The sequence below is a fragment of the uncultured Dokdonia sp. genome, assembly GCF_947492535.1.
In the GTDB taxonomy this organism is placed as follows: Bacteria; Bacteroidota; Bacteroidia; order Flavobacteriales; family Flavobacteriaceae; genus Dokdonia.
In genome coordinates, this window is the sequence record NZ_CANLNH010000021.1 from 1 (window position 1) to 54,492 (window position 54,492).

Genomic DNA, 54,492 nt, shown 5'->3' on the forward strand with positions numbered 1-54,492 from the left:
ACAATGATATCATTGTTCAGCTTTAATTAATAAATTTAATCCGTTAATAATCTGTATCGATTAGTTAGGACTAGACATAGGAGTGTTATTTTTTATGAAAGTACCTATATAAATATCAATTAAATTTGCATTTTTGTAATGCAAAAATAAAATTACTATGCCAGCAATTTCTATGAAAGGGCAAATCATGCCTCAATCTCCTATACGTAAGTTAGTACCTTATGCAGAAGCTGCAAAAGCCCGTGGAGTACAAATACACCATCTTAATATAGGACAACCTGATATAAAAACACCTCAAGTAGCACTAGATGCTATAAAGAGTAATACTATAGACGTATTAGCATATTCACATAGTGCTGGTTTTGCTTCGTATAGAGATAAACTTGCTACGTATTATAACAAGAATGGTATAGAAGTTAGTTCGGAAGATATTATTGTAACTACGGGAGGTTCGGAAGCATTGCTTTTTGCAATGGGGAGTGTAACCGACCCTGGAGATCAGATTATTATTCCAGAACCTTTTTATGCAAATTATAATGGTTTTGCAACAGCAAGTGGAGTAGAAGTAGTGCCAGTAATTTCAAATATTGATTCTGGTTTTGCATTGCCTCCTATTGCAGATTTTGAAAAATTAATAACATCAAAAACAAAAGCGATTGTTATTTGTAACCCTGGAAATCCAACAGGATACTTATACAGTGAAGAAGAGATAAAGCAATTGGCAGTACTCGTTAAAAAACATGACTTATTTTTAATTGCAGATGAGGTATACAGAGAATTCGCATATGATGGATTAAAACATCATTCTGTCATGACACAACGCGACATCGATGCGCATACGATTATGATAGACTCTGTGTCAAAACGTTATTCTATGTGCGGTGCTCGTATAGGATGTATTGTAAGTAGAAATAAAGAGTTAATCGGTACTGCAATGAAATTTGCACAAGCACGTTTGAGTCCGCCTACATTTGCACAGTTAGCAAGTGAAGCGGCATTAGAAACGCCAACTTCATACTTTACAGATGTGATCGATGAGTATGTTTCTAGACGTAATACACTAGTTGAAGGACTTGGAACCATTCCTGGTGTAAAAGTAGCAAAGCCTAAAGGAGCCTTTTATTGTATTGCAGAATTACCTGTTGAAAACGCAGACGCTTTTGCGCAATGGTTACTAGAGTCTTTCCAATTTAATGGCAAGACAATTATGGTAGCCCCAGCAGCAGGGTTCTATTCTAGTGATGGCGTAGGTCTTAATCAAGTGCGTATTGCATATGTACTAGAAGAAAACTTATTAAAAGAAGCGGTAGAAATTTTACGCGAAGCTTTGCAACAGTACAAACCCTAATCTATGAGTGAGCAAAAGAAGGTTTCTCTAAAAGAATACAATACGTTTGGCATAGATGTACAGGCAGTAGCTATTTCATCTGTGACATCAGTAGCCGATTTACAACGTATTATTCAAGAAAAAGACCCTTCTGAATTGTTTGTTATTGGAGGCGGAAGCAATATGCTTTTAACAAAGGATATTGATAAACATGTTGTGCATATCCATATGAAAGGATATACTGTTGTTGATTTGCCTTGCGGCGAAAATGAAATCTTACTCAATGTCGCTGGCGGTGAAAACTGGCATGACTTCGTATTGTATTGCATTGATAAAGGATATGGGGGTGTTGAAAACTTATCACTTATTCCTGGGAATGTGGGCACGGCACCTATTCAAAATATAGGCGCATATGGTGTCGAACTCAAAGATGTGTTTTATGAATGTGAAGCGGTGTCGAGAGCAAATGGAGAAATAAAGACCTTTTCACTTGAAGATTGTGCCTTTGGATATAGAGATTCTGTATTTAAAACCCTATTAAAAGATCAATATGTTATTACTTCAGTAACCTTTAGACTTACCACAAAAGAACATAAAGTCAAAACAGCATATGGAGCGATTGCAGATACATTGAAAGCACAAGGAATTGTAGCGCCTACTATAAAAGATGTATCTGACGCAGTAATTAAAATACGTCAGGCTAAACTTCCAGATCCTAAAAAAATAGGCAATAGTGGAAGTTTCTTTAAAAATCCCGTTATATCGCAAGCAACCTTTTCAGCGTTGCGTAAACAATATCCAGAGATTCCTTATTATCCAGTTGGTTCAAATCAAATTAAAGTGCCAGCGGGATGGCTTATAGAGCAAGCAGGGTTTAAAGGAAAACGTTTTGGTGATGCTGGTGTGCACGATAAACAAGCATTAGTATTGGTAAATCATGGAAATGCTTCAGGAAGTGAAATTTGGAATCTTGCACTAAAAGTTCAAGATGCAGTAAAAGAAAAATTCGGACTTACCATCACTCCAGAAGTGAATGTTTTTTAGGAAACGATACATACATCATAAAAACAAGAATAGCTCTATCAGTAAAATCTAATAGAGCTATTTTCATATAAAGAGTACTTACCTAACTATTTATTTAGGCAGCACGACGCTGTCTATTACATGGATAACTCCATTAGAAGCTTTTAAATCTGTTCCTGAAATAATGGATGTATTTCCATTAGCATCTACTAAGACGACGTTGTCTCCTTTTAAAGAAGCGGTAAGTGTCCCTCCATTAACGGTTTTGATGGTAAATTTACCACCTCCTTTTTTAATGGCTGCAACGACATCGGCAGCTTTAAAATTGCCAGCTACTACATGATAGGTAAGAATAGATGCCAATTTACTTTTTGACTCCGGCTTTAAAAGGGATTCTAATGTTCCTTTTGGAAGCGCATCAAAAGCTGCGTTTGTAGGAGCAAATACGGTAAAAGGACCTTTGCCTTTAAGCGTGTTTACAAGGTCTGCGGCTTTTATTGCAGCAACTAGCGTAGTATGATCTTTAGAAGATAAAGCAACATCTACGATGTCAGATTGTGCAATAGATACTGTTGAAAAACAGAATGTTAACATGGTGAAGATTAAAACGATCTTTTTCATAATAAATTTTGAATTGTTGAGTTAATAATTAAAAAGTTGTTTTCATTTGTAATAGATACGCCGTAACTTTAAGCAATGGATTTCTATGCATTCACAAACTTTTGTTAAATCAAAACCAACCATTTTTTGAAACCATTTATAGAACAACATATTATTGAGCTTCTCAAAGCTCAAGATGAACGTGCTATAGGATTACTATATGATCACTATGCAGATGCATTATTCGGCGTTGCTATAAAAGTGACAAAAGATGAGATGTTAGCACAAGATGTATTACAAGAATCTTTTGTGAAGATTTGGAAAAATGCACATAAATATGATGCCAGTAAGGCGCGTCTTTTTACATGGCTTTTTCGCGTAGTTCAAAATACAGCCATAGATGCTGTAAGAAGTAGACAAAGAAAGACAACAAAAGAAATCCAAATAGAAGAATCTAACGTATATAGTATACCAAGCACAACGTTTGCAATAGAACATCTTGACATCGCATCGCATGCTGGAGGTCTTGAAGATAAATATAGAGTCGTAATAGACGCACTATTTTTTCAAGGCATGACGCAGCAAGAAGCTAGTGACGAGTTAAATATCCCACTAGGAACTGTAAAATCAAGATTAAAAATAGGTTTAAGAGAATTACGCAAGCTTTTTGGTATAGTGATTGTATTTTTGACGATATGAATGAGAGAGTAAAGATATTTTTAGATGGTGATTTGCTGGAGCGCTACTTAATGGACGCCACTTCCCCTATGGAGTCTAAAGAGGTAGAGCATTATATAGAGAAATATCCAGAGGTAAAGAAAACCTATATAGAATTGCAAGAGAATCTAGAGGAGTATGCTACATCGTATGCAGTACCCGCACCTCTAGAACTCAAAGAAAGCATTTTAAAGCAAATCCAATCAAAACCTAAGCCTAAAGCATCAACCCCGATACTTGCAATTACAGCATGTGCCGCGACGATTCTTTTTGGGATTATGACGTTTATGATTTGGAGACAAAACCAAGAATTACTAAACGATAGAAGGTTAACTACAGAACTTATAGAAGACCTAAATGAAGATATTGTTTCTAATAGAGAGACTCTTCAATCTGTAGAAGAACAGTTTATGATTCTTAATAATTCGTCTACAGAAAAATACGTGTTACGAGGAAACACGAAGGCTAGAAAACTAGAAACCGTTGCCTATGTAAATATGCTTGAGAAGAAATCATATGTACACGTAGTAGCACTACCTGAATTACCTGACGACCAAGTATATCAAATGTGGGCAGGCGTAGATGGACATATGGTGCCCTTGGATATTCTTAAGATTACCAAAGAAAACTTAGTGGAAATTCCATATGAAGAACGTATGGCGAGTCTTAATATTACCATAGAGCCAAAAGGTGGTAGTCAAGAAGCGACTGTAGACAATTTAGTGGCTAATATCTCCTTCTAATTTTATGTTTTTTTAAAGGATTCGTCTTTTAGAATCTTTGTATATTTGCATAAAATATATCCTATGAAATTACTACTTCTTACATTAGGACTTTTAAGCCTTGCCGTTGCAGGAATTGCAATAAAAATTTGGGCAAAAAAAGACGGTAAATTTGCTGGAACTTGTGCAAGCCAAAGCCCTTTCCTGAATAAAGAAGGGGAAGCATGTGGGATGTGTGGTAAATTACCTTCAGAAATGGGTGATTGCAAGAATGATCAGTAATCGCTGACGCTATTGGAAGTACTATTCACGTATTTATTTTATGTTTTTATAGGAGCAGTAGCTATTAATGTATGCTACTATATATTCTTTTATGGCTTTGCTTTCGCGAAAGCAAAAAAAAACAAACCCTCATACCTTCCTCCTGTATCTGTTATTGTATGCTCAAAAAATGAAGCCGAAAATTTACGCAAGAATATACCTCATTGGTTAGCACAGAAATACTCCAATTTCGAACTTGTCTTAATTAATGATGCTTCAAGAGACGAAACAAAAGATGTGATCGAAGAATTTGCAGCACAACACCCTAATATTGTACAAGTGCATGTAGAAAATAATGAAGCCTTTTGGGGAAGTAAAAAATATGCACTTACCTTAGGTATTAAGAAGGCAAGCTATGAGCATTTGCTTTTTACAGATGCCGATTGTTATCCAACATCAGAGTATTGGATACAGGAAATGGCAAATCACTTCACAGGAAAGAAAGAATTGATTTTAGGATATGGTGCCTATGAAAAGATAAAAGGATCTTGGCTTAATACATTAATTCGTTATGAAACGGTACTTACGGCTATGCAATATTATAGTTATGCTATTGCTGGCAGACCGTATATGGGAGTAGGTCGTAATCTCGCATACACAACGCATCTATTTTATGAGCAACGTGGGTTTATCGATCACATGAAGGTGCAAAGTGGTGATGACGATCTGTTTGTAAATCAAGCTGGAACAAAAGAAAATACAGCTATCAACTTTCATCCCGATAGTGTTACTGTATCTACTCCTAAGAAAACTTTTTCAGAATGGTATATCCAAAAACGCAGGCATGTGAGTACAGCATCCCACTATCGTTTTAGAGATAAATTCTTTTTAGGATTGTTTTATATAAGTCAGTTGTTATTTTTTGTAATGGCTATATTGATGCTGAGTATACAGTATAAATGGGAATGGGTTCTTGGAGCTATCGGATTACGATATCTTTTTTCATGGATTGCCATTGGAGTGAGTGCTCATAAGCTTAAAGAAAAAGATGTCGCATTTTTATATCCGATTAACGAACTATTTTTATTATTTTTCCAATTGAGTATCTTTATCACAAACTTGATCTCAAAACCGAATCGTTGGAAATAAAACCCAGTACAATTCTTTCTGAAATAGAAAAAGCAAAAGAAGGCAAACAAAGTGCTTATAATTTTTTGTTGAATACCTTCTGGAATGAAGTTTATAAATTTCAGTTAAAGCGTACGAATGATGAGTATGAAGCAGAAGAGATCACCATTCAGACATTTTCAAAAGCCTTTGATAAAATAGCCACCTATAAAAAACAATATAAGTTTAATACATGGCTTATTACAATTTCTAAGAATATTCATATAGATCTCTTAAGAAAACGAGAGTCTTCGATTCGATCTCAAATTACAAGAAAAGAAGACGGAGTCTATAAAATACCTGATGAGAATCCTACTCCAGAAGATGCATTGATTAAAGAACAAAATCTGACACAGCTCTTACGTTATATAAAGATGTTAAAGCCTCATTATCAGGAAATGATCAATTTGCGATATTTTCAGGAGATGAGTTATAAAGAGATGGAAGAAACGCTTGGGGAGTCTATGAATAATGTAAAAGTAAAACTACTTAGAGCAAGGAGGCTTCTTGCAGATATTATTCAAAAAGCAGAAGGATGAGTGGTATTTCTCTAAAAAAATTAGGTCCAGGACTTCTTTTTGCAGGAGCCGCTATAGGAGTTTCTCACTTAGTGCAAAGTACAAAAGCTGGGGGTTACTATGGCTTTGGTTTATTATGGGCATTAGTACTTATTAATATTATAAAATATCCTTCATTTCAGTTTGGGCCTAGATATGCAGCAGCTACTGGGAATAGTTTATTACATGGGTATTTTAAGTTAGGGAAAGGAGTTCTTATTACCTATTTCATTTTGTCGTTACTTACCATGTTTACAATACAGACTGCAGTAACTATAGTAACTGCGGGATTAGCTGTACAACTTTTCGGACTGGATTGGGATATTGCTGTTTGGAGTGTGATGATTACCCTATTTTGTGCAGCAATTTTAGCATTAGGACGTTATAAGCTTTTAGATAATCTGATGAAAGTAATTATCTTAGTCTTAACGGTGAGTACATTGTTTGCTGTCTTATTTGCTTTTCGCGAAAGCATAGCCACAGAGGGCATGGGTTCTTCTGATGGTTTGATACAATTACTACCAACGGATGCTGCGGGAATTGCTTTTTTAATAGCCTTTATGGGATGGATGCCCGCCCCTTTAGATATTTCGATTTTCCATTCTTTATGGACTGTAGAAAAAGGAAAAACTCAAAAAAATGATGTAAAAACATCGCTTTTTGACTTTAATGTTGGCTACCTAGGAACTGTAGTCTTAGGAATATGTTTTGTAACGCTCGGTGCATTAGTAATGTTTGGAAGTGGTGATACATTTTCTGATAAAGGAGGTGTTTTTGCAGGACAACTTATTAGTGTGTATACGACAAGTTTAGGAGATTGGGCAACGATTCTTATAGGTGTTGCTGCTTTTACAACAATGTTTAGTACCACCTTAACTACGCTAGATGCATCTCCTAGAGCGATGTCTACTGCTACTAACCTTTTAGGGGTAAAACGTATTTTTAAAAGCTATCTATTTTGGTTGATTTTACTGATTATAGGTACCTGTATTATTCTTTTCTTTTTCGTGAGTGAAATGGGACTATTGATCAAAGTGGCAACGATATTATCCTTTTTGACAGCGCCATTCTATGCGATTTGTAATTATTTAGTTTTTAAAGATGCAGATGTTCCTGAAAAAGCGAGGTTGGGTCTTCCTATGAAGGTTTATAGTATTGTGAGTATTCTGCTTTTAATCGCTTTTAGTGGATGGTATGTGAGTACGTTGTTCTAGATGAATACATCAATTAAAAATCTTAAGACAAAACTATTATTAGTTTTTTTTCCTACTGTATGTGTTACGTTACTTACAGTAGTTAGCTATCATCTTTTAAGATGGATTGTAGATTATAAATTTTCGTTGATCTCTTTAGAAGAAAATCTTTGGAATATAATATTTCCTATGATTTTTTCAGGGTTGTTTGTTTATGGTTTCTTAAAACGACGCATTCGTATACTTCGTATAGAGGCAAATAACAAGAGTATTAGAGATGTGTTTTATATGATTGCATCTATTGTAGCTATTTTTCTTATTGTTAGTACTAGTAAGTATGTTGAGATACTGAGTTTTGATACGATATCGATTCAAAATGCTAGTGATGTTATTAATCATAAAAATGAACGTTTTTTTCATATAGAAACGGTTGCTATAAACACATCAAAAGAGTATCCTTTTATCGTTTCTAGAATTGAAGGAAAAAATAACAACCAGCTTAGCTATACATTTTACAACGCATACTCTTTTGAAAACACAAACCAAACTATTTGGTATGCTGACACCCATAAACAGACCATTTCAAACAGACTTTCTGATTATGAGAAAAGAAAGAAAAAAAAGGAGTTCTTAGCAAGAGCATCAGCTATTTTTAAAACTAATTATAAAAATAAGTCGAAGATATATAAGAAGTTAGTTACTTCAGATTTTAAAGAGGGTGTTATTGCAGGAATAGAGAGGAATAGTTATGAGTTACCTATCGATGATCTGATTATAATAACCCCATCAACCTCAAGAGAAGATAGGCTAGAAGAAATAAATTTAAAACTTCCAGTAAAGATGTTTTTAATAGGAATGTTTATACTGTTAATCATGATTTTATTTAGCAAGGTAGATCCTGAAGAATTAAAAGTATTTAAGCAACCACGAAAATATTTTGAAGATACAAGGGCTGGTATAACATCTTTTAAAGAAAACTTTTCTTTGATGCCAGTTGCTATAGTTATAGTAATTATTAATGTAATAGTCTTTTGTGTTGGTGTATATAAAGGTGTTGATTTTATGCATCCTTCTGGAGAAGAACTCTATCATTTTGGGGCAGCAACTCGTGATTCGTTATTTAATGGTAAATATTGGCAAATTATAACCTCCTTTTTTGTGCACAGTGGTGTAGGGCATTTGACGTATAATATGATTACACTCTTTATTTGTGCAGCATTCGTGGAAAAAAAGATGGGATCAATTTTGTTTTTAGTGCTTTATATATTAGCCGGTATTGTAAGTGTTATTTTATCCGTATGTTTAACAGATGGCCCTATTTTATTAATAGGCGCTTCGGGAGCAATATTTGGTGTCATGGGATTGATGTTGGCATTCAATATATTTCGATTATATGGAAGAGGAGAACGCTCTATGATATGGATGACTTTAGGGCTATTTGGGGGAATTAGTCTTTTAGCAGGCTTTGCAACACCTAATGTAGGAAACATAGCACATATAAGTGGTTTGCTTTTTGGGTTTGTATTTGGTGCTGGCTATTTTATAAGTCGGAAATTATCAATTTTAAAAACTAAATAGGCTCAACTTTAATAGTAGAATATTTCTTTATCTATAAAAAGCATATGATTGATAGTGTCTAATAAATCGTGTAATTAGAAAAAAATGAGACTATCTAAAAAAATAAGATAGCCTCAATTTTATGGAAAAGTACCAGAAACTATTCTCAAATACGCAATTTTTTTTTGCGTTTATTTATTTCTGATATACCTATCATACGGTATTAAAATATAACACACCTTCCATTTTCATTACCAGGAGTTGCTCCAAAGTAGCAACGATCTGTCCCTGCCGCAAGACAATCAAAGATATTAGAACATGGTATATTCGTTATAATGAAGTTGTATCCTCCGTTAATAGAAGTTTGTTCGTTTTTACTCAATTCTTGAGCCCCGTTTAGTTTTAAAATGTTTTTTAGCATAATTAAAATATATTAGATAATAAAGTACCTACTCTAGTAAAAGGTTTTCGGTTTCCCCTTCGTAAAAACTGGTTGTTAACAATACCTAGATTTTGATACTAAAGTAGTTTAGATAGAAGGGGTAGAAAAGTAATGTATCCGTATTTTAAACAAAATACCGTGTCAAAAAGTACTGTAAATCAGTGCTTTTTAAATAGTTTGATGCTTTTAAATATTGAATAATTATAATTATTAAAGGAACTTGTCAAATTAATCCAAACTCCCTTTAACGAGATTTTATTAAAACAGCTATAGCACAACGTATTTATAAAAACTATCTTTGCGCCCTATGCAATTTGACCTTCTAACAACAGATCCTGCTAGTAAAGCTAGAGCAGGGAAGCTTACAACAGATCATGGAGTGATTGAAACTCCTATTTTTATGCCTGTAGGAACGGTGGCTTCTGTAAAAGGAGTACATCAACGTGAGTTAAGAGAAGATATTAATCCAGATATTATTTTAGGGAATACCTATCATTTATACTTACGTCCTGGGACAGGAACATTACAGAAAGCAGGAGGCTTGCATAAATTCATGAACTGGGATCGACCTATTCTTACCGATAGTGGTGGTTTTCAAGTATACTCCTTATCGAATCGTAGAAAGATTAAAGAAGAAGGCGTGCGCTTTAAATCGCATGTAGATGGGTCCATGCATTTATTTACACCAGAAAATGTTATGGAGATTCAGCGTCAGATAGGTGCCGATATTATCATGGCTTTTGATGAATGTACACCCTATCCATGTGATTATAGATACGCAAAGCGTTCTATGCATATGACGCATCGTTGGTTAGATAGATGTATTACACATTTTGAAAAAACACCAGCGCTGTATGGATATGAACAAGCATTGTTTCCTATTATACAGGGAAGTACATATAAAGATTTAAGAACACAATCTGCCGAATATATTGCAAATTCAAATGCCTTTGGAAATGCCATTGGAGGACTCTCAGTAGGGGAACCTGCAGAAGAGATGTATGCAATGACAGAAGTCGTAACTGCTGTGCTACCCGAAGAAAAACCAAGATATTTAATGGGTGTAGGAACCCCTATTAATATTTTAGAAAATATTGCATTAGGTATTGATATGTTTGATTGTGTGATGCCTACACGTAATGCCCGTAACGGAATGTTATTTACAGCACATGGAACTATTAATATCAAAAACCTAAAATGGGCAGAAGATTTTTCTCCTATAGATGAAATGGGAATTACGTGGGTAGATACCGAATATAGCAAAGCCTATCTACGTCATTTATTTAAATGTCACGAATTATTAGGTATGCAAATAGCAACCATTCATAACTTAGGATTCTATCTCTGGTTAGTAAGAGAAGCGAGAAAACAAATTCTTGCAGGCACATTTAGTACTTGGAAGGATATGATGGTAAAACAAATGGATAAACGATTATAAGTACATGAAACTTCTGGATTGGTATATCGTAAAACGCTACATCGGGACTTTTGTCACGATGCTTTTGCTGTTTATACCTATTGGAATTACCGTAAATCTTGCAGAAAAAATTGATAAGATTTTAGCTAATGAAGTTCCTTTTGTAGAAGTTGCTATTTATTATTTGAACTTTACGGTATATTTTGCTAATCTATTGTTTCCATTATTTCTTTTCCTTTCGGTGATTTGGTTTACATCCAAACTAGCAAACAATACTGAAGTTATTGCCTTTTTAAGTAGTGGAGTTTCCTTTTGGCGTTTTTTACGTCCGTATATGATAGGAGCAACATTGGTGTGTTTTGGAGCTTTTGTGTTAGGCGCTTATCTAGCACCAAAAGCAAATAAAGGGTACAATGAATTTATCTATGAGTACCTTAAAAGTCAACGGAAAAAAGACAAGGCACAACAAACAAAAGATGTCTATCGTCAAATAGCCGAAAATGACTATATCTATGTGAGTTCGTTTAGTACCAAAACAAAAACAGGTCGTGATTTTACATGGGAGCATTTTGAAGACAATATAATGACTTACAAAATCTCTGCGGGTAGAATAAAATTTAACCCTAAAGATACTACGTATACACTTTTGACTTACAAAAAACGTACGGTGGGAGTAGATGGTGATATTTTAGAGAGTAGAGCAAAAGTAGATACCACCTTTGCTTTTGATATAGATGATTTGACCCCAGTAGAGTATATTGCAGAAACATTGCCTACACCAGAGTTAAGAGAGTTTATAAAAAAAGAAGAATTAAGAGGGTCATCCTATATAAGCCGTTATAAAGTAACTCTTCAAAAGCGATATAGTCTACCTGTAGCGGCATACATCCTTACGATTATTGCCGTAGCAGTATCGGCAATGAAACGTAGAGGAGGAATGGGAGCCAACTTAGCTTTTGGAATTTTATTGGCGTTCGTTTTTATTTTCTTTGATAAAGTATTTGGGACATTGGCAGAACAATCCGATTTTCCACCATTAATTGCAGTATGGTTTCCTAATGTCTTGTTTGCTATTTTAGCTGTATATCTATTGCGCAATGCAAAACGCTAAACTACGTAGCTATCTTCATTTTCATCTCATTGTTTTTATATGGGGGTTTACCGCTGTATTAGGATCTCTTATTAGTATAGATTCTGTACCATTAGTATGGTTTAGAATGGGAATGGCATCTATCTTTATATTCATATATATTAAATGGAAAAAAATAGATATTACGCTTTCGCGAAAAGCGTTCCTCTCATTTGCAATTGCGGGAGTTATCATCGCCGTGCACTGGCTCACGTTTTTTGGCGCGATCAAAGTATCTAATGTTTCTATTACATTGGCGATGATGAGTACAGGGGCTTTTTTTACAGCCTTATTAGAACCTATTTTTTATAAACGAAAACTCATCTGGTATGAGCTTCTATTTGGCGCCATTGTGATTGGTGCGTTGTATTTTATTTTTGAAGTACAACCCGAATATAGGCTAGGTATTGGGCTTGCCTTACTTTCGGCATTGCTTTCGGCGATATTTACATTAGTGAATGGTAAATTTGTGCATGACCATAATCCTACCAAGATTTCGTTTTATGAGCTGGTAGTAGGTACCCTTTTTATTACGGCGTATTTAGCTTTCGCGAAAGCGGACTCCTTCTTTTCAATAGACTTTTTTACACTCCCATATACAGATTGGATCTATCTCTTGATACTCGCGTCTATTTGTACAGCCTATGCATTTATTGCCTCTGTAAAGGTGATGAAACATCTCAGCCCTTATACCATTATGCTTACCATAAATTTAGAACCCGTTTATGGAATTTTATTAGCATTTATGTTATTAGGTGATAAAGAACAAATGAGTACAGAATTCTATTATGGAGCCATTGTAATCTTATCTGTAGTGATTGCAAATGGGATTCTGAAAAATAGAAAGCTTTTACGTTCAAAAAAAGAGTAAGGAGTCAAATAGAAACTATTATATTTGTAAGATAAACCTAACAACTCATTACGAGCAATCGTAATAGGTAACAAACTGAAAATGGAATATTTAGATTTCGAATTACCCATTAAGGAGCTAGAAGAACAACTAGATAAATGTGTTATTATAGGTGCTGAAAGTGATGTAGATGTAAGCCAGACCTGTAAGCAAATTGAAAAAAAGCTCGCTCAAACCAAAAAAGACATTTATAAAAATTTGACAGCATGGCAACGTGTTCAATTGTCAAGACATCCTAACCGTCCCTATACGCTTGATTATATCAATGCGATTTGTGGAGATACGTTTCTGGAACTTCACGGTGATCGTAATGTAAAAGATGATAAAGCAATGATTGGAGGTCTTGGAAAGATTGGAGATCAGAGCTATATGTTTATTGGGCAACAAAAAGGATACAATACCAAAACACGTCAATATCGTAATTTTGGAATGGCAAATCCAGAAGGATACCGTAAAGCACTTCGACTTATGAAAAGTGCCGAGAAATTTAATGTGCCTGTTGTGACCATTATAGATACACCAGGAGCATACCCGGGATTGGAAGCAGAAGAACGCGGCCAAGGCGAAGCGATCGCACGTAATATCTTAGAGATGACACGTCTTAAAGTGCCAATCATGGTTTTGATAATTGGAGAAGGAGCCAGTGGAGGAGCTTTAGGAATAGGTGTAGGTAATAAAGTAATGATGCTTGAAAATGCATGGTACTCTGTAATCTCTCCAGAAAACTGCTCTTCTATTTTATGGAGAAGTTGGGAACAAAAAGAAATTGCTGCCGAAGCCTTAAAGCTAACAGCAAAAGACAGCTTAAAATTGAAAGTAATTGACTCCATTATTAAAGAACCACTTGGTGGTGCTCATGCTAATAGAGAAGAAACTTTTAAAACCGTAAGAGAAACGATCGAGTCATCTTTTAATGATTTGAAAAACTTATCACCAGAAGAATTGGTGAATGATAGAATGAAAAAATATTCGGAAATGGGAGTCTTTAAAGGCTAGTCCCTAATTTTTCACTTACTACCAAATCCGAAGCTATTTGAGTTTCGGATTTTTTTATGACTATTAACAATAAATAAGAGTTATTAACAGTTGAATTGTTAATGAGGTGTGGAGATTCATCACAAGAGAAGCGTCCTAACCCCTTAACAATTTGTTTACATTCGTAGCCATGGAAAAAATCAAGCCCACTCCAGCATATAATGTATCTTCAGGACAAGTAATTTCTTTGGAAAAAGGAAAAATACCTCCACAAGCAGTTGATTTAGAGACTGTTGTGATAGGGGCTTTAATGATTGATAAAAAAGGAGTCGATGAGGTGATCGATATTCTTTCACCAGATGTTTTCTATAAAGACCAACACAAACACATCTTTGAAGCCATTAGAATTCTCTTTGAAGAAGGTCAGCCCGTTGACTTATTAACGGTTTCTGAGCAATTAAAGAAAATGGCAAAATTGGATATCGTAGGAGGAGATTATTACTTGATTCAATTGACGCAAAAAGTAGCCTCTTCTGCTCATATTGAGTACCATGCGCGTATTATATTGCAGAAGTATATCCAGCGTTCGCTTATTAAAATTTCAAATGAAATTATTGAAGAAGCCTATGATGATACTACGGATGTTTTTGACTTATTAGATACGGCAGAAAGTAAACTATACGAAGTAACACAAGGGAACGTAAAACGTAGTAGTGAGTCTGCGCAAAACTTAGTAATTCAAGCGAAGAAGAAGATTGAAGAAATGTCTAATAAAGAAGGGATGTCAGGAATTCCTACTGGATTTACGAAAGTAGATGAACTGACTTCTGGATGGCAACCGAGTGATTTGATTATTGTAGCAGCACGTCCAGGTATGGGTAAAACGGCTATGACGCTTACGATGGCTCGTAATATGGCAGTAGATCAAAACATACCCGTAGCCTTCTTCTCACTGGAGATGTCTTCGGTACAGTTGATTACCCGTCTTATTTCTTCAGAAACAGGACTGTCTTCAGAAAAATTACGTACAGGTAAACTAGAAAAACACGAGTGGGAGCAATTAAATGTAAAAGTAAAGAGCTTAGAAAAAGCACCTTTGTTTATAGATGACACGCCATCGCTTTCTATCTTTGATTTAAGAGCAAAGGCAAGACGTCTCGCTTCTCAATTTGGCATTAAGATCATCATGATTGACTACTTGCAGTTAATGACAGGTGGATCTGCACAAAAAGGAGGCGGAAACCGTGAACAGGAAATCTCGATGATTTCGCGTAACCTGAAAGCACTCGCAAAAGAACTTTCTATTCCTGTAATTGCACTATCACAGTTATCACGTGCGGTAGAGACCCGTGGTGGTAGTAAGCGTCCGCTACTTTCCGACCTTCGTGAATCTGGAGCGATTGAGCAAGATGCCGATATTGTATCTTTCATCTACCGTCCAGAATATTATAAGATAGAAGAGTGGGATGATGAAGAACGCAGTCCAACCGAAGGACAAGGAGAATTTATCGTAGCAAAACACCGTAATGGTGGGTTGGATAATATTCGATTAAAATTTATTGGTCACTTAGGTAAGTTTGATAACCTTGATGATTTCAGTACTCCGTATGAATTTGCAAGTAGTATGAATGCTGCAGCCAATGACGACACCTTCAAGCCAGATAGCCTTCCTTCACCAGACCAAGCTTTTGGTAGTGAAGAAGATGATGGGGTTCCTTTTTAATACAGTTATAAGTTAATTGTTAATCGTTTATATAATTTTATATGAGAACTGCAGAAAGAAAACCGGAGTTGAAATATATAAGTGGTAAAATAACTTATAGGCTGTTGAGGGATATCATACTTGATGAAAGGTTGACAAATGAGGATACTATAATATTAAACCCTTCATGTTTTGATGATGTGATTTTAGAATATAGAGATACTTATGGGGAAAGTATGACATTTCCGCATTTGCTTTTAGGAGTTTTAATCAGAGAAAAAGATGATGAGCGTATTCCAATAAGAAGAATCGGAATTTTAAGAAATGATGATATTTCAGACAGAAACATAGAAATTAATACATTTAATTACTATGATGGAGAAATTGTATATCGATGTGGATGGTGTGGTAGTATTGTAGATAAGAACGGGATAGTACTTAATGGTTATGATAGAGAAAGGTCAATAAATTATATTCAGAATTATAAAAACTCAATAGTTCATAATGTTCCTGGGAATTGTTGTCCTAATGGACATGATTAAAATATTTTACTTCTAAAGGTTTCTCAATTTTAATTACTAAAGTAATATAAAAATAGAGTACTACTCTAATTTAGAGTGTTACTCTATTTTCTATTGATATAAGAACTACAATTCTTCACACCTCCCTCGATCCCTCCTTTTTAGGAGGGAAGTCATTCCTCTAGAAGTAAGAGTATGAGTTTCCCCTCTAGAGATTGGAGTAAGAGATATTTAAAGCAGAATTAGGAGTACTCTATCTTACGACCTCTCATTAGTAATTAGAATACATACAAAAAGAGCTCCTTCCCTCGGCGAGGGAAGGTGGCTGTGTCGAGGAAACGAGACATAGACGGAAGGGAGCGTTATTTCGTATACTTTCATAACTCCTTCCTATGAGGAAAGCTAATTTGTCTTGACTCCTGATTCTTAATTCTTGAAGCGTAGCGATCCTGCCTACCGTCAGGCAGGCCTGATTCTTTCTCACATCTCCTTCAAAAACTACTCACTACAACTATATATTGTTAACTACATACTAATCTCTTAACATGGCATCACTTTTGTCATAAGAAAACCGTATTTTTAAACGTTACATACCATACAACTATGTCGTATGTAGTATTGCTTATGAAATGAGTTTACATCAATGAAAAGAATAATTGCATTATTTCTATTGGTACTATCGTGCCATTTCGCGCAAGCGTCCTATATCTTAATTCCTATGGATGTAGAGGGGCAGCGAGAACACTTAAAAGCCTACGGAATTACCTATTGGACATTAGATCAACAGATCAAAGTAAAATGGTTATTGAATTATAGAGGCGGTTCCTTTTTAGTACCCGATACAGAAGACATCCGAAGAGAATGTACCATACGTGGGGTTTCTTATGAAGTCCTATCTGATGGGAAAACAGAAGAACTATTGACCATGATCAGCAGTCCGTCGCAAAATATGGAGGCGGTGGTGTTAGAAAAAGCACCTAAAATTGCCGTATATACTCCGGATAGTAAAGTACCATGGGACGATGCGGTAACGATGGTATTAACCTATGCTGAGATTCCCTATGAAACCATTTATGATGAGCAAGTATTAAGCGATCAGTTAATACTCTATGATTGGTTACACTTACATCACGAAGACTTTACAGGGCAGTATGGAAAATTTTATGGAGCCTACCGAGCAGCACCTTGGTATATCGAAGAAAAGAAAGCCGCTGAGGACTTAGCTACAAAACTAGGCTATACTAAGGTATCTGAAGAAAAAAGAGATGTCTCCTTAAAAATACGCGACTATGTAGTAGGAGGCGGATTTATGTTTGCCATGTGTAGTGCCACCGATAGCTTTGATATTGCCTTAGCTGCCGAAGGTGTAGATATTTGCGAACCTATGTTTGATGGAGATGCATCAGATGCTAATTATCAATCTAAAATTGACTTTAGTAAAACCTTCGCATTTAAAAACTTTACACTTGAACGTTCACCTACTATATATGAATTTTCAACCATAGATATGACACGTAAACGTCGTATTCCTTTTGAAACAGATTATTTTACATTAAAAGATTACAGTGCTAAGTGGGATCCCATTCCAACAATGTTATGTCAAAACCATACTGCCTTAGTCAAAGGATTTATGGGGCAGACAACCTCTTATGATTCAGCGTTAATTAAATCGAATGTGCTTATTATGGGAGAGAACTTAACTAATGGGGAGGCACGTTATATTCACGGAATTAAAGGAAAAGGATTTTTTACATTTTATGGCGGACATGATCCAGAAGATTACCGTCACCGTGTAGGAGATCCAAAAACAGAATTAGAATTGCATCCTAATTCTCCAGGATATCGTTTAATATTAAACAATGTGCTTTTCCCAGCAGCGCGAAAGAAAAAACAAAAAACCTGATATGATAACACGACACTATAAAGTACTTGGAATTGCATTAGTCGTATTCTGTTCATTTACGATAGTACCAGAACGTATTGCGTGGCAACCCAATAAAACCTTATCATGGACCGATTTTAAAGGAAGCCCTAATGGGAAAGGAAGTTTTGTAGCAAGTACTAGTAGTGGGATGAGTCAGTCGTATGTGATAGATGGTAGAGGAATGCTTGATAAAAGTGAGACAGAAGTAGTCGCTCATTTTTATCCAGAATATTCTTGGTATAGAGCTAAAGATACAACCGCTCGATTACTAAAACATGAGCAAACGCATTTTGATATTACAGAGATTCATACCCGAATATTAAATGCACGTATTCAATCGTATAATTTTACATCAAATTCTAAAAAAGAAGTAAAAGCATTGTATGAAGAAGTCGAAGAACAACGACGCGCTATGCAACGCGCTTTTGATGAAGAAACAAATCACTCTATAAATAGAGAAGCTGAAAAGAGATGGGAAACAAAAATTGAGAGACTTCTGTTACCTCAATAACCTTATTATCTTTAAATATTCTTCATAAAAAATAAGAACTGCGCAAAATCATTTCGTTGTGACAAGTTACTATTGTCATTTCAAAATCAATAGTAACGAAAACCAATGAATGATTTATACAATAGAAAAAGCAAACTTAGTTGCAACGCAATTAAAGAAATTTACCACAGGATATGGATATTATGTAGTAGGGCAATATGCTAATATTGACTTTTGGCTAGAAGAAGTCATTGCAGCTCAAAGAACCATAGACGCATATAAATCTAGATTTAATAATATGCGTGATGCTCAGAAAGAATACATAACAAAACACGATGTCAGGGTATCTGATTATTGTCATATATGTGGTGGGAAATGTGAATTTAGTGATGGGAACCCACCTTCGCCATCACCACCTAAGCGTATGTCTAGTGCTGTATTAGATGCGACACAAAAAGAATTGGTAAATGCGATGTATTATTTTTTAGCCCGCTGTTATAGAATGGGATTTCTAAACGATATACAATTAAAACAAAAATGTGACAGGATAGGTACGAGTATTGATCCAAGTGATCTGTAAGCACAAAAAAAGCCTTCCAATCTGGAAGGCTTTTTCTATATATAAAAATATTTCTTAGTTGTAAAATGGTACTTCAACAAGTGTAGTATCCCATCCTAATACCATATGGTATCCTTTTTCAACAGGCTTGAATCCGATAGAAAATGCTTCTACAACTTCTTTTCCTTGTGATACAGGCACTGTGATACGAGCCACATCATTACTTTCTTTGTAAGCATATGCTCCCCAATCATCAAGATCAGAATTAAGAATAATTGTCCATTCTTTTTCTCCTGGAATTGTAAATAAAGAATACGTTCCTGCTTTTACAGTTTTGTCTCCAAATTTGTAATCTTGCATTAACTTGATCTCAGTAGCTTCATCTGCACCGGTACGCCATACTTTTCCGTAAGAAACTAATCCTCCAAAAACATCACGTCCTTTTTTCTGAGGACGGCTATAAATTACTTTCATTGTTGGTTTTGCGCGACGATCTGCTTTTGCATAAGCAATATCTGTTGGACTTTTTTGAAGACCTGCAAACTGAGCGTTAACTGAAGGTGCAACCATAAAAGCCATAGCTATAAGAGCTAGTGTAAATAATTTTTTCATTTGAGTTTAATTTTGGTTTAAAGATACAGTAGGCTATAAATTTAAGATGTTAAATAAAGCTTAAGATTTATCCCTCTAGAAACAGTCGTACTAAAGGATCAAAACTTTCAAAATTTTTCTATATACGCTTTCGCGAAAGCGTATAGCTTATGTATTGAATAGATATAAGTAATTATTGTTTCATATTGTAACTTAATATTGTTTTTATGTTTTATTAATGAAACTATAATGAGACATTTGAACTATAAATTATAAAACAAATTAGTTATGTGTGGAATTGTATGTGCCTTCGAACTAAAACAAGATATGACAACCTTACGTCCTCAGTTATTAGAAATGTCGAAAGAAATTCGTCATAGAGGGCCAGATTGGAGCGGGATTTATGCAACTGAAAAAGTGATCTTAGCGCATGAACGTCTTGCTATTGTAGATCCAGCGTCTGGAAAACAACCGTTAATAGATGCATCAGGAAATTTAATTCTTGCAGCCAACGGAGAAATATACAATCACAAAGAACTAAAAGCAGAACTCACAACGGATTATGCATTTCAAACGGCATCAGATTGTGAGATTATCCTAGCCTTATATCAAGAAAAAGGTGTTGACTTTTTAGATGATTTAAACGGTATTTTTGGATTTGCTTTATATGATACAAAAACAGATAGCTATTTAATTGCACGTGACCATATGGGAATTATTCCGCTATATATGGGGTGGGATGCGCATGGAACATTTTATGTAGCATCAGAGTTAAAAGCATTAGAAGGCGTTTGTTCAAAAATCGAATTATTCCCTCCAGGACATTACTTATCAAGTACAGATGGAGAATTGGTACGTTGGTATAAACGTGACTGGATGGACTATGATGCGGTAAAAGACAATGAAACGAGTATCGAAGAGTTACATGATGCACTTGCTGCTTCTGTAAAACGCCAATTAATGAGTGATGTACCTTATGGGGTATTATTATCTGGCGGCTTAGATTCTTCGATTACCAGTGCTGTTGCAAAATTATATTCTGAAAAAAGAGTTGAATCTGGAGATGAACAAGATGCATGGTGGCCACAATTACATTCATTTAGTATTGGATTAAAAGGATCGCCAGATCTTGCTGCCGCGCAAGTAGTCGCAGATCATATTGGAACGGTGCATCATCCAATAGAATTTACCATTCAAGAAGGACTTGATGCTATCCGGGATGTGATTTATCACTTAGAAACCTATGATATCACAACCATACGTGCCAGTACACCTATGTATTTAATGGCGAGAGTAATTAAATCGATGGGGGTAAAAATGGTACTCTCTGGAGAAGGAGCTGATGAGATTTTTGGAGGCTATTTATATTTTCACAAAGCACCTAATGCAAAAGAATTCCATGAAGAAACAGTTCGTAAACTAGATAAACTTCATATGTATGATTGCTTACGTGCCAACAAATCACTGGCGGCATGGGGAATTGAAGGACGAGTTCCTTTTTTAGATAAAGAATTTATGGATGTGGCGATGCGTTTGAACCCCATAGATAAAATGATTACCAAAGAACGTAGAGGGATGGAAAAATGGGTATTACGTAAAGCCTTTGAAAAGTACTTGCCAGAAAGTGTCGCATGGAGACAAAAAGAGCAGTTTTCTGATGGCGTTGGCTACAGTTGGATAGATACACTTAAAGAAGTGGTAGAAACCGCTGTAAGTGATCTCCAAATGGAAAATGCACACCATCGTTTTCCTATTCATACGCCTCAAAACAAAGAAGAATTTTATTATCGATCTATTTTTGAAGAGCATTTTCCAAGTGATGCCGCTGCATTATGTGTGCCTTCGGTACCCTCTGTCGCGTGTAGTACACCTATCGCATTAGAATGGGATGAAGCCTTTAAAAACATGAATGATCCGTCGGGTAGAGCCGTTGCGATGGTGCATGATGATGCGTATTAAAATAATAATTTTATTTCCCCCTTTTAAACGCCGGCATTTGCTGGCGTTTTTTACTTGATTTTATGCCATTTACAAACAAAACAGAATTTGAATGTATACGCTTTCGCGAAAGCGCATAAATACTATACTTCCCACGCTTTTACTTTTTCACAAATTGTTGATAACTTCAAGGGTTTTGGCACGCTTTTAACCAGATAGAAGGAGCCCTTTTTTTATATTTGTTAACCTTAGATTTTTAAGACAATTTTAAGAAGACTATATATGAGCGAAGACGCTAACAAAAAACAGTATTCAGCAGATAGTATTCAGGCCCTAGAAGGGATGGAGCATGTGCGTATGCGACCATCGATGTATATTGGTGATGTAGGGGTACGAGGACTACACCATTTAGTATATGAAGTTGTTGATAACTCAATAGATGAGGCACTTGCAGGACACTGTGATACCATTAATGTAACAATAAACGAAGATAACTCTATTACGACACGTGATAACGGTCGTGGTATCCCTGTAGGAATTCATAAAAAAGAAGGGGTATCTGCACTAGAGGTAGTAATGACCAAGATTGGTGCTGGAGGTAAATTTGATAAAGATTCATATAAAGTATCTGGAGGACTCCACGGAGTTGGGGTTTCTTGTGTAAACGCACTTTCTGACCATTTAAGAGCTACCGTATACAAAGAAGGTAAAATCTGGGAACAAGAATACGAAAGAGGAAAAGCATTATATCCTGTAAAGGCTATTGGAGATACAGATTTTACGGGTACAGAAGTTACATTCTTACCTGATAGAAGTATTTTTCAGCAAACAATAGAGTATAATTATGATACACTAGCATCTCGTTTAAGAGAGCTTGCTTACCTTAATAAAGGTATTACAATTACACTTGTTGATAAGCGACATAAAAAGGAAGATGGAGAGTTTGAAGGTGAAACATTTCATAGTACAGAAGGACTTTCTGAGTTTGTACGTTTCTTAGATGGTACTCGTAATGCAATCATAGGAGATGTCATCTCTATGGAAGGTGAGAAAAATGGTATTCCTGTAGAAGTAGCTATGATTTATAATGATAGTTATTCTGAAAATTTACATTCGTATGTAAATAATATCAATACGCATGAAGGAGGGACGCATTTAGCAGGTTTCCGTCGTGGGCTTACAGGATCACTTAAAAAGTTTGCAGATAATTCTGGAATGCTAGACAAGCTGAAGTTTGATATTGCGGGAGATGATTTCCGTGAAGGATTAACAGCGATTATATCTGTAAAAGTTGGAGAGCCACAATTTGAAGGGCAAACAAAAACAAAATTAGGAAACCGTGAGGTGACATCGGCCGTTTCGCAAGCAGTTGCAGAAATGATTGAGATATACATGGAAGAAAATCCTAATGATGCAAAAACGATTGTTCAGAAAGTAATTCTTGCAGCTCAAGCACGTCACGCAGCTAAAAAAGCTCGTGAAATGGTACAGCGTAAGACCGTTATGAGTATTGGAGGTCTTCCTGGGAAATTATCAGATTGTTCAGAAACCGATCCTGCATTATGTGAAGTATTCCTTGTAGAGGGAGATTCGGCAGGAGGAACGGCTAAGCAAGGTCGTGATCGTGAGTTTCAAGCAATCCTTCCTTTACGTGGTAAGATCTTGAACGTAGAAAAAGCAATGCAACATAAGGTTTTTGAAAACGAAGAAATCAAAAATATCTTTACAGCATTAGGAGTTACTATTGGAACTGAAGAAGATAGTAAAGCGCTTAATTTATCAAAATTACGTTATCATAAAGTAGTGATTATGTGTGATGCCGATGTGGATGGTAGTCATATTTCTACATTGATTCTAACATTCTTCTTTAGATACATGAAAGAGCTTGTAGAGAATGGGTATGTATATATTGCGACACCTCCATTATATCTTGTTAAGAAAGGACAGAAAAAACAATATGCTTGGGATGATGAACAACGTGATCAAATAGCTGCTACTTTTGGAAACCAAGGAGTGTCTATACAACGATACAAAGGTCTTGGAGAGATGAATGCAGAACAGTTATGGGATACAACAATGAATCCTGAATTTAGAACACTTAGACAAGTAGCTATTGACAATGGTACAGAAGCAGATCGTATATTTTCAATGCTTATGGGAGATGAAGTTCCACCTCGTCGTGAGTTTATAGAAAAGAATGCAGTGTATGCAAATATCGATGCTTAGTCATAAAATATGAATTTATTTTATGTACTAAAATCTGATAATTAAAAGATTACATATTATATCGAAAATGCGACCAGCTGAAAAAGTGGTCGCATTTTTTGTTGAAATAAATCTATATAGATAACTTAATTTAAATTCCCTTATTTTCGCTCGCAAATAAACTACAATCATGCGAATTAAAATCCTACTTGCACTTTCCTTTATGGGAGGTTTTACTTCATTAAATTCCCAAACGACACTTCAAGATACAGAACTTATTTTAACAGATATGCTCCTCATTTCTGAGCGCTATGTTGCCCCTGGGGCTGATGCTGCTGCCTACCAAGCTACAAGTGGCTGGGCAAGTACTGCAAAAAGTTTGGATCTATTTCAAATAGATGTATCCGTACATATGAATGCCTTGTTTATACCTAATAGAAGAAGATCATTTACAGTACGTAATAACGATTTTAATGCCTTGCGTATACGAGGAGGAGAGACAACAACAATCCCTACCGTATTAGGAGGCGATACAAGTACTTTTTTTGATTTTGAAATAGGTGGAGAGCCTAATGAATTTCAGGCATTTGAAGGTATTAATGAAAATCAATTATTTCATCCTTTTATTCAAGCTTCTGTTGGGCTCTGGAAACAAACGGATTTTACCGTACGTTATTCTCCTGATATAGCAATTTCAGATGCCGAATATGGAATCTTTGGACTAGCTGTTAAACATTCGATAAGTCAGTATTTTCAAAAAGATATTGAAGAAAGTGAAGAGAAGATTAAAAACCCTTTAGAAGTAGCTGTGCAAGTTGCCTATTCAAGATTTAACTCTGGTTTATCATTTGATCCTTTTCAAATTGAGGGTCCAGATGGAGAAGAAGGCGCACCTCCTTTATTACTAGTGAATCAACTAGATGTAATGTTAAATTCATGGTCATTTCAAGCAATAGGATCAAAGCGTTATCACAATTTTGAATTTTTTGGTGGAGTAGGAGTTGTACTAAATGATGCTCAGTTTGTTATGAATGGAGAACCTGGACTTGTATTAGCCCTTTTAAACAATCTTTTACAAGGATTAGATGCTTCTAGAACTGTAGTTAAAGGTGATATAGGAGTAAACTATCACTTAGGGGATTTTTATGTGTCTAATGCATTTACTTTTGGAGAGTTTGCAAACTATAATCTATCTGTGCATTATAAGATATAAGTAACAGTTGCAGAAGTTTTTGTAACTGCTCTTGGAGGGATACCACTTGATAAAATAGGATCATTATGATCTAGATCGAACATCGACAGTTCAAGTGTAAGATCTGTACATAATATATATTGTGATTAGTGACGTGAAATTGATTTCTTAAAACTTGTTTTTCTGCTTCATTAGTATCTGTCACATATTTTATGACAATTTCTCCAATAACAAATTGTGAATTCGGTGTTGTAAGTTTGTCAGTGGTAGTTTCTGTGCTACCTTCTAAAGTGTTATCAATACTATCATCTTTTTTACATCAAGTAGTTACGTATAAGGGTAATAATACTGCTAAAAAAATAAATTTTCCATAATTTTTATTTTAAAATTAGTTTAGGATTTTATATAAATGACTTAAATATTAGGTGTTAATGCGTCTATATAAAGGAAAGAGGAAAATGATATGTTTTATATTACCCACTTATTTTGTGTTATTTTCAGATGTCTTTTAACCCTTCCTTAGTAATTAAATGTTAAAGAAGCCGTATTTTTGCGACTAGTTGAAAAAACAATAACAAATTCAAAAAAATAAATTTATGAAAGTTACCGTAGTAGGTGCAGGAGCAGTAGGAGCGAGTTGTGCCGAATATATCGCTATTAAAGATTTTGCTAGTGAGGTAGTATTACTAGACATTAAAGAAGGATATGCCGAAGGAAAGGCAATGGACTTAATGCAAACAGCCTCTCTCAATGGTTTTGATACTAAAATTACTGGTTCTACTAGTGATTATAGTAAAACAGCAGGGAGTGATATTGCGGTAATTACTTCCGGTATTCCTCGTAAGCCAGGAATGACTCGTGAAGAATTAATAGGAATTAATGCTGGGATTGTAAAATCTGTATCCGCTAGTCTGGTAGAACATTCTCCAAATGTAATTTTAATTGTAGTTTCTAACCCTATGGATACTATGACGTATCTAACTCATAAAGTAACGGGACTTCCTAAAAACCGCATCATTGGTATGGGAGGAGCATTAGATAGTGCGCGTTTTAAATATCGTTTAGCTGAAGCATTAGGAGCTCCTATTTCTGATGTAGATGGAATGGTAATTGGAGGACATTCTGATAAAGGAATGGTGCCTTTAACACGTCTAGCGACTCGTAATAGCGTACCAGCTTCAGAATTTTTAAGTGAAGAGCGTTTACAACAAGTATTAGAAGATACAAAAGTAGGAGGGGCAACTCTAACCAAACTTCTTGGAACATCTGCTTGGTATGCACCAGGAGCTGCTGTATCAGGACTTGTACAAGCCATTGCTTGTGATCAAAAGAAAATATTCCCTTGTTCTACATTATTAGAAGGTGAATATGGACTTTCAGATCTTTGTATTGGAGTACCTGTTGTTTTAGGCCGTAATGGTATTGAAAAAATCGTAGAGATTAACTTAAGTGATGCAGAAAAAGCACACTTAGAAGAAAGTGCAGCGGGAGTTAAGAAAACCAATGCTCTTTTAGATGCATAAATGATAGCTGTGTACGCTTTCGCGAAAGCGTATACAACAAAATAATAAATAGTATAAGGAAAGAGAGTGTTCTATAAGCACTCTCTTTTTGTATATATGACTCTCTTTTTAATGAATATAGAATCAAATACCTAGAATAATAAAAATATTGGCAAATCATAATTGAAACCCTATATTTGCACGTTTTGTAAAAAGATCGGTTACGGTTTATTGCACTACAAAATTCTTTATTTTTTGAAATTAGGCGTGAAAAACAAATGGTACATAAGTGCTTTTATTTTTGCTCTAGCTATAATCGGTATTAGCTTAGAGCAAGTTTCTGTGCCTAATCAAGAGATTGTTATTCAATTTGCAGATGTAGAGGTTACTCCTAATGAAACTCAAAATGCAATAGCACTTGTTAAAAGTCAGTTAGAGACTATAGCAGCTGATAACATAAAGATTCAAGAATTAGGAAATGGCACATTAAAAATCACATACTACAGTGATGTCACCGTTTCTGAAATCAAACAAATAGTCTCCGAAGGTGTTGAAATAGCCTTCAACACTGCTCTCGAAAAAGAGAATGCAGAAGTCCCTTCTAAAGAAGAACTAACGCCTTATCAACTGGATGTTTATGAAATTCAGAATGGTAATGATCTTGTTGGGTCTAGCGGAAATGTTATAGAAGCGAAATCAGAAATTATTCGTTTTTTTACTCCAGACACGTATGCTACGCTAAGTAAACGGCATAAAGAAGAGAACAATAAGATTCAAAAAACAGCATATATATGCTATGCAAATATTGCAATCGCAATAGATACTACTACGTATAAAATTCCAGAAGTAAGAGCTGGACCTAGTGCATAAATATTCTAGACATAAGTGATTAAATTTATAGAGTAATCACTTTCCAAAAGGCTTATACACTATAAGCCAAAACTAAATTCCATAATAAATTAATCATCAAGGGTATGTTAGGAAACAACTATTCTCCTATCCATACTGCTTGATTACTAAAAACAACAAAATGCAAAATAAAGGACTCATTAGATTATTTGCAATCGTTTTTGGATTGGTATGTATATATCAACTTTCATTTACGTACTTGACAAATAAGACAGAGACAGCGGCAAAAGAATTTGCCATCAGTAAAGCAGGAGATAACGCAGATGAAAGAGATAGACAAGAGCGTATTTACCTGGATAGTATCGGTAAGAATCCAATCTTTGCTGGAATCACATATGACGAAGCAAAAGAGAAAGAATTGAACAAAGGTCTTGACCTTAAAGGAGGAATTAACGTAATTCTTCAAATATCTGTTAGAGATATCTTAGGAGGATTAGCTAATGGAAAAAGAGATCCAAAGTTTGTCGCAGCACTAGATGCAGCAGACGAAATACAAAAAGATAGTCAGAATACATATCTAGATGATTTCTTGACTGCTTTTGAGGCAGAAGGAGGAGATAAAAACTTAGCTGATCCAGATATTTTTTCTAACGTTGTTCTTGGTGATAAAGTGAATAACGGAATGAGCAATGATGAAGTTGCATCTGTGCTTCGAACAGAAGTTGAAGAAACCATTAAGTCTGCTTTTGAAACCTTACGTAATCGTATTGATAAGTTTGGGGTAACACAACCTAATATCCAAAGTCTTGGAGATAACGGTCGTATTCTTGTAGAACTTCCAGGAGCAAAAGATATTCAACGTGCTGTAAAATTTGTAACAGCAAAAGCACAATTAGAGTTTTATGAAACACATTATGGAGGAGATGCATTACAGTATTTAGGACTTGTTGATCAAACACTAGCAGCTAAGGTTAAAAAAGAAGAAACAAAAGAAATAGAAGTAGCTCAAGATTCTACAGAAAATGCAGATAGCGTTGTAGATGAATTACTAAAAGATGCAGACGCAGAAGAAACAGAAGATGAGGTTGCTCAAAGCAATCCGTTATTTGAAATTTTTTCTCCAAATCCAAGAGCTTTACAATATAGAGAAGATCCAGGCATCGGATATGCCGCTGTTAAGGATACTGCTACAATTAATGGATACTTAAGAACACCAGAAATTGTACGCCTACGTCCAGCAAACTTACGTTTTGCAAAATTTGCTTGGGGAGATGTTGAAACATTGACTACTGGAGAAGGAGATACTGCAGAAGAAATTGAAAGAGTGACATTATATGCCTTAGAATCTAACCGTTCTGGAGAACCAGCTATGAGTGGTGACGTGGTGAATGATGCACGTCAACAATATACACTAAGACAAGATGCAGCTGTAGGTCTTGATTTTGAAGGTCAAGGTGTAAGTCAGTGGGCAAAATTAACACGTACCGTAGCACAAAAAAGAAATGCTATTGCTATTGTACTTGATAATATTGTACAATCTGCTGCGACAGCTAAACAAGAAATTAAAAATGGTAGCACAGAAATCTCAGGAAACTTTACAGTGCAATCTGCACAAGATCTTGCAACCGTATTAAATGCGGGTAAACTTCCAGCATCTGCAGATGTCATTGAAGCAGAAGAAATTGGAGCAACCTTAGGAAAAGAAGCCATTAACAGTGGTATTATCTCATTTATCATTGCGCTTTCTCTTGTACTTATTTGGATGGTTTTCTATTATGGAAAAGCAGGATTATTTGCAGATATCGCATTGATCGTAAACATCCTATTTATTTTTGGAGTTCTTGCAAGTTTAGGAGCTGTGTTAACACTTCCTGGTATTGCAGGTATTGTATTAACCATAGGTATGTCGGTAGATGCAAACGTACTTATCTTTGAGCGTATTAAGGAAGAATTACGTAAAGGAAAATCTCAAAAAGACGCTATTAAAGATGGTTTCAATAATGCGTTATCATCTATTTTGGATGCAAACATTACTACGTTCTTAACAGCATTAATCTTATTCTTATTTGGAACAGGACCTGTACAAGGATTTGCAACAACCTTAATGATCGGTATCGCAACATCTTTATTCTCTGCAATATTCATTACACGTCTTTTCATAGATAACTATGGTAAGAATGGAAAATCACTTGAGTTTGCAACAGGAATGACTAAAAACTTGTTTACAAATACTAAAATTGATTTCTTAGGAAAGCGTAAGATTGCCTATATCATTTCTTTAGGATTAGTTGCTGTAGGTATTTTCTCTTTAGTAAATGGAGGATTAGACCCAGGGGTTGACTTTGTAGGAGGGCGTTCTTATACTGTTCGTTTTGAAAAAGCAATAAACTCTTCAGAAGTTGGAACTTTATTAGCTGGTGAAGATGTATTTGGAAGTGCGATTGTAAAAACATATGGAGCCGATAATCAATTAAAGATTACGACAAAATATAGAATTCAAGAAAGTGGTATTGAAGTAGATGAAGCTGTAGAGCAAAAATTATTTGTAGCGCTTAAAAACTATTTACCTGCAGACTTAAGTTTTGCAGACTTTAGTAGATCATACGATGGAAAGACTATCGGTAAGATGAGTTATAACAAAGTAGGACCTACGATTGCAGATGATATTAAAAGAGGCGCATTATTGGCCGTTATTGGATCATTAATCGTCGTATTCTTATACATCTTATTACGTTTCCGTAGATGGCAATTCTCATTAGGAGCAGTTGCGGCGGTATTCCATGATGTATTAATCGTACTTGGAATCTTTGCGATCTTCAAAAATATCATGCCATTTGATATGGAAGTAGACCAAAACTTTATAGCGGCTATCCTGACCGTAATAGGATACTCTCTGAATGATACCGTGGTTGTATTTGACCGTATTCGTGAGTACATTAAAGAACACGGATCAACACGCGGATTTGGTAAACTAATCAATCAAGCATTAAATAGTACATTAAGCCGTACATTAAATACATCTGTAACTACATTAATCGTGTTATTAGCTATCTTCTTCCTAGGAGCAGATTCTATTAGAGGGTTAATGTTTGCATTAATCGTGGGAGTTATTGTAGGAACATACTCTTCACTATTTATCGCAACACCTGTGATGTTTGATACCGTACAGAAAAAAGCATTAAAAGAAGAAAAGAAAGAAGAAGAATCAGAAGAAGCTTAATCTTTCTTTATCAGTATACAAAAACCCGTTATATGTCATTATAACGGGTTTTGTTTTTTTATATATACGCTTTCGCGAAAGCGTATACAGAACCTGTCAAATGAGTAGATTATATTATAATTAAAACAGATACCGACCTGACATAATTGCATTCTCAGGAAAAGGCATTATTTTTGACATTCCATCCAAAAAAGAAACATGAGTTTTTTCAAAAAAATATTCTCAAAAGAAAAAAAAGAAACCTTAGATAAAGGACTCGAAAAATCAAAGAGTAGCTTCTTTGAAAAAATGAGTAAAGCCGTTGCGGGAAAATCTAAGGTAGATGATGACGTTCTCGATAACTTAGAAGAAGTGTTGGTAACTAGTGATGTAGGCGTAAAGACCACGTTAAAAGTAATAGAACGTATCGAAGCACGTGTTGCAAAAGATAAATACCTAGGAACTGATGAACTTAATAAAATACTTCGAGAAGAAATCGCTGGCTTATTAAGTGAAACCAATACAGGAAATGCTACCGAGTTTGAAGTTCCTGAAGGTACAAAACCACATGTCATTATGGTGGTAGGAGTCAATGGTGTGGGGAAAACAACAACCATTGGAAAACTAGCATATCAGTTTAAAAAACAAGGAAAAAAAGTAGTGCTCGGTGCTGCAGATACCTTTAGAGCTGCCGCAATAGATCAATTACAAGTATGGGCAGATCGAGTAGATATCCCTATTGTAAAACAACAAATGGGAAGTGATCCAGCATCGGTTGCTTTTGACGCTTTAGAAAGTGGTGTCAATCAAAATGCAGATGTGATTATTATAGACACCGCAGGACGTTTACATAACAAAGTAAACCTAATGAACGAGCTTACCAAGGTGAAACGCGTTATGCAAAAAGTAGTTGGAGATGCTCCACACGATGTATTATTGGTATTAGATGGGTCTACAGGACAAAACGCCTTTGAACAAGCAAAACAATTTACAGCAGCGACCGAAGTAACCTCACTAGCAGTAACAAAACTAGATGGAACTGCAAAAGGAGGGGTTGTAATTGGTATTTCAGATCAATTTCAAATTCCTGTAAAGTATATTGGTGTAGGTGAAGGTATAGAAGATTTACAAGTTTTTAATAAAATAGAATTTGTAGATTCTTTCTTTAAATAATTAGATCATATATAAAATATTGAAAGGCTTTGCATTGATATGTAAAGCCTTTTTTTATACCTTGAAAACAAAAAAAATATCTGCACATTATGAAAAAATCGTTACTCCTGTTTTTAAGTATTAGCTATTGTCTATTCTCATGTAAACAATCACAAGAAGAAACACCTGCTATAAAAAATGAGCCTATAGTCTGGCAAACCTATGATGAGACTGAAGATCTAGCAGGCACACAACAATTAGAGAACCCTAGAATGCATCTCAAACTGGTAAATTCCAAAGTGCGAGATAAAAACGAAATTTGGAAACCCGTTCAAGGCGTTTTACAAGGTTTTTCGGTAGCACGTTATAAAGAACTCTTACCGCAAATTTTAGAAAAAGATATTCCTACATTACAGCAACATATTAAAGATGGTGCTTTTACTTATGAAGAACTTACCTTATTCTATTTATACCGTATTGCCAGTATAGAAAGTGATAATGATCGTGCACTTAATGGGGTAATTGCATTAAATGGGAATGCAGTTGCAAAAGCACAAGAATATGATCGAATGGATAAAAATCAAATCGATAACTATTCATTATTTGGAATGCCTATTCTTTTAAAAGATAATATAGGAACTGCCGGAATGAAAACGACTGCGGGAGCTATTGCTTTACAAGATAATAGTACTGGAAATGCATTTATCACAGAACGATTAGAAGCCGAAAATGCCATCATATTAGGAAAAGCAAATTTGAGTGAGTGGGCTTATTTTTTATGTACAGGATGTCCGGTGGGGTATAGCGCTGTTGGTGGACAAACCATTAATCCTTATGGAAGATTAAAATTTGAGTCAGGTGGTTCTAGTTCAGGAAGTGGAGTCTCTGTAGCTGCCAACTATGCAGTTGCTGCCATCGGTACAGAAACAGCGGGGTCTATCTTATCACCGTCTAGTCAAAATTCTATAGTGGGCTTAAAACCTACTATTGGAGCTTTGAGTAGAACAGGAATTGTTCCTATTTCTAGTACGTTAGATACACCAGGACCTATGACAAAAAACACCATAGATACTAGTATTCTTTATCAAGCATTGATGGGAAAAGATCTCGCCGACTCTAAATCTGTAACCTTGCCTACATTTGAGGCCTCAGAAGTTGCAAAAGGGACAGTGAAAGGAAAGCGATTTGGCGTTATAACATCATTTCTAGCTGATACACTATATGCAAATGCAATAGAAAAGATCAAATCAAATGGAGGTGTCGTTGTTGAAGTAGAACCAGAACAAGTTGGGCTTCCTGGTTTTCTAACGGTGTTGAATATAGACATGAAAAATGACCTTCCTGCATATTTAAAAAAACATGCAGGTTCTTTAGTAACTATTAAAACCGTTGCAGATGCTGTAGTGTTTAACAAACAAGATACCTTACTACATGTACCTTATGGACAACAGTTATTCGAAGGTATTGTAGCCGATGAAACTACAGAGGAAGCCTTAGAAGAAATTAAAAATAATCTTGAAAAAGTTTCGAGAGCTTTTTTTGATAAATCAATGGATGAGCACAAATTAGATGCTTTCCTTTCTATCAATAATTATCATGCAGCCTATGCTGCTATGGCAAAATATCCAGCACTTACGATTCCTATGGGATATAAGACAGATGGAGAACCAGAAGGACTAACCTTTATTGGAAAACCGTTTACCGAAATATCTCTTCTGCAATTGGGGTATGGCTATGAGGAAATTTCTAAAGAACGTAAACTTCCTGAAGGGTATGAAAGATAATCATAGATTGGATTCATTATTGCATACGCTTTCGCGAAAGCGTATGCAATAAGAATTTTATTAATACATCTATATTTCGCTTACAACACTTTAGGGCGTATCTTTGCATCCCGAATAAAACATAGGTATGAGAACAAAAACCCTCAAAAAAAATAAGATCAATGTAGTCACACTTGGATGTTCTAAGAACGTATATGATAGTGAAGTATTGATGGGACAATTAAAAGCCAATGGCAAAGAAGTTGCCCACGAAGAAGAAGGGAATATTGTTGTAATCAATACATGCGGTTTTATTGATAATGCCAAAGAAGAATCTGTAAATACTATTCTTGAGTATGTAAAACAGAAAGAAGAAGGAGATGTCGATAAGGTATTTGTAACGGGATGTCTTTCTGAGCGTTATAAGCCAGATTTACAAAAAGAAATTCCTGATGTAGATCAATATTTTGGTACTACAGAATTACCTGGTTTATTAAAAGCATTGGGCGCAGATTATAAGCATGAACTTATAGGAGAACGTCTTACCACGACACCTAAAAACTATGCCTATCTTAAAATAGCCGAGGGCTGTGACCGTCCATGTTCGTTTTGTGCCATTCCATTAATGCGTGGGAAGCATAAATCAAAACCTATAGAACACCTTGTGACGGAAGCTGAAAAATTAGCAGCAAATGGGGTTTCAGAATTAATTTTGATCGCGCAGGATCTTACCTATTACGGACTAGATTTATATAAGAAACGAAACCTTGCTGAGCTACTAGAAGCATTGGTGAAGGTAGAAGGTATAGAGTGGATTCGTTTGCATTATGCATTCCCGACAGGATTTCCAATGGAAGTATTGGAAGTAATGAATCGCGAGCCTAAAGTGTGTAATTATCTAGATATTCCATTACAACATATCTCTGATTCGATTTTGAAGTCGATGCGACGTGGGACGACCATGGCAAAAACGAATGCATTGTTAGACCGCTTTCGCGAAAGCGTACCCAGCATGACGATCCGTACGACTTTAATTGTAGGATACCCAGGAGAAACCGAAGAAGATTTTCAAACGCTGAAACAATGGGTGAAAGATCAACGTTTTGAACGTCTGGGCTGTTTTACCTATTCGCATGAAGAAAATACACATGCATTCAACTTAGAAGATGATGTGCCTGAGGAAGTGAAGATGGACCGAGCCAATCAAATTATGGAAATTCAATCGCAAATCTCTTGGGAATTGAATCAACAAAAAATAGGAGCGGAGTTCAAAATTGTAGTCGATCGTAAAGAAGGAAATTACTTTGTAGGACGTACCGAATTTGATAGCCCTGATGTAGATAATGAAGTGCTGATAGATGCCACAAAATTTTATTTAAAAATAGGCGGATATACTACAGTAAAAATAACAGAAGCAGAAGATTTTGACTTGTATGCAGAGCCTCTAGAGATTTTAGAAAAGCCAGTACCTATGCATGCAAAATCTAAAGCTAAATAATTAAGTAGTAGCTATAAAATGAGATACTTTATTCTTTTATGTATCTGCGTTGTTTTTTCGTGTAAACAGAAAGAAGAAACGCCTAAAGTAGAAGCGGTACAAGAAATGGTATCAGAATCACTACTTACAACGATAGAAAGTCCAAGTAAAGGAAAAGCACACTTGCCAAGATTGGTCGCACAAAATGGTGTGTTACATATGAGTTGGGTAGAAGAAGAAGATTCACTCGCAATACTCAAATATGCTTCATATGCTAATGAAAAATGGTCTTCGCCAAAAACAATCACATCGGGAACGAATTGGTTTGTAAATTGGGCAGATTTCCCTGCATTGGCTATAAATGGCGAAACGGTACTCACAAATATTCTTCAGAAGTCAGCACACGGAACCTATGATTATGATATAAAATTGAATCTTTTATCAAATGATGAGGTTCTAAAATCAAATTTTCTCTTAAATACAGACGGTATCTCCGCCGAACATGGTTTTGTCTCTATGAAACCCTATGATGATGGGTTTTATGTGACGTGGCTAGATGGTCGTCATACAAAGAATGAAAAGAAAGAAGATAATCGGATGACATTACGTGCAGCGATTGTAGGATTGGACGGAACTATAAGAGAAGATACAGAAATAGATGCCAGCGTCTGTGATTGTTGTAATACCGCAATTGGTATTACCTATAACGGTCCTGTCGTTGTGTATCGTGATCGATCTGAAGATGCAGAAGAAATACGTGACACCTATATTGTACGATGGGAAGATGGCACTTGGGAAACTCCTACAGCGGTTTATCAGGATCAGTGGAAATTGAATGGATGTCCAGTGAATGGCCCAGCAATAGATACACAAGCGCAAGATGTAGTCGTCGCATGGTTTACAGCATCAAAAGAAGATCCAAGAGTTTTGGTGACATTCTCTAAAGATAATGGCGTTAGTTTTGGAGATCCTATACGTGTAGATATGGGAATGGCAATTGGGCGTGTAGATACTACCTTTTTAGACGATGGAAGTGCCTTGGTGAGTTGGCTGGAGCCTAAAGATGATGCTATTGCTTTACAGGCTATACGAGTGTATCAAGATGGGCATAAAGATGCTCCAATCACTATTACAACGACATCTGCCGAACGCGCGAGTGGTTTTCCTCAATTAGAAGTAATTGGAAAGACCGTTTATATAGCATGGACAGATCTTCAGGGAGAGCAATCTACGATAGAGCTCGCTTCTTTTGAGATATAAAAACCTAATATATAGGAGTTAAAGTTTCAAAATTAACTCTTATATATTAGATTTTAATTCCTAATTGTCATCTTCATCGACTATTTCTGCTCCTCCGCTTCCAGAACTAACTGAGCCGAATTTATTGCCGCCTACAATAACTTTTAAATTTTTAATCTCGAAATCTTCAAATTGTTTTAACATAATTTATTTTTTATAAATACAGTATCAATTTAGATAAATTACTATAAAAAAACTAAAGATTTCTTTGTAAAAGTATAATTATTTAGTCTATAATATCATATTCGCTTTGAATAAGAAAAGATTATTAATGCGGGTTTATTTAAAATTGATTTTAGATAATTCTTTTTTGTAAATTCTAATCACAACAACAATAATAATTAGAATTCCTACACTAATAAGTTTAAACAAAAATGAACTATCAGATATTTTAATTGGAGTGTTATTACCGGTAAGTGTCGTTGAAGCCCAAAAATAAGGCGAGGTCTGTTCTAATTGATGGGTGTTTAAATAGTTCTTTTTTGAAGTGTATAATGCTTTTGATTTTGTTTCGCCTTTTATAAGTTCTTCATAAAATGTACGAAGAATTTTATTGTTGGATGTCTCATTTACATTCCAATTTGATGCAATGACACTTTGTGAGCCACTATAGAAAAACCCTCTTGATAAGCTCATGATACCTTCTCCAGGCTCCTGATTTCCTTGTGCTCCCTTACAAGCGTCCAAAATGATAAGGTTGGTATTGTTTTCCAAATCATATAATTCGTCGAGTAGTATCTTATCATCATATAGTTGTAACCATGGGGTACTATTTTCAGTGTATCCCGCATGAGAATTAATATGAATAATAGAGGCGTTTTTCAAACTCGATATAAAAGAAGTTTTCGTCGCATTTTCTTTTAGGTGTAATTTCATAGAAATGAGCGATGCGTGTTTTTTCATTTCTTCCTCACTCTCATTCAAATTGATTAGCTTCTTATCTTCAAATAAAGTAGGGGCAAATCCTAAGATTTCAGAGGATGCAATATTTGAAGTTTTACGAATCTGTTTAAATACAGATGCAGATTGTAGATAGGATGTCTCGGTATGATGAAGTAAGTAATCAAGTTTGTGATTCTTTGATGTGTTTGAAATAGTAAGAGCTGCGAACGGAAGATTATGAAGCTCAAAGTCAGGAATGATAATTAACCGCTTATTTTCAATGTCTCCTATTGATTTTAGAAATGGAAATAAGGTGTTAAATACCTCAAAAGATTTTTTTTGGTATGCTTGAAAGTCTTCCGTGGTTGTGAAAGCAGCGCTTATTTCTTTTTTTAGAAATTGCACTTGTTGGACTAATTTTGGGGCATCTTTTATTTCAAAGAAATGAGTAGCTTCCTTTGAAGCGAAAATACCATATCCTTGAGACGCATTTAAGATATACTCTACAAGATAGGTGTCGTTAGTAATATGTTTTTCTATACTTTTTTGTAGTGATAAAATTTCGGGTTCATTTTTTATAGCATAATAGGTTGGGAAGGTGATTTTTAATGAATCTAAAAAACGTGTATACTGCCGATCTGCATTTACAAATTCTTCTTGTAACTGGATATCGTTTTTTGAGCTTTGAAGTTGTTGTTTTAATGCTATTCTCGTCTGAAAAAGTGCTTTTTCTTTTTCTAAAATAGTATACGGGATATCAAGGTTTTGTTGCTCATAACGTTTGTCTAAGCGCTCTAAAAGAAGTAACGCTTTGTTCTTTTCCATAAAATAAAATGCTTCATCTGGTTGACCTAATAGATAGCAAACTTTTACTGCAAGCATATAAGAGTCTACACCACTATTTATCCAAAATAGTTTAGATTGGTCTACTTCACTATCAAGCCGAATTAAAGAAACCAGTTGATCAACCAAATAAAGTGTTTCTTTCGCGTGCGTTAAATAGGTGCGATTTTTCTCAAGCTCATATGCTTCTATCCACGCAAGAGATGTATTAATTAAATATTCAAGTACATCGGGTTTATATATATAGTCTTTAAATGAATGAATGGAAGGCAATCTTTGAATATTAGTAGAATCGTATGTTTCTTCTAAAGCGGTGTAAATTGCTTTTTGATAGTATGTTATTTTTTCTTTTGGATCGTTGGTTTGAAGATAATAGCCTTGATTATTATAAACATCTGCTTTTTTTATAGCATCTTTATTGATCTCTATAGCTTTTGTGTAGTATGCTTGCGCTTTTTGGTGTTCATTATTTCTGGAGTGCAGAACACCTAAATTACCATATAACACACCAATATGATCAAAATCTTTGGCTTCAATATATATAGAAAGTGCTTTGTTGTAATAATTAGTTGCTTCCTCTTTCTGGTCAGAATTTTCAAAGATAGTCCCTAAGTTGGTATACATATCAGCAATGTCTTTAGTTTGAATATAATCGTCTAAAGACTTTATTTTTTCTTTTTGTAAAATGACTTCGTCTAAATATTTAGTAGGCATACTCATTTTACTATAAACTTCTATAGAACATAAATGTCCATAGGCAAGTGTTTTAGGATCTTCATAGATATCTCCAGATAATATGACAGGTTCTAAATATTCTAATGCTTTAAAATAATCTCCTTCATCAATACTTATAAAGGCAAGTTCAATGAGTGCTTTAAAATTAAATTTATCTGAGCCTCTATTATTTAAAATTTGCTCTAAGTAGGTTCTACCTTTATAAATATTACCTAATGTTTGATAATAGATATAAGTATTATATAGACTATTATTTAAATCTATACTAGCTGTCTTAAGCGAGTCCCTAATATGAATAGCCTTAAGTGTTTCTTGTATAGCATTCTCGTAGTGTTGTATGGAATTATATAATAACCCAAGTTTATGATAGGTGTATCCTAATTCAGGGGTAACAGTAAGTGTATCTATTGTCGTGAGCAGTTGCTGTGTTTCTTTTATTTTATCTTCACTTGATAGATTTTCATTGCTATAAATACTATCAAATGTAGTTTTTAATGCTTCTTGCGTATATACTTGACTATGAAATAAGAAGCAAAATAGAATGCAAATAGAAAAAAAAGGTTTAAACATGATTTTGAGTTAGTTACCTTAAAAATAAGGATAAAAAAAGAGGCTGTCCAAAAAGGAGTAATTTTCGTCAAACTAAAACAAGCTTAGAATGACGTATTACATTTTTTTAGACAGCCTTTTACAATAATCTTTTAGGATTATTGATAGAAATGCGGAATGTACTTATCGTATTTTGTTGGCTTTGTATAATTGACAGGAATTCCTTGATAATCTAATTGATTTTTGATCTCTAAAGGTGTGTAGGTCATACCAGAGTTATATAATATTCTAGCAGCTACTGCGGTTACCAATGGTGCTGAAAAAGAAGTGCCAGAGATCAATACGGGTTGATCCATATGATTTACAAAAGGGATATACGTCCCATTAGTTATAAAATCTACTGTATTACGTCCATAATTCGTAAAGTAGGATGCGTCAGTGGCTTCATGGTTAGTCGCTGCAATAGCTATTACATTGTTAGTTAATGCTGAAAAATTTGAAGGATAATGTGCAATTTGACCGTCATTATCAAGATTGCTATTTCCAGCAGATGTTACCACTAAAACGTCTTCATATTCCGATAATACATCTAAAAAGATAGCAGTTGTGTATGGATTAGCACCTGCAGCATCATACCAGCCAGCACTTATTTGAAGAATATCAGCTTTTGGTAATGCGAATAACATACCGCATAGCATATTAAAAATACTAACTTCTCCTTGGTGATTAGCAATTTTTACAGGAAGTAATTGAAAAGGAACTTCAACATTATTAAGAGATGTATGCATAAGAGAGCTTACAGCAGTTCCATGTACAAGCGTGTCATCATCATAACAATTATTATCTCCATTTACATAATCCCACCCAGAATATACACCTGGTATACCAAGATTTGAAGCATTATATAAAAAAGGAGCACTTTCTTCTAAAGTAGGGTAGTTCGTGTCAATTCCTGAATCTAATACAGCGATAATCACTCCTTCATTATCTGGTGAGACAATTTTATCAGAATCATAACTATTACCGCTTCCTCCGTTAAGTGTAGCAACTTCTTGTTCGAATTTAAAATTAAATTCCGTTATTACATTTTGGATGCTCTCAGCCCCACCACTACCAGATCTTACAGAACCTAATTTGTTTTCTAAATCGGCTCCAGGTCCAAAATCCCATTTTTCAAGAGTACCATCACAATGCGCACATACCTCATATTCTACAGCGCCATAATAGCTTCTTAGTGCAGCCTTCCTATTTGGAGGTGTGTGTTTTTTATATTGAATAATAAGCTCTCTTTTAGAAAATTTTGGGGTGTTTCTAAATGTTGACTGTGTCGTGTAATTTGCTTCTGTTACACTATTCTCTCGCGTAATATCATCAATGTCAGAACATGAGGCTACGAATAAACATGTGACAATTAAAAAACTACCAATTATTTTTTTCATCTTTATGGTCTTAAAATTAATAAAAGAGTTACTCTTACTTTTAAGTAGTGGTAATTAAAAAGTATTACCCAAATTAATTTAAAAATTTATTATAGAACCCTATAATGTGATCTATGGAGGAAACTGAAAAGTATTTGAATGGATTAATATACAATGATAGGAAAGTAGTTGCTGCTATTTACGATGCTTTTTTTCCGAAAGTCAAATCGTTTGTTTTGAATAATAAAGGAGAAGAAGAAGATGTTCAAGATGTATTTCATGACAGTCTCATGTATCTTATTGTAAAACATAGAGAAAGCCCCTTAAAAATAAACTCCTTCGAAGCTTATTTTTTTACCATCTGTAAAAATATTTGGAGACGAACGTTAAAGAATAAAAAAAATCGGGTAATGAATCATGATTCTACGTACTATATAGATAAAGAAACTGATTTAGGATTATTTATTCTAGAACAAGAAAGATTAGAATTTTACCAAGAGAAGTTTCAGTTGTTATCCTCAAATTGTAAAGAGATTTTAGGAAGCTATTTTAATGGAATGAGCTATGAAGATTTACTTCAGGAATATGAGTATACATCCATAAATACGGTAAGGCAACGAGTATTTAAATGTAAAGCAAAAATAATTCAGTTAATAAAAGAAGATCGTAGGTATCGTAAATTAAGAAGATGAGTCAACTATTTGAAGATAAAAGACAGCAGGAGATAGAGGCATATATACAAGGAATAATGTCTCAAGAGCAATTGGCGATTTTTGAAGAAAAACTCGCTAATGATAAAGACTTACAAGAAGATGTATTACTTCAAGAATCACTACGGGATTCTTTTAGAGAGGACAATTGGGCAACAGTACCCAATGATACTACAAATGAAACGTTACAAGAATTAAAAACAAAATTACGAGACGATAGTTATACCAGCATTTCTAAAACCATAAAAGAGGTAGGCGTTGACTATCAACAGAAGATGCTGAATGAGGAGAAAAAACAAGGTAAACGGTTGTATTATCGCATGGCTATTGCTGCGATGGTCATTTTATTATGTGCACTTCCATTTTTAATAAATTCGCAACTACATAGCGATTATGATCAGTATGCCAATTGGGATTCATTACCATCTCTAAGAGAAAAAGGCGATACACAAGCAAAAATTATAGAAGGAGAATCATTATATCTCTCAGGTAACTATGAAGAAGCAATACAATATTTAAAAGCGAATATTGATACTAGCGATCCATATTATTCATATGCACTTATCTATCTTGGAGCTTCTTATTTCCAAATCGATAAGTTGGAAGAAGCACATCAAGCATATGATGCTTTAATTGCGACCAATACACTTCAAAGCTCTTATGGATATTGGTATAAGCTTTTGATGTATTTAAAAGTTGAAAATACAGAGAAAACAAATGAAATGCTCACACTCATACTGAGTAATCCAGATCATTATAATTATACAAAGGCTAAGGAAATACAAGAAGGATTGTAATCAGGCTGAGTACGCTTTCGCGAAAGCGTATATCTTAATATTACACAATCAAAAAATTCGCCAGAATTTGTAGTTTTTAATTTACAAATTCTGGCGAATAATCAACTTTACGTTAGATAAAGAACGTTTCGTTTTAGATTCTAAATTTATTGTTATTAGTGAAGAAAATAGCATTGGCAAAAAATAACTTTCCATTATGCCAGAAAGCACGAAATAACGGGTCATCGGCCATATAAATAATACTACCACGTCCCATACGTTCTTCTCCAAAAACAAGAGATTTTGGCAATCTGTTTTTTGCAGCATCCCCAGCATATCCAGAAACATTGGTAGGACTCTCTCCGATGTATGCTACATTAAAACCATTATCTAGATATTTATATGCACTACTTCCTAGTTTTAAACTATAATACGTGTCTCCATACCCAAATGCCATTGGATGTGTAGCATCTACTTCCGTTTTAAAAATACTTCCCGTGATAAAATTAGTAACACTTGCTTCTTCGCGATCTGCATACGGCGTTAAATTCTCTTTACTATCTTCCTTTTTATCATCATTTGAAGGCATATTTCGCTTTAAGCTAAAACCACTTTGTCCAGCAAATGAGTTGAGTGCATTTCCCGTAGCAATCACTTTTCCACCACCACGAACAAAATCTTTTACCTTATTCATAGCACTTTCATTGAGAACACTTCCATAATACCCATTAGGCATAATAATAACATCAAACTGATCTAGATTGACACGACCAATACGGTCTGCTTCTATAGAAGTCACTGGGTATTCTAGATTTTGCTCAAAATAATACCAAGTAGCTCCGTAGCTTAATGATGAAGTGCCATCGCCTTTAAGTAACGCTATTTTTGGAGGATTAATTAATTTTATTTCTGGAGAACCAAAATCAGGTCCAGCTTTAGAAAAACTAGAAGTCGCAGGAATTAATTCTCTATTGTGAGTTGCTGCTACTTTATAAATGTCATTTGCAAAATTTGGATTATTCTTATTGTCACTTTTTGTAATAATCAATGTACCACGATCAAAAGTTTGTCCACTATTGGTCATAGGTTTTTCAGTAAAACGTACTTTGATTCCTGCATTTAATAAGCCAGCAAGAAATTTTGCATCGTCCATACTGTTCCATTTTGCAATGTACCCGGGTGCATCCGTACGTTGTTGGTTAACTACTTTCGTAAATGGATTACTACTATTAGCGCTCACTTTTGTAGTGCTTGCAATGGCATTAAGACCATATGCATGTGGTAAACTCCAAGCCGTAATATCATAGGTGAGCGGTGTAGAAAGCTTTGCGTCTGGCTCAAATAATACTTTAACCATTTTCCCTTTAGGCTGATCTGTATGAATAACCATCGCAAGGTCATAATTCATACTTCCCTGTCCGTTAGAAGTATAGTTGAATCCACTTACTTTTCCATTTGTTGAAAAACCATAGGTAATTTCATGACGATCTAATAAAGCAGCTAATGCTGCAAGATTATCTTGTGTACCTTGAAGAACGTAACTCTTATATTTTAGATTACGGTTATCAAAAAACTTGGCAAACTCACTATTAATTTTTGAAGCTGTTTTTGAAGAAATTTCTACTGTAGAAAGCCCAGTTGTTTTATGATGCGCCACACGATCAAATAAGGTAAGTTCATAGCCTTCGTCAGTATTAATTCCCAATCCAGCACGACCATGGCCTGCTTGTTCATAGGTCATTCCAATGGCTCCCATATAAGTAGGATAGGTGTCTCCATAACTAGGATAGAGTAAATCAAAACGCTCACGCGTAAAAAATAGCCATCCTTCCTGATCGAAATAACGTGCATGATTTTGTCCTATCTGTGTTTGGAAATCACGCTGCCAGTCTGATATAATTTCATGGAAAGGTTCTGCAGCAGGTGCAAAATAATAAGGCTCATTAATACCTTGCTCATGAAAGTCAACATGTACGTGTGGTAACCATTTGTTATATACTTTTAAACGCGCTCTAGATTCTACCTGTGTAGCCCATGCCCAATCACGATTTAAGTCAAATAAGTAATGATTAGGACGACCTCCTGGCCATGGCTCATTATGCTCTGCAGCTACTTGAGAAGGATCATACGGTGTAGATGCTACTTGGTTAAACCAGTTTGCATAACGATCACGTCCATCCGGATTAATACATGGATCTATAATCACAACCGTATTATCTAACCATGCCTTTTTTGTTGTGATAAGTTCATATAAGGTAACCATAGAGGCTTCGGTACTAGACGCTTCATTTCCATGTACATTGTATGATAACCAAACAATTGCTTTATCTGCCGTTGATGAAGAAGAGCCTATACCCGCTTGCGCAAGATTAGCCTTTCGTATAGTTTCAAGATTCCCATGATTTGCTTGCGATGTCACTACAGCATAGGTGAGTGGACGACGCTCATTTGTTTTACCATATTCTTGGTAGGTGACAAGATCACTGTTTTGAGCTACATGTTCAAAATAACGAACTACATCTGAATGCCTAGAAAATTGAGAGCCGATCTCATATCCTAAAAATTCTGATGGAGATTGGACTTGTGCTTGAAGTATTCCTGTGAGTAAGAATAGGAATAGTGAAAAGTGACGCATAAAGGTTTCTTTAAGATAAAGCCTTAAATATACCTATTATGGTAAAATAAAATTGGTGTTTTTAGACAAATTTAGGTTTTATAAGTAACCTCAGTATGCTCTAAAATAAGAATGCTGATTGCAGGAAAAAAAATGAAATCGATTAAAACTGTATTATCGTAAACCTACAACTGGTTCTTGAGAAATAACCGTAACTGATGAAGGTAATGTAGGTGTCTTAGTATTTGTAGCTGATGCTAATCCAGTATCTGGTGCACTGATAGAAGTATCATATACTTCCCATTGTTTCCCATTCCAAAAATAATATCCAGATTTCAATTTCTTACTAGTTGTTTTATTATATACAAGCATACTAGGAATACGTGCATCTTTTTGTACAACCGTTGGTGCATCGGTGATATTTTGTATCGTAACATTAGGAATATATACGCCTTGATACGCTGCAGTTACTTTATAATTTTCAGATGAATTTGGTGCAGAGGGAGCGAGTGCTACTTGACTATATGTAGTTGCTGTAATAAGAAAAACTAAAGCGATTAAAGTATGTTGTAAATGTTGCATTTTTATAATGATTTGGGACTGCTAAACTAAGACGTAAAAACCCAGAATCATAGAATAAATGTGACTTTTAGACGAAAAAACCAATTTTAACGACGTATGACATAGGGGTGTGTTTTTCATGGAATGAATTGTAATTTTCATCGATGTATTCAGACAGATCATATTATGTAATCATCGCCAAAAGACCTATTTTTGGAAGGAAATTGTTAGACCAAAATGCAAAAAGACACCATTACGTATTCTGAAACAGGATATTTTTCAAAACTTATCTGTCAGTACCTAGATCAGAATCCACAAGTAGCTCCCTTTTATCATAGATTTCCTTCACTAGATAATTTTGAAGCACAAATCAAAGAGAAACAAGCATGGTTTACAACGGCTTCTCGAGACGTATTAGTTTCGTCTTTGCAAAAACAGTACGCGCAAGTATCTGTTTCTGATGCTACACAATTACATATAGAAAAACTTTCAGCAAATACGACATTTACCATAACAACAGGTCACCAGTTAAATCTCTTTACTGGGCCGTTGTATTTTTTATATAAGATCATTCACACAATTACGCTTTCGCGAAAGCTAAAACAGCAACACCCCCACTATGATTTTGTGCCTATCTACTGGATGGCGACAGAAGATCACGATTTTGACGAGATCAATTACTTTCGATTTAAAGGGTCTAAAATTCAATGGAATCGAGAAGATGGTGGTGCCGTAGGAGAACTTTCAACGGAAGGACTTGATGCTGTATTGGACTTATTTAAAACTGCCTTAGGAAGTTCGAAAAATGCACAGTATTTAGCATCACTTTTTGAAGAAGCGTATTTGAAACATACAAATCTTGCAGATGCGACACGATACCTTGCTAATGAGCTTTTTAGCGAATACGGACTTGTCATTGTAGATGGAAATGATGTAGGATTAAAAACGCTATTTGCTCCGTATGTAGCACGTGAATTGTTTGAAGAAGTAGCGCATAAGGAAGTAACAGCGCAGACAGCAAGTCTTACTTCGCTAGGATATCCAGAACAAGTACATCCAAGAGAGATTAATCTCTTTTATATCATCAAAGGAATCCGTGAACGTATCATTAGAGAAGGAGATGACTTTGTAGTCAATAATACAGAAATCCGTTTTACAGAAGCCGAGATTCGTTCGGAGTTAGAAGCCCATCCAGAACGTTTTTCTCCTAATGCTTTATTGCGACCTTTATTTCAAGAAATTATTTTACCTAATCTTACTTACATAGGTGGAGGCGGAGAGTTGGCATACTGGTTTCAGCTAAAATCTTGCTTTGAAGCGATGCAAGTACCTTTCCCAATGCTGTTACTTAGAAACTCAGCATTGATCAGAACAGAAAAACAGAAAAATAAAATAGAAGCTTTAGCGATTACCAATTCACAATTGTTTTTAAAACAAAATGAATTGGTAAATCAGAAAATACGCGCGATTTCAAATATAGACATCGATCTATCTACACAACGTACATCTCTTAAAGAACAGTTCAAAGCGATGCATACACTTGCTGCCGAAACGGATGCTTCTTTTTTAGGAGCGGTTAAAGCACAGGAAGTAAAACAATTAAAGGGACTTGATCATTTAGAAAAACGTTTGTTAAAAGCGCAAAAAAGAAAACTAAAAGATCAAGTGCAACGGGTAGTGGATATTCAAAATGCCATCTTCCCATTACACAGTTTACAGGAGCGTAATACCAATTTTGCAGAATTTTATCTGGAATATGGCGCAGACTTAGTGCCTGCTTTAGTAGAAGCATTGGATCCTGTAAACAAAGAATTTACGATTGTTACTTTGTAAAGTAATAGAATAAACATCCAAAATAGAATATAGTACCGTATATCATAGTATACAAAGGTTTGTGATAACAAGCGACTTTGAATAACGTATTCATTTTACGTATATTTAACTAGAAACCATCATATTGCTATGAGATATCTTTACACGCTACTACTATTGTTTTTTTCAGTATCTGTTTTTTCTCAAGAATTAAGTAACTATATTCATGTGGATCAATTTGGGTATACGCCTGAAGCGATTAAAGTAGGGGTGCTTAGTGATCCACAAGTAGGGTATAATAGTGCTATGTCTTATACTGCCCCAGCGACTATTGAAATTCGAGATGCAGTCACAAATGCAACGGTGCTATCTGTAACTCCTGTTCTATGGAATAATGGAAATACCCATGCACAGTCAGGCGATCGAGGGTGGTGGGTAGATTTCTCGTCACTTACAGAAGAAGGGACGTATTATTTATATGATGCCACTCTGAATGAACGATCTTCTATTTTTGTGGTTGGTCTAGCAGTGTATGACGAAGTAATGAAAACAGCAGGGCGTATGTTTTATTACAACCGCTGTAATGCTCCAAAATCAGAACCTTATGCGCAAGGATGGGCAGATGGAGATAATTTTCTTCAGGATACACAAACACGATATATTTATGATCAAGGAAATACTGCTTTAGAAAAAGAACTATCTGGCGGATGGTTTGATGCAGGCGATTATAATAAGTATGTCACGTTTGCAAGTGATGCGGTACATGATTTATTAGCAGCTTATGAAGAAAATCCACAAGCTTTTTCTGACGATTGGAATCTTCCTGAATCTGGGAATGGCATTCCTGATGTGCTTGATGAAGTGAAATGGGAATTAGATTGGTTGCTTAAAATGAATCAAGAAGATGGGAGTACGATTATTAAAATGGGAAGCAGGAATTTTGAAGAAAATATTGAATCCCCTCCAAGTTTAAATACAGATACACGCTATTATGGTCCGACGTGTACCTCAGCGTCTATTGCTGTAGCAGGTATGTTTGCACATGCCTCAAAAGTATTTTCAGGAGTTTCTGGGTATGGAGATTTTGCTGCGTTATTACAAGAACGTGCTATTATAGCATATGCATATGTACAACCTTTTGTAGCAAATGGAACCCTAGAAACCAATTGTGATGATGGAAGTATCATCGCTGGAGATGCCGATAGGGATGTAGAAGCACAAGAAGAAGAGTTTGTAGTAGCTTCGGCCTATCTTTTTGATTTAACTGGAGATGTTTTATATAATGAATATATTATAAATAAAGTTTCCGAATTACAAACAGTGACGTCTCCATTTTGGGGGCCATATAAAATACAAGTACACGATGCATTACTGCTGTATACAAATACTAGCGGTGCAGATGCGACAACGATAACCACTATATTAGATTCGTTTTCATCAGATGCGCAAAATAATTATAATGGATATTATGGAATGTCTGACGAAGATTTATATAGAGCATTTCAACCTAGTTTTTCATACCACTGGGGTTCTAATAATCCGAAAGCTAGTTATGCAACCGTCAATAAACTTGTGATAGATAACAATATTAACCCGTCACAAAATGACAGTTATAGAGGGTATATCGACGAAGTGATCCATTATTTTCATGGCGTAAATCCTCAAGGGATGGTATACCTTTCCAATATGTATGATTTCGGGGCAGAACGTAGCGTTAATGAGATATACCATAGTTGGTTTTATGATGGAACTGATTATGACAATGCAGTAACAAGTCCTATAGGACCCGCACCTGGTTTTGTGACTGGTGGTCCTAATGATTCATTTAGCGTGACAACCTTAACACCTCCTTCTGGACAACCTGCTCAAAAGAGTTATTTAGATTTTAATGATGGATATCCTAATAATTCTTGGGAAATCACAGAACCTGCTATTTATTATCAAGCTGCCTATATTAGAATGCTAGCAAATAGTGTAGCGGTAGATGACGTACTTTCGGTAGACACTAATGAACTCACAACCTTAGATTTCAAAATCTATCCAAACCCAACATCATCGTCATTTCAAATGACTGGAGTGAAAAATAGAGGAGAATTAAAAATTTATTCAGTTTTAGGGCAGTTTGTACATTCTGAAATAGTAACAAATAATAGTATTGTAGATATTTCTAACCTTACTAGAGGAATGTATTTTGTAAAATTAAATCAAGACACTAAAACGAGTACTCAAAAATTGATTGTAAACTAACGTTGTAATTGTCGGATACCTTCATAGACGACAATACCTACTGCGTTTGCAAGATTTAAACTACGTATATGTTCACTAAATAATGGGATCTTATAGAGTGCCTCTGGATGCTTCTCAGTAATTTCTTTAGGAAGCCCTTTCGATTCTTTTCCGAAAACTAAAAAGAGATTTTCTTCAAAAGGAATGTCATAGTGAAACTTTTTGCCATGACTAGACAGAAAGGCAAATTTCGCCTTTGTATGTTTTTCAAAAAAGTCGTCTATACTCTCATAATACGTGACTGATAGATGTTGCCAGTAATCCAGTCCAGCACGTTTAAGGCGTGTATCTGTAATTTCAAACCCTAGTGGTTTTACAAGATGTAGACGACATCCAGAACCCAATGCGAGTCTGCCAATATTTCCCGTGTTATTTGGAATTTCAGGGTGTATAAGAACGATGTTGAGCATTCGTAGTTATTTGAGATTTTCAAAGTAATGTAAATTTTCATTTCTCCAATCCTAAAGGGAGAGAAAATTTTTAATCAAGGCAAGATTGAGAAAAAGTCCACTCTTTAGGGTCGGGGAAAAGGCTTTTTCGATTTCGGGGTGTATAAGAACAATGTTGAGCATAAATTATAACAGTGAATTATCGTAAGATATGATCTTGCATATGTGTTGATTTATTTTAAGATTTTTCAAATTATAGTTTAATCTACTAAACTAAATAAATGCGATATTAAAATGAAACTATCGTGATTCTACTTTTTAAGCAAGCTTCCTTTTATTTAATTATCTCCTAGTTTCTTGGTAACGTTATTGTAATATTCTTGCGTAACTACTTCAGTCCAGATTGTTGGTTGCCCACCACCATATAAAGCTAAATAAGTTACATCACTATTCTTGGTTGACGAGTGCCAATGTTCGATATCTTTTTCACATTTAATTACATCACCTTTTTTTAAAATGACTGGTTTTTTGCCTCTTTCTTGATAATATGCTTCTCCGTCTACAATTATTAAGACTTGAGAAGAACTGTGTTTATGCCAATCTAAGGTTGAATTGGCTTTAAAGGTTGCTTTTGTAATATTATACCCCAATTCAGTGTCGTCATGAATGATAGCATTTAACCAAGCTTCTCCTATATAATGAGTATTTGGAGCTTTGGTTCCTTCTGTAAGATATGAGGCAACTTTATATTTAGAATCTTGGGAAAATCCAGATAATGATGCTAAAATAAACAGAGGTAAAATTAATTTTTTCATGTTATAACTTTTTAAGTGTCAATATTTTTATGTGTTAGCATTCTAATAATGCAATTAAGGTAGCAAAATGGCAATGTATGCTGTTGATGAATTTAGAGTAATAATTTATTGTTATGTGCAGATTTTATTATTCTAATACCTTTAAGGCAAATTCTTCGTACATGTTTTTTAATTCATTATAATTTTCTCTAGTCTTGTTCAAATAATGGATGGTACATAATCTATTATTGATATCTATAAAAAAAGTATTTTGAAATCCGATAGTATCTTTCGTATCATTGAGAAATACAAAACTTAGATATTTTCCATTGTTTTCACCATAAATTTCAGAATAGGTCTCAATTAATTGACTCGTTACACTGTCAGAATGAATTGTTGTTTTGTATTCATTGATTAAGCAAAACTTTAATATAGAATTTTGATTTGATAAATCAGGAAGTCCAATGCCTTCGTCTGTTAAATAACAAATAACTTTATTTATTGAATCTGACTTCTCAAAAACACCAACAGCAAATTTTCCATTTATTTGGTTTAAAGTTTTATTGTTTTTAATTATTAAGCTAACGTCTTTTTTTGCTCCTAATATTCTGTATTTATTCTCGATTTTTGTCTTGGTAACTTTAATAATAGTATCATTTTGAGTGACGTTCACGGTTATAATCCGTTCTTTTTTATTTTTAGCTTTATTACATGATACCAATAAAACTAAAAGGAGAATAGTGAATTTATAAATTTTGTTTATCATAAGTTAGATAGCATATAACTTTTCTTAGATGTTGTATTTGTCTTCAGAATGCGGAATATGAAATGTACAAACTGTTAGGTGCGATATATATATGATCGTTTTATTGTATGCCTTCTAACAAGAATAACCTTTAAATTTAATGTGTAGATTATCAAGTCAATAAATTCCCATGTTCATCCCATTCTGCGATGTCTCCACGTTTACTTTGATCAATGCATTTGGCAATCCATTCTGGATCATAGGCAACGCCATGCTGATCGAGTACATCTTGGGGTACACCATCCCAAACATTGGGTTGATTTCCTTTATAACCTAAATCTTTGATTCCCCACTCAGAAGTGTAGTAACCTGTCATGGTAAGATTACGCATCAAACTAAACCATTGAATTTCAAACGGACGTTTACGAGACGGAACCTCAGGATCGTAAAAAGCAATGGGATCAAGGATTTGCTTTTGTTGCGAAAGCTCTAGGGATTTGAACTCCTTATTAAATAACTCAAGCGATTGGTTGTCAAGCCACAATAAACCACCCAATAAGGTGTTTTGCATACGAGGCATATCCTTTCCTATAAACTCAATAAATTCAGGAACACCAGCTTCTAATGGGCCTCCTACTTCAGGTTTTGGAGGTAAAATCACTTCGCTTAAAACTGCGATAGTTTCTAACTCATGAGCTGTAAATAGTTCTTCAGCATTTAGTTTTTCTATGCGTTCTAATTCTTCTGGAGTTCGTCCAAAAAAACCATCGGCACTTTCAATGATTTGTTCTTCGAGTGCAGGTTCTCCTTCGCCCACACAACTGTGTAAACCAAGGCTTATGGCGCCTGCACCTAGTAATAGGGTTTGTATACTTTGTCTTCTATCCATAGTAAATGCCCACGTAGGCGGGTATCTTTTGAAATTAAACTATATGTTCTTTTACATCCACACTTCGACGTTGCCTGTCTTGAGCCTGTCGAAAGGCCCAGCATACACTACGGATGCAATCTGATAATTATGTTTCTTTATACGCTTTAACGCTTCGCTCTCCCTTACGGTCGTGAATCTCACAAATTCGATTTCGCGAAAGCGTACATCTCTTTAATTCAATTTTATCAAATATTCTGTTGTTTCAACTGCTCAATAATATAGTCTGATGCTCTCCAGGAGAGTGCCAGTATGGTCCATGTACAGTTCTTATCTGCTTGGGATACAAAAGGGCCTGCATCTACAATAAATACATTGTCTACATCGTGCAGTTGATTAAATTTATTAGTTACTGATGTTTTAGGATCATTCCCCATACGCGTAGTTCCCACTTCGTGTATGATTTCACCAGGTTTATTTAAACCGTTATCTGGTCCTCCCGGCCTGTCACCCAATACTTGACCGCCCATATTATGGATAATTTCTTCAAATGTATCTTGCATATGAGTCGCTTGTTTACGCTCTAGATCACTCCATTTATAATTAAATTTGAGTACTGGAATTCCAAATTGATCAACGGTAGTTTCATCAATTTCACAGTAATTATCTTTACGGGCAATTCCCTCGCCACGACCAGCCATTCCAACGACTGCACCATAATATTTCTTCACATCATCTCGTAAGACATCTCCATAACCACCTACTTTGGTTCCAAAGAATTTATTGAATTCATTGGCATTAAATCCAAAGCCATAACTAGGCATTCCCATACCTCCCCAGACTTCAATATGATATCCTCTAGGAAAATCTAGTTGAGAGTTATCACCCCACCAAGGAGAGTAAACATGCAGTCCGCCCACACCATCTTCATTATAAGAAGGTTTTCTATTCATTAACTGAGGAATAAACCCAGAACGACTAGAACCTGTAGAATCGTGTAAATATTTACCTACTACATCAGAACTATTTCCTAAGCCATTAGGATGCTGAGGACTTTTACTATTCAATAATATACGAGCAGAACTACACGCAGAAGCTGCCAATACAACAACACGTGCTTTTAATTTATATTCTCTACGATCATCTTTACTAATGTAAGACACACCTGTTGCTTTTCCTTCTTCATTCATGGTCACTTCGCGTACCACACAATTGGTATATAAACGCACTTTTCCGCCACTTTTTTGCGCTGGAAAAATAAGGCAGCTCCCTGAAGAAAAATCGGCATAGACAGCGCAAGAACGCGCACATTGCCCGCAGTAAAAACAAACCCCACGATCATTATTAATTCGTTTGGTAAGCATAGACATTCTACTTGGAATCACAGGAATTCCTGATTTTCTGGCGCCTTGTATATAAAAAAGTTCGTGTAATCTTGGTTTAGGAGGTGGTAAGAAAAAACCATCAGGATCATTTTCTAGTCCTTCATTAGTGCCAAAAACACCAATGAGTTTATCTACTTTATCATAATAGGGTTTGACATCGTCATAACCTATAGGCCAATCTTCTCCGTATCCATCACGTGTTTTTCCTTTAAAATCTTTAGGTCCAAAACGCAGAGAGATCCGTCCCCAGTGATTGGTACGTCCTCCCAGCATATGCGATCGAAACCAACGAAACTCGGTTCCTGGTTCATGTGTATACGGTTCTCCTTCTATCTCCCAACCACCATATGCCATATCAAATTCCCCAAATGGACGATCTGTTCCCGCGCCTCTTCTAGGCGATTGATGGGGCCATTTCATTTGTGTCATGGTCTTTGGATCGGCGGGATCAAAAAAGGGACCTGCTTCTACAACAGCAACATTAAAACCTGCGTCTGCTAATTGCTTAGTGGCCATACCACCACCAGCTCCAGAACCTACAATGATCACATCATAAATTTTGGAAGATTCTTTTATTTGCATAGGATTGGAATAGTTTCCCCTAAAATACTAAAAAAAGAGTCAAGAAGAATTTACTTTTTTGCTTTCGCGAAAATGTATACTGTTTGTAATGAGTTGAGGTGTTTAGGAGTTGATGAGTTGATGAGTTGATGAGTTGATGAGTTGATGAGTTGATGAGTTGATGAGTTGATGAGTTGATGAGTT

Annotated in this window: 45 protein-coding genes; 32 read left to right on the forward strand and 13 right to left on the reverse strand. The window is 35.2% G+C overall.

Going from position 1 to position 54,492, the window contains the following annotated elements; genetic code table 11:
* Positions 1 to 157: 157 nt before the first annotated feature.
* Both Q1A60_RS19745 and murB read left to right on the forward strand, forming a co-directional pair.
* Positions 158 to 1,348 (forward strand): pyridoxal phosphate-dependent aminotransferase, encoded by a 1,191-nt coding sequence (locus Q1A60_RS19745; RefSeq protein ID WP_299769042.1) that lies wholly within the window; start codon positions 158 to 160, stop codon positions 1,346 to 1,348.
* Positions 1,349 to 1,351: 3 nt separating this feature from the next.
* The gene (gene murB / locus Q1A60_RS19750; RefSeq protein ID WP_299769041.1) at positions 1,352 to 2,371 is read left to right on the forward strand and encodes a UDP-N-acetylmuramate dehydrogenase; all 1,020 of its coding nucleotides are present in this window, start codon (positions 1,352 to 1,354) and stop codon (positions 2,369 to 2,371) included.
* A gap of 90 nt (positions 2,372 to 2,461) precedes the next feature.
* On the opposite strand, the gene Q1A60_RS19755 is transcribed toward murB, so the two are convergent.
* Positions 2,462 to 2,944: a fasciclin domain-containing protein gene (locus Q1A60_RS19755; protein WP_299769043.1), complete on the reverse strand. Its 483-nt coding sequence runs from the start codon at positions 2,942 to 2,944 to the stop codon at positions 2,462 to 2,464.
* A gap of 153 nt (positions 2,945 to 3,097) precedes the next feature.
* Between Q1A60_RS19755 and Q1A60_RS19760 the strand changes: the two genes are divergently transcribed.
* The 7 genes from Q1A60_RS19760 (at position 3,098) to Q1A60_RS19790 (ending at position 9,145) form a co-directional block, all read left to right on the forward strand.
* Positions 3,098 to 3,649 (forward strand): sigma-70 family RNA polymerase sigma factor, encoded by a 552-nt coding sequence (locus tag Q1A60_RS19760; protein ID WP_299769040.1) that lies wholly within the window; start codon positions 3,098 to 3,100, stop codon positions 3,647 to 3,649.
* Complete coding sequence (locus Q1A60_RS19765) at positions 3,646 to 4,410, forward strand: anti-sigma factor (RefSeq protein ID WP_299769037.1); 765 nt, start codon at positions 3,646 to 3,648, stop codon at positions 4,408 to 4,410. Before Q1A60_RS19760 ends, Q1A60_RS19765 begins: the two co-directional genes overlap by 4 nt.
* A gap of 63 nt (positions 4,411 to 4,473) precedes the next feature.
* Positions 4,474 to 4,671, forward strand: a complete 198-nt coding sequence (locus Q1A60_RS19770; protein ID WP_299683863.1) for a membrane or secreted protein — start codon at positions 4,474 to 4,476, stop codon at positions 4,669 to 4,671.
* 12 nt (positions 4,672 to 4,683) lie between these two features.
* Positions 4,684 to 5,799 carry a glycosyltransferase gene (locus Q1A60_RS19775; protein WP_299769034.1) on the forward strand — a complete coding sequence of 372 codons (1,116 nt, stop codon included), beginning with the start codon at positions 4,684 to 4,686 and terminating at the stop codon, positions 5,797 to 5,799.
* Positions 5,790 to 6,356 (forward strand): sigma-70 family RNA polymerase sigma factor, encoded by a 567-nt coding sequence (locus Q1A60_RS19780; protein WP_299769031.1) that lies wholly within the window; start codon positions 5,790 to 5,792, stop codon positions 6,354 to 6,356. Before Q1A60_RS19775 ends, Q1A60_RS19780 begins: the two co-directional genes overlap by 10 nt.
* Entirely contained in the window at positions 6,353 to 7,588 is a 1,236-nt protein-coding gene (locus Q1A60_RS19785) for a divalent metal cation transporter (RefSeq protein ID WP_299769028.1), read from the forward strand. The genes Q1A60_RS19780 and Q1A60_RS19785 overlap by 4 nt, the downstream gene beginning before the upstream one ends.
* Positions 7,589 to 9,145, forward strand: a complete 1,557-nt coding sequence (locus Q1A60_RS19790) for a rhomboid family intramembrane serine protease (protein ID WP_299769025.1) — start codon at positions 7,589 to 7,591, stop codon at positions 9,143 to 9,145. It abuts the gene before it with no gap.
* 202 nt (positions 9,146 to 9,347) lie between these two features.
* On the opposite strand, the gene Q1A60_RS19795 is transcribed toward Q1A60_RS19790, so the two are convergent.
* The gene (locus tag Q1A60_RS19795) at positions 9,348 to 9,545 is read right to left on the reverse strand and encodes a hypothetical protein (protein ID WP_299769022.1); all 198 of its coding nucleotides are present in this window, start codon (positions 9,543 to 9,545) and stop codon (positions 9,348 to 9,350) included.
* A gap of 328 nt (positions 9,546 to 9,873) precedes the next feature.
* Here Q1A60_RS19795 and tgt point away from each other — a divergent pair, with 328 nt between their 5' ends.
* From tgt to Q1A60_RS19840, 9 genes are all read left to right on the forward strand, one after another.
* A complete protein-coding gene (tgt, locus tag Q1A60_RS19800; protein ID WP_299769019.1) occupies positions 9,874 to 11,004 on the forward strand; it encodes a tRNA guanosine(34) transglycosylase Tgt in 1,131 nt (376 codons plus the stop codon).
* A 4-nt stretch (positions 11,005 to 11,008) separates the two neighbouring features.
* Positions 11,009 to 12,094, forward strand: a complete 1,086-nt coding sequence (locus tag Q1A60_RS19805) for an LptF/LptG family permease (protein WP_299769016.1) — start codon at positions 11,009 to 11,011, stop codon at positions 12,092 to 12,094.
* A complete protein-coding gene (locus tag Q1A60_RS19810) occupies positions 12,081 to 12,983 on the forward strand; it encodes a DMT family transporter (protein WP_299769013.1) in 903 nt (300 codons plus the stop codon). The genes Q1A60_RS19805 and Q1A60_RS19810 overlap by 14 nt, the downstream gene beginning before the upstream one ends.
* A gap of 81 nt (positions 12,984 to 13,064) precedes the next feature.
* Positions 13,065 to 14,018: an acetyl-CoA carboxylase carboxyltransferase subunit alpha gene (locus tag Q1A60_RS19815; protein ID WP_299769011.1), complete on the forward strand. Its 954-nt coding sequence runs from the start codon at positions 13,065 to 13,067 to the stop codon at positions 14,016 to 14,018.
* Between the two features lie 169 nt (positions 14,019 to 14,187).
* Positions 14,188 to 15,720 carry a replicative DNA helicase gene (gene dnaB / locus Q1A60_RS19820; protein ID WP_299769008.1) on the forward strand — a complete coding sequence of 511 codons (1,533 nt, stop codon included), beginning with the start codon at positions 14,188 to 14,190 and terminating at the stop codon, positions 15,718 to 15,720.
* A 41-nt stretch (positions 15,721 to 15,761) separates the two neighbouring features.
* On the forward strand, positions 15,762 to 16,241 hold the full coding sequence (locus tag Q1A60_RS19825; protein ID WP_299769005.1) for a hypothetical protein: 480 nt from the start codon (positions 15,762 to 15,764) through the stop codon (positions 16,239 to 16,241).
* A gap of 622 nt (positions 16,242 to 16,863) precedes the next feature.
* Positions 16,864 to 18,123 carry an asparagine synthetase B gene (locus tag Q1A60_RS19830; protein ID WP_299769002.1) on the forward strand — a complete coding sequence of 420 codons (1,260 nt, stop codon included), beginning with the start codon at positions 16,864 to 16,866 and terminating at the stop codon, positions 18,121 to 18,123.
* A gap of 1 nt (position 18,124) precedes the next feature.
* Positions 18,125 to 18,655: a DUF922 domain-containing protein gene (locus Q1A60_RS19835; RefSeq protein ID WP_299768999.1), complete on the forward strand. Its 531-nt coding sequence runs from the start codon at positions 18,125 to 18,127 to the stop codon at positions 18,653 to 18,655.
* A 109-nt stretch (positions 18,656 to 18,764) separates the two neighbouring features.
* Positions 18,765 to 19,214: a hypothetical protein gene (locus Q1A60_RS19840; protein WP_299768996.1), complete on the forward strand. Its 450-nt coding sequence runs from the start codon at positions 18,765 to 18,767 to the stop codon at positions 19,212 to 19,214.
* A gap of 54 nt (positions 19,215 to 19,268) precedes the next feature.
* Here Q1A60_RS19840 and Q1A60_RS19845 read toward each other — a convergent pair whose 3' ends face one another.
* Positions 19,269 to 19,805 carry a DUF2911 domain-containing protein gene (locus tag Q1A60_RS19845; RefSeq protein ID WP_299768993.1) on the reverse strand — a complete coding sequence of 179 codons (537 nt, stop codon included), beginning with the start codon at positions 19,803 to 19,805 and terminating at the stop codon, positions 19,269 to 19,271.
* Between the two features lie 267 nt (positions 19,806 to 20,072).
* On the opposite strand from Q1A60_RS19845, the gene asnB reads away from it, so the two are divergent.
* The 10 genes from asnB (at position 20,073) to Q1A60_RS19895 (ending at position 36,321) form a co-directional block, all read left to right on the forward strand.
* Positions 20,073 to 21,743, forward strand: coding sequence for an asparagine synthase B (gene asnB / locus Q1A60_RS19850; RefSeq protein ID WP_299768990.1), 1,671 nt, complete (start codon positions 20,073 to 20,075; stop codon positions 21,741 to 21,743).
* A 261-nt stretch (positions 21,744 to 22,004) separates the two neighbouring features.
* Positions 22,005 to 23,948, forward strand: a complete 1,944-nt coding sequence (gene gyrB, locus Q1A60_RS19855) for a DNA topoisomerase (ATP-hydrolyzing) subunit B (RefSeq protein ID WP_299768987.1) — start codon at positions 22,005 to 22,007, stop codon at positions 23,946 to 23,948.
* A 169-nt stretch (positions 23,949 to 24,117) separates the two neighbouring features.
* The gene (locus Q1A60_RS19860; RefSeq protein WP_299768985.1) at positions 24,118 to 25,140 is read left to right on the forward strand and encodes a DUF6588 family protein; all 1,023 of its coding nucleotides are present in this window, start codon (positions 24,118 to 24,120) and stop codon (positions 25,138 to 25,140) included.
* A gap of 575 nt (positions 25,141 to 25,715) precedes the next feature.
* A complete protein-coding gene (gene mdh, locus Q1A60_RS19865) occupies positions 25,716 to 26,642 on the forward strand; it encodes a malate dehydrogenase (protein WP_299768982.1) in 927 nt (308 codons plus the stop codon).
* A 234-nt stretch (positions 26,643 to 26,876) separates the two neighbouring features.
* Positions 26,877 to 27,491: a hypothetical protein gene (locus Q1A60_RS19870; RefSeq protein ID WP_299768979.1), complete on the forward strand. Its 615-nt coding sequence runs from the start codon at positions 26,877 to 26,879 to the stop codon at positions 27,489 to 27,491.
* Positions 27,492 to 27,651: 160 nt separating this feature from the next.
* Positions 27,652 to 30,690 carry a protein translocase subunit SecDF gene (gene secDF, locus Q1A60_RS19875; RefSeq protein WP_299768977.1) on the forward strand — a complete coding sequence of 1,013 codons (3,039 nt, stop codon included), beginning with the start codon at positions 27,652 to 27,654 and terminating at the stop codon, positions 30,688 to 30,690.
* 198 nt (positions 30,691 to 30,888) lie between these two features.
* Complete coding sequence (ftsY, locus tag Q1A60_RS19880; RefSeq protein WP_299768974.1) at positions 30,889 to 31,842, forward strand: signal recognition particle-docking protein FtsY; 954 nt, start codon at positions 30,889 to 30,891, stop codon at positions 31,840 to 31,842.
* An 89-nt stretch (positions 31,843 to 31,931) separates the two neighbouring features.
* Positions 31,932 to 33,605 carry an amidase family protein gene (locus Q1A60_RS19885; protein WP_299768971.1) on the forward strand — a complete coding sequence of 558 codons (1,674 nt, stop codon included), beginning with the start codon at positions 31,932 to 31,934 and terminating at the stop codon, positions 33,603 to 33,605.
* A gap of 127 nt (positions 33,606 to 33,732) precedes the next feature.
* Complete coding sequence (gene rimO / locus Q1A60_RS19890) at positions 33,733 to 35,082, forward strand: 30S ribosomal protein S12 methylthiotransferase RimO (protein WP_299768967.1); 1,350 nt, start codon at positions 33,733 to 33,735, stop codon at positions 35,080 to 35,082.
* An 18-nt stretch (positions 35,083 to 35,100) separates the two neighbouring features.
* The gene (locus Q1A60_RS19895; RefSeq protein WP_299768964.1) at positions 35,101 to 36,321 is read left to right on the forward strand and encodes a sialidase; all 1,221 of its coding nucleotides are present in this window, start codon (positions 35,101 to 35,103) and stop codon (positions 36,319 to 36,321) included.
* Between the two features lie 60 nt (positions 36,322 to 36,381).
* Here Q1A60_RS19895 and Q1A60_RS19900 read toward each other — a convergent pair whose 3' ends face one another.
* The 3 genes from Q1A60_RS19900 to Q1A60_RS19910 all read right to left on the reverse strand — a co-directional run bounded on the left by Q1A60_RS19900 (position 36,382) and on the right by Q1A60_RS19910 (position 40,808).
* The gene (locus tag Q1A60_RS19900; protein WP_299768962.1) at positions 36,382 to 36,504 is read right to left on the reverse strand and encodes a hypothetical protein; all 123 of its coding nucleotides are present in this window, start codon (positions 36,502 to 36,504) and stop codon (positions 36,382 to 36,384) included.
* 135 nt (positions 36,505 to 36,639) lie between these two features.
* On the reverse strand, positions 36,640 to 39,390 hold the full coding sequence (locus tag Q1A60_RS19905) for a CHAT domain-containing protein (protein WP_299768959.1): 2,751 nt from the start codon (positions 39,388 to 39,390) through the stop codon (positions 36,640 to 36,642).
* Between the two features lie 137 nt (positions 39,391 to 39,527).
* The gene (locus Q1A60_RS19910) at positions 39,528 to 40,808 is read right to left on the reverse strand and encodes a S8 family serine peptidase (protein WP_299768956.1); all 1,281 of its coding nucleotides are present in this window, start codon (positions 40,806 to 40,808) and stop codon (positions 39,528 to 39,530) included.
* A 113-nt stretch (positions 40,809 to 40,921) separates the two neighbouring features.
* On the opposite strand from Q1A60_RS19910, the gene Q1A60_RS19915 reads away from it, so the two are divergent.
* Together Q1A60_RS19915 and Q1A60_RS19920 are read left to right on the forward strand one after the other, a co-directional pair.
* The gene (locus Q1A60_RS19915; protein ID WP_299768953.1) at positions 40,922 to 41,479 is read left to right on the forward strand and encodes a sigma-70 family RNA polymerase sigma factor; all 558 of its coding nucleotides are present in this window, start codon (positions 40,922 to 40,924) and stop codon (positions 41,477 to 41,479) included.
* Positions 41,476 to 42,294, forward strand: coding sequence for a hypothetical protein (locus Q1A60_RS19920; RefSeq protein ID WP_299768950.1), 819 nt, complete (start codon positions 41,476 to 41,478; stop codon positions 42,292 to 42,294). Before Q1A60_RS19915 ends, Q1A60_RS19920 begins: the two co-directional genes overlap by 4 nt.
* A 133-nt stretch (positions 42,295 to 42,427) precedes the next feature.
* Here Q1A60_RS19920 and Q1A60_RS19925 read toward each other — a convergent pair whose 3' ends face one another.
* Together Q1A60_RS19925 and Q1A60_RS19930 are read right to left on the reverse strand one after the other, a co-directional pair.
* Positions 42,428 to 44,908: a M14 family metallopeptidase gene (locus Q1A60_RS19925; RefSeq protein WP_299768947.1), complete on the reverse strand. Its 2,481-nt coding sequence runs from the start codon at positions 44,906 to 44,908 to the stop codon at positions 42,428 to 42,430.
* Positions 44,909 to 45,061: 153 nt separating this feature from the next.
* Positions 45,062 to 45,469 carry a hypothetical protein gene (locus Q1A60_RS19930; RefSeq protein WP_299768944.1) on the reverse strand — a complete coding sequence of 136 codons (408 nt, stop codon included), beginning with the start codon at positions 45,467 to 45,469 and terminating at the stop codon, positions 45,062 to 45,064.
* A gap of 216 nt (positions 45,470 to 45,685) precedes the next feature.
* Between Q1A60_RS19930 and bshC the strand changes: the two genes are divergently transcribed.
* Positions 45,686 to 47,281, forward strand: a complete 1,596-nt coding sequence (gene bshC / locus Q1A60_RS19935; RefSeq protein ID WP_299768941.1) for a bacillithiol biosynthesis cysteine-adding enzyme BshC — start codon at positions 45,686 to 45,688, stop codon at positions 47,279 to 47,281.
* A 129-nt stretch (positions 47,282 to 47,410) separates the two neighbouring features.
* Positions 47,411 to 49,507, forward strand: a complete 2,097-nt coding sequence (locus Q1A60_RS19940) for a glycoside hydrolase family 9 protein (protein WP_299768938.1) — start codon at positions 47,411 to 47,413, stop codon at positions 49,505 to 49,507.
* Here the strand turns inward: Q1A60_RS19940 and Q1A60_RS19945 are convergent.
* From Q1A60_RS19945 to Q1A60_RS19965, 5 genes are all read right to left on the reverse strand, one after another.
* Positions 49,504 to 49,956, reverse strand: a complete 453-nt coding sequence (locus Q1A60_RS19945) for a tRNA (cytidine(34)-2'-O)-methyltransferase (protein ID WP_299768935.1) — start codon at positions 49,954 to 49,956, stop codon at positions 49,504 to 49,506. The genes Q1A60_RS19940 and Q1A60_RS19945 overlap by 4 nt on opposite strands.
* A 317-nt stretch (positions 49,957 to 50,273) precedes the next feature.
* Positions 50,274 to 50,750 carry a cupin domain-containing protein gene (locus Q1A60_RS19950; protein ID WP_299768932.1) on the reverse strand — a complete coding sequence of 159 codons (477 nt, stop codon included), beginning with the start codon at positions 50,748 to 50,750 and terminating at the stop codon, positions 50,274 to 50,276.
* A 127-nt stretch (positions 50,751 to 50,877) separates the two neighbouring features.
* Positions 50,878 to 51,495, reverse strand: coding sequence for a hypothetical protein (locus Q1A60_RS19955; RefSeq protein WP_299768929.1), 618 nt, complete (start codon positions 51,493 to 51,495; stop codon positions 50,878 to 50,880).
* Between the two features lie 151 nt (positions 51,496 to 51,646).
* Positions 51,647 to 52,363 (reverse strand): gluconate 2-dehydrogenase subunit 3 family protein, encoded by a 717-nt coding sequence (locus Q1A60_RS19960; protein ID WP_299768926.1) that lies wholly within the window; start codon positions 52,361 to 52,363, stop codon positions 51,647 to 51,649.
* A 227-nt stretch (positions 52,364 to 52,590) separates the two neighbouring features.
* Positions 52,591 to 54,309 (reverse strand): GMC family oxidoreductase, encoded by a 1,719-nt coding sequence (locus tag Q1A60_RS19965; protein ID WP_299768922.1) that lies wholly within the window; start codon positions 54,307 to 54,309, stop codon positions 52,591 to 52,593.
* Positions 54,310 to 54,492: the final 183 nt, after the last annotated feature.

Bases quoted from the DNA above. Each gene is read 5' to 3' on its own strand.
- Q1A60_RS19745 (WP_299769042.1), top strand. From the start codon at position 158: ATGCCAGCAATTTCTATGAAAGGGCAAATCATGCCTCAATCTCCTATA.
- murB (WP_299769041.1), top strand. From the start codon at position 1,352: ATGAGTGAGCAAAAGAAGGTTTCTCTAAAAGAATACAATACGTTTGGC.
- Q1A60_RS19755 (WP_299769043.1), bottom strand. From the start codon at position 2,944: ATGTTAACATTCTGTTTTTCAACAGTATCTATTGCACAATCTGACATC.
- Q1A60_RS19765 (WP_299769037.1), top strand. From the start codon at position 3,646: ATGAATGAGAGAGTAAAGATATTTTTAGATGGTGATTTGCTGGAGCGC.
- Q1A60_RS19770 (WP_299683863.1), top strand. From the start codon at position 4,474: ATGAAATTACTACTTCTTACATTAGGACTTTTAAGCCTTGCCGTTGCA.
- Q1A60_RS19785 (WP_299769028.1), top strand. From the start codon at position 6,353: ATGAGTGGTATTTCTCTAAAAAAATTAGGTCCAGGACTTCTTTTTGCA.
- Q1A60_RS19790 (WP_299769025.1), top strand. From the start codon at position 7,589: ATGAATACATCAATTAAAAATCTTAAGACAAAACTATTATTAGTTTTT.
- Q1A60_RS19795 (WP_299769022.1), bottom strand. From the start codon at position 9,545: ATGCTAAAAAACATTTTAAAACTAAACGGGGCTCAAGAATTGAGTAAA.
- tgt (WP_299769019.1), top strand. From the start codon at position 9,874: ATGCAATTTGACCTTCTAACAACAGATCCTGCTAGTAAAGCTAGAGCA.
- Q1A60_RS19805 (WP_299769016.1), top strand. From the start codon at position 11,009: ATGAAACTTCTGGATTGGTATATCGTAAAACGCTACATCGGGACTTTT.
- Q1A60_RS19810 (WP_299769013.1), top strand. From the start codon at position 12,081: ATGCAAAACGCTAAACTACGTAGCTATCTTCATTTTCATCTCATTGTT.
- Q1A60_RS19815 (WP_299769011.1), top strand. From the start codon at position 13,065: ATGGAATATTTAGATTTCGAATTACCCATTAAGGAGCTAGAAGAACAA.
- dnaB (WP_299769008.1), top strand. From the start codon at position 14,188: ATGGAAAAAATCAAGCCCACTCCAGCATATAATGTATCTTCAGGACAA.
- Q1A60_RS19825 (WP_299769005.1), top strand. From the start codon at position 15,762: ATGAGAACTGCAGAAAGAAAACCGGAGTTGAAATATATAAGTGGTAAA.
- Q1A60_RS19830 (WP_299769002.1), top strand. From the start codon at position 16,864: ATGAAAAGAATAATTGCATTATTTCTATTGGTACTATCGTGCCATTTC.
- Q1A60_RS19835 (WP_299768999.1), top strand. From the start codon at position 18,125: ATGATAACACGACACTATAAAGTACTTGGAATTGCATTAGTCGTATTC.
- Q1A60_RS19840 (WP_299768996.1), top strand. From the start codon at position 18,765: ATGATTTATACAATAGAAAAAGCAAACTTAGTTGCAACGCAATTAAAG.
- Q1A60_RS19845 (WP_299768993.1), bottom strand. From the start codon at position 19,805: ATGAAAAAATTATTTACACTAGCTCTTATAGCTATGGCTTTTATGGTT.
- asnB (WP_299768990.1), top strand. From the start codon at position 20,073: ATGTGTGGAATTGTATGTGCCTTCGAACTAAAACAAGATATGACAACC.
- gyrB (WP_299768987.1), top strand. From the start codon at position 22,005: ATGAGCGAAGACGCTAACAAAAAACAGTATTCAGCAGATAGTATTCAG.
- Q1A60_RS19860 (WP_299768985.1), top strand. From the start codon at position 24,118: ATGCGAATTAAAATCCTACTTGCACTTTCCTTTATGGGAGGTTTTACT.
- mdh (WP_299768982.1), top strand. From the start codon at position 25,716: ATGAAAGTTACCGTAGTAGGTGCAGGAGCAGTAGGAGCGAGTTGTGCC.
- secDF (WP_299768977.1), top strand. From the start codon at position 27,652: ATGCAAAATAAAGGACTCATTAGATTATTTGCAATCGTTTTTGGATTG.
- ftsY (WP_299768974.1), top strand. From the start codon at position 30,889: ATGAGTTTTTTCAAAAAAATATTCTCAAAAGAAAAAAAAGAAACCTTA.
- Q1A60_RS19885 (WP_299768971.1), top strand. From the start codon at position 31,932: ATGAAAAAATCGTTACTCCTGTTTTTAAGTATTAGCTATTGTCTATTC.
- rimO (WP_299768967.1), top strand. From the start codon at position 33,733: ATGAGAACAAAAACCCTCAAAAAAAATAAGATCAATGTAGTCACACTT.
- Q1A60_RS19895 (WP_299768964.1), top strand. From the start codon at position 35,101: ATGAGATACTTTATTCTTTTATGTATCTGCGTTGTTTTTTCGTGTAAA.
- Q1A60_RS19900 (WP_299768962.1), bottom strand. From the start codon at position 36,504: ATGTTAAAACAATTTGAAGATTTCGAGATTAAAAATTTAAAAGTTATT.
- Q1A60_RS19905 (WP_299768959.1), bottom strand. From the start codon at position 39,390: ATGTTTAAACCTTTTTTTTCTATTTGCATTCTATTTTGCTTCTTATTT.
- Q1A60_RS19910 (WP_299768956.1), bottom strand. From the start codon at position 40,808: ATGAAAAAAATAATTGGTAGTTTTTTAATTGTCACATGTTTATTCGTA.
- Q1A60_RS19915 (WP_299768953.1), top strand. From the start codon at position 40,922: ATGGAGGAAACTGAAAAGTATTTGAATGGATTAATATACAATGATAGG.
- Q1A60_RS19920 (WP_299768950.1), top strand. From the start codon at position 41,476: ATGAGTCAACTATTTGAAGATAAAAGACAGCAGGAGATAGAGGCATAT.
- Q1A60_RS19925 (WP_299768947.1), bottom strand. From the start codon at position 44,908: ATGCGTCACTTTTCACTATTCCTATTCTTACTCACAGGAATACTTCAA.
- Q1A60_RS19930 (WP_299768944.1), bottom strand. From the start codon at position 45,469: ATGCAACATTTACAACATACTTTAATCGCTTTAGTTTTTCTTATTACA.
- bshC (WP_299768941.1), top strand. From the start codon at position 45,686: ATGCAAAAAGACACCATTACGTATTCTGAAACAGGATATTTTTCAAAA.
- Q1A60_RS19940 (WP_299768938.1), top strand. From the start codon at position 47,411: ATGAGATATCTTTACACGCTACTACTATTGTTTTTTTCAGTATCTGTT.
- Q1A60_RS19945 (WP_299768935.1), bottom strand. From the start codon at position 49,956: ATGCTCAACATCGTTCTTATACACCCTGAAATTCCAAATAACACGGGA.
- Q1A60_RS19950 (WP_299768932.1), bottom strand. From the start codon at position 50,750: ATGAAAAAATTAATTTTACCTCTGTTTATTTTAGCATCATTATCTGGA.
- Q1A60_RS19955 (WP_299768929.1), bottom strand. From the start codon at position 51,495: ATGATAAACAAAATTTATAAATTCACTATTCTCCTTTTAGTTTTATTG.
- Q1A60_RS19960 (WP_299768926.1), bottom strand. From the start codon at position 52,363: ATGGATAGAAGACAAAGTATACAAACCCTATTACTAGGTGCAGGCGCC.
- Q1A60_RS19965 (WP_299768922.1), bottom strand. From the start codon at position 54,309: ATGCAAATAAAAGAATCTTCCAAAATTTATGATGTGATCATTGTAGGT.